Genomic DNA, 56,319 nt, shown 5'->3' on the forward strand with positions numbered 1-56,319 from the left:
ACGACAGCAGCGACACGCCACCGACCGTGACCACCACTGCGCCGCCGACGGGTGTGCCGGCGGGGCCTGCGCCGACACCATCACCTGCCCCGGCTGCCAAGCCGACTCCGGCGCCTACGCAGGTGGCTACCGCCAAGCCTGCCCCGGCTCCAGCGCCAGCGCCAGCGCCGGCGACAAAACCTGCGCCAGCACCAGCGGCCAAGGCTGCGGGTGGTAGCTGGTATGCCGGTCAGGCGCCGGGTAACTACGTGGTGCAGATCCTCGGCACCAGCTCCGAAACCGCTGCGCAGAGCTTCGTCAAGGAGCAGGGCGGCGAGTACCGTTATTTCAAGAAAGTGCTCAACGGCAAGCCGCTGTATGTCATCACCTACGGCAGCTTTGCCAATCGTGATGCAGCCGTTTCCGCCATCAAGGCCTTGCCAGCGAAGGTTCAGGCTGGTAAACCTTGGCCTCGCACTGTCGCCAGCGTCCAACAGGAACTGGCAGCAACTCGCTGAAGATTCGGCGGCCTTACCCAGGCCGCCTCTCCCGGCAACCTCAAAATTTCCGCAAGGGCGAGCGACCTTTCAGGCCGCGCGCCTTGTGGTGTCTGCGTCACGGTAGCGTTTGAGTCGTAGCGGTCGAACCCAAAAAAGTTTTGACTAGCACAGCATATAGCTTTAAACCTTTCACAAATGCGACATGGATTTGCGACAGTTCGTCGTCAAATTTGTGAGCCCCTGTGTCGGTGTGTACAATGACCTCCCTTTTGCCCCCGCAAAGCTGGCGTACGTTCGGCGCGGCACGCAACTGGTTGAATTGAAAAGAAATTTGCCTCGTTTAGAGGCAGCCTGGTGAGAAAGTGTCTATGAAAGCAGGTCTGTACCAACCAGATGAATTCAAGGATAACTGCGGTTTCGGCCTGATAGCCCATATGCAGGGCGAGCCCAGTCATACCCTTTTGCAAACGGCCATCGAGGCCCTGACCTGCATGACCCACCGTGGTGGGATCAACGCCGACGGCAAGACCGGTGACGGTTGTGGCTTGCTGATTCAAAAGCCCGACGAGTTCCTGCGTGCCGTTGCCCAGGAAACGTTTGGCGTGACCCTGCCCAAGCAGTACGCCGTGGGCATGGTGTTCTTCAACCAGGACCCGGTGAAGGCGCAAGCGGCTCGCGAGAACATGAACCGCGAGATCCTGGCCGCCGGCCTGCAGCTGGTCGGCTGGCGTAAAGTGCCGATCGACACCAGCGTCCTCGGCCGCCTGGCGCTCGAGCGCCTGCCGCAGATCGAACAGGTGTTCATTGCCGGCGATGGCCTGAGCGACCAGGACATGTCGATCAAGCTGTTCAGCTCCCGTCGTCGTTCGTCCGTGGCCAATGCCGCCGACACTGATCACTACATCTGCAGCTTTTCCCACAAGACCATCATTTACAAAGGCCTGATGATGCCGGCGGACCTCACCGCCTTTTATCCGGACTTGAGCGACGAGCGCCTGAAAACCGCGATCTGCGTGTTCCACCAGCGTTTCTCCACCAACACCCTGCCGAAATGGCCGCTGGCCCAGCCGTTCCGCTTCCTCGCCCACAACGGCGAGATCAACACCATCACCGGCAACCGCAACTGGGCCGTGGCCCGTCGCACCAAGTTCGCCAACGACCTGATGCCCGACCTCGAAGAGCTCGGTCCGCTGGTCAACCGCGTGGGTTCGGACTCATCGAGCATGGACAACATGCTGGAGCTGATGGTGACCGGTGGCATCGACCTGTTCCGTGGCGTGCGCATGCTGGTGCCGCCGGCGTGGCAGAACGTCGAGACCATGGACCCGGACCTGCGGGCCTTCTACGAATACAACTCCATGCACATGGAGCCGTGGGACGGTCCGGCCGGTATCGTCATGACCGACGGTCGCTACGCCGTGTGCCTGCTGGACCGTAACGGTCTGCGTCCAGCGCGCTGGGTCACCACCACCAACGGGTTCATCACCCTGGCGTCGGAAATCGGCGTCTGGAACTACCAGCCCGAAGACGTCATCGCCAAGGGCCGCGTAGGCCCGGGCCAGATCTTTGCCGTGGACACCGAAACCGGCCAGATCCTCGACACCGACGCCATCGACAACCGTCTCAAGTCCCGTCATCCGTACAAGCAATGGCTGCGCAAGAATGCCCTGCGCATCCAGGCGACCATGGAAGACAACGACCACGGTTCGGCTTTCTACGACGTCGATCAGCTCAAGCAGTACATGAAGATGTACCAGGTGACGTTCGAGGAACGTGACCAGATCCTGCGGCCGCTGGGTGAGCAGGGCTACGAAGCGGTCGGCTCCATGGGCGACGACACGCCGATGGCCGTGCTGTCGCAGCGCGTGCGCACGCCGTACGACTACTTCCGCCAGCAATTCGCCCAGGTGACCAACCCGCCGATCGACCCGCTGCGTGAAGCGATCGTGATGTCCCTGGAAATCTGCCTGGGCGCCGAGCGCAACATTTTCCAAGAGTCGCCGGAGCACGCCTCGCGCGTGATCCTCAGCTCGCCGGTCATTTCCCCGGCCAAATGGCGCTCGCTGACCAACCTCGACCGTCCTGGCTTCGCGCGCCAGGTCATCGACCTGAACTACGACGAAAGCGTCGGCCTGGAAGCGGCGATCCGCAACGTCGCCGATCAGGCTGAAGAAGCCGCGCGCGCCGGGCGCACCCAGATCGTGCTGACCGACCGCCACATCGCGCCGGGCAAGCTGCCGATCCACGCCTCGCTGGCCACCGGTGCGGTGCACCATCGCCTGACCGAAAAAGGCCTGCGCTGCGACTCCAACATCCTGGTGGAAACCGCCACTGCCCGCGATCCGCATCACTTTGCGGTGTTGATCGGTTTCGGTGCTTCGGCGGTGTATCCGTTCCTGGCCTACGAAGTACTGGGCGACCTGATCCGTACCGGTGAAGTGCTGGGCGACCTCTATGAGGTGTTCAAGAACTACCGCAAGGGCATCACCAAGGGCTTGCTCAAGATCCTGTCGAAGATGGGCATCTCGACCATCGCGTCATACCGTGGCGCGCAACTGTTCGAGGCCATTGGCCTGTCCGAAGAAGTCTGCGAGCTGAGCTTCCGTGGCGTGCCGAGCCGCATCAAGGGTGCGCGTTTCGTCGACATCGAAGCAGAACAGAAAGCCCTGGCAGCTGAAGCCTGGAGCCCGCGCAAGCCGATCCAGCAGGGCGGCCTGCTGAAGTTCGTCCATGGTGGTGAATACCACGCCTACAACCCGGATGTGGTCAACACGTTGCAGGCTGCCGTGCAACAGGGCGACTACAGCAAGTTCAAGGAATACACTTCGCTGGTAGACAACCGTCCGGTGTCGATGATCCGCGACCTGCTCAAGGTCAAGACCTTGGACACGCCGCTGGACATCAACGAAGTGGAGCCGCTGGAGTCGGTGCTCAAGCGCTTCGATTCCGCCGGGATCTCCCTGGGCGCCTTGTCCCCGGAAGCCCACGAAGCCCTGGCTGAAGCCATGAACCGCCTCGGCGCGCGTTCCAACTCAGGCGAAGGCGGCGAAGATCCGGCGCGCTACGGCACGATCAAGAGCTCGAAAATCAAGCAGGTGGCGACCGGCCGCTTCGGTGTGACGCCGGAATACCTGGTCAACGCTGAAGTGCTGCAGATCAAGGTCGCCCAAGGCGCCAAGCCCGGCGAAGGCGGCCAGTTGCCCGGCGGCAAGGTCAACGGCCTGATCGCCAAACTGCGTTACGCGGTGCCCGGCGTGACCCTGATCTCGCCACCACCACACCACGACATCTACTCGATCGAAGACTTGTCGCAACTGATCTTCGACCTCAAGCAGGTGAATCCGAAGGCGCTGGTCTCGGTGAAACTGGTCGCAGAAGCCGGCGTCGGCACCATCGCCGCCGGCGTGGCCAAGGCCTATGCCGACCTGATCACCATCTCCGGCTACGACGGCGGCACTGGTGCCTCGCCGCTGACGTCGATCAAGTACGCTGGCGCGCCGTGGGAACTGGGCCTGGCCGAAACCCACCAGACCCTGCGCGGCAACGACCTGCGCGGCAAGGTCCGAGTGCAGACCGATGGCGGCCTGAAAACCGGCCTGGACGTGATCAAGGCGGCCATCCTTGGCGCCGAAAGCTTCGGCTTCGGCACCGCGCCGATGATCGCCCTGGGCTGCAAATACCTGCGCATCTGCCACCTGAACAACTGCGCCACCGGCGTGGCGACCCAGAACGACAAACTGCGCAAGGATCACTACATCGGTACCGTCGACATGGTGGTGAACTTCTTCACCTACGTGGCCGAGGAGACCCGTGAGTGGCTGGCGAAGCTGGGCGTGCGTTCGCTCGAAGAGCTGATCGGCCGTACTGACCTGCTGGAAGTGCTCGAAGGCCAGACCGCCAAGCAGCAGCATCTGGACCTGACCCCGTTGCTGGGCAGCGATCACATTCCGGCCGACAAGCCACAGTTCTGCCAGGTCGAACGCAACCCGCCGTTCGACAAGGGGGAGCTGGCCGAGAAAATGGTCGACATGGCCGCTTCGGCGATCAACGACCTGAGCGGTGCCGAATTCGACCTGGATATCTGCAACTGCGACCGTTCCATCGGCGCACGCATCTCCGGCGAAATCGCGCGCAAGCACGGCAACCAGGGCATGGCCAAGGCGCCGGTCACCTTCCGTTTCAAGGGCACTGCAGGTCAAAGCTTCGGCGTCTGGAACGCCGGCGGCCTGAACATGTACCTGGAAGGTGATGCCAACGATTACGTGGGCAAGGGCATGACCGGCGGCAAACTGGTCATCGTTCCACCCAAGGGCAGCGTCTACAAGACTCAGGACAGTGCCATCATCGGCAACACCTGCCTCTACGGCGCCACGGGCGGCAAGCTGTTCGCCGCCGGCACCGCGGGTGAGCGTTTTGCCGTGCGTAACTCCGGGGCCCACACGGTGGTGGAAGGCACCGGCGATCACTGCTGCGAGTACATGACCGGTGGTTTCGTCTGTGTCTTGGGCAAGACCGGTTACAACTTCGGCTCTGGCATGACCGGCGGTTTCGCCTACGTGCTCGACCAGGACAACACCTTCGTTGACCGGGTCAACCACGAACTGGTGGAAATCCAACGGATCAGCGGCGAGGCGATGGAAGCCTACCGCAGCCACCTGCAACGCGTGCTGGACGAATACGTCGAGGAAACCAACAGTGAGTGGGGTCGTAACCTCGCCGAAAACCTCGATGACTATCTGCGTCGTTTCTGGCTGGTCAAGCCCAAGGCTGCCAACCTGAAGTCGTTGCTTTCCAGCACTCGTGCCAACCCGCAGTGATATGCGCCTGAAGAGTTTGATGAGGTTTTAACAATGGCTGAACGTCTGAATAACGACTTCCAGTTCATCGATGTCGGGCGCAAGGATCCGAAGAAGAAACTGTTGCGTCAACGCAAGAAAGAGTTCGTGGAAATCTACGAGCCGTTCAAACCCCAGCAGTCGGCCGACCAGGCCCACCGCTGCCTGGGTTGCGGTAACCCGTATTGCGAATGGAAGTGCCCAGTGCACAACTTCATTCCCAACTGGCTGAAGCTGGTGGCCGAGGGCAACATCCTCCAGGCCGCCGAGTTGTCTCACCAGACCAACACCCTGCCGGAAGTCTGCGGCCGGGTGTGCCCGCAGGATCGCCTCTGCGAAGGTGCGTGCACCCTCAATGACGGTTTTGGCGCGGTGACCATCGGTTCGGTGGAGAAGTACATCACCGACACCGCGTTCGCCATGGGCTGGCGCCCGGACATGTCCAAGGTCAAGCCGACCGGCAAGCGCGTGGCAATCATCGGTGCCGGCCCGGCGGGCCTGGGCTGCGCCGACGTGCTGGTGCGCGGCGGTGTGAGCCCGGTGGTGTTCGACAAGAACCCGGAAATCGGCGGCCTGCTGACCTTCGGCATCCCCGAGTTCAAGCTGGAAAAGACCGTACTGAGCAATCGTCGCGAAGTCTTCACTGGCATGGGCATCGAGTTCCGCCTGAACACCGAAGTGGGCAAGGACGTGACCATGGAGCAACTGCTCGAAGAATACGATGCGGTATTCATGGGCATGGGCACCTACACCTACATGAAGGGCGGCTTTGCCGGTGAAGACCTGCCGGGCGTCTACGACGCGCTGGACTTCCTGATCGCCAACGTCAACCGCAACCTGGGCTTTGAAAAGTCGCCGGAAGACTTCGTCGACATGAAAGGCAAGAAGGTCGTGGTACTTGGCGGCGGCGACACGGCGATGGACTGCAACCGCACCTCGATCCGCCAGGGCGCCAAGTCGGTGACCTGCGCCTATCGTCGTGACGAAGCCAACATGCCCGGCTCGCGCAAAGAGGTGAAGAACGCCAAGGAAGAAGGCGTGAAATTCCTCTACAACCGTCAGCCGATCGCGATTGTCGGTGAAGACAAGGTCGAAGGTGTGAAGGTGGTCGAGACCCGTCTCGGCGAGCCGGACGCCCGTGGCCGCCGCAGCCCCGAGCCGATTCCCGGTTCCGAAGAGATCATCCCGGCCGATGCCGTGGTCATCGCCTTCGGCTTCCGCCCAAGTCCGGCGCCGTGGTTCGAGCAGTTCAGTATCCAGACCGACAGCCAGGGCCGCGTGGTGGCTCCGGAACAGGGCCAATACAAGCACCAGACCAGCAACCCGAAGATCTTCGCCGGTGGCGACATGGTCCGTGGTTCCGACCTGGTGGTGACGGCGATCTTCGAAGGCCGCAATGCGGCGGAAGGGATCTTGGATTACCTGGGGGTCTGAACACTTCCTAACGCTGGAATGCGATCAAATGTGGGAGCGAGCTTGCTCGCGATAGCGGTGGATCAGTCGACGAACATGTTGAATGTGACGCCCTCATCGCGAGCAAGCTCGCTCCCACAATTGTTTTGTGGTGTTGCTGAACATTGCATGGCACCGCGACAAATTGCCCCGATAGATAAAAGGCACGGCTCTTGCCGTGCCTTTTGCGTCGCGCTCTGAGAAAATGCCCGCACTTTTTTTCCGGATGCCGACATGACTGCCCTGAAGAACGACCGTTTCCTTCGCGCCCTGCTCAAGCAACCCGTAGACGTCACCCCTGTGTGGATGATGCGTCAGGCCGGTCGCTATCTGCCGGAGTACCGCGCCAGTCGCGCCAAGGCCGGCGATTTCATGAGCCTGTGCATGAACCCCCAGTTCGCCTGCGAAGTCACCATGCAGCCGCTGGATCGCTATCCGCAGTTGGACGCGGCGATCCTGTTCTCCGACATCCTCACCATTCCCGATGCCATGGGCCAGGGCCTGTACTTCGAGACCGGCGAAGGTCCGCGCTTCAAGAAAGTCATCAGCACCCTGGCCGACATCGAGGCCCTGCCGATTCCCGATCCGCAGAAGGACCTGGGCTACGTCATGGACGCGGTCAGCACCATCCGCCGTGAACTCAATGGTCGCGTGCCACTGATCGGTTTCTCCGGCAGTCCCTGGACCCTGGCCACCTACATGGTCGAAGGCGGATCGTCGAAAGACTTCCGCAAGACCAAGGCGATGCTCTACGACAACCCGCAAGCCATGCACCTGTTGCTGGACAAGCTGGCGCAGTCGGTCACCTCCTACCTCAACGGCCAGATCCTTGCCGGCGCCCAAGCGGTGCAGATCTTCGATACCTGGGGTGGCAACCTGTCGGCGGCGGCCTACCAGGAGTTCTCCCTGGCCTACATGCGCAAGATCGTCAGCGGCCTGATCCGCGAGCACGAAGGTCGTAAAGTACCGGTGATCCTGTTCACCAAGAACGGCGGGCTGTGGCTGGAAAGCATCGCCGATGTCGGCGCCGACGCCTTGGGCCTGGACTGGACTTGCGACATCGGCAACGCCCGTGAGCGCGTCGGTCATAAAGTCGCCTTGCAAGGCAACATGGACCCGACCGTACTTTACGCCAAGCCTGAAGCCATCCGTGCTGAAGTCGGGCGCATCCTCGCCAGCTACGGCAGCGGCAGTGGCCATGTGTTCAACCTCGGCCATGGCATCACCCCGGAAGTCGACCCGGAACACGCCGGGGCTTTCCTGCGGGCAGTGCACGAGTTGTCAGCGCAATATCACCTCTGATCGCCGCCGGTTGTACCCAGCCTGTCCCGCCCCGTGCCGGACAGGCTTTTTAATGCCTGTTGTAATACTTGGTTGACATAAGTTAGTTACTCGGACCGGGTGTTGCTGTTTGTTAGCGTTTAATAGTTATTGCCATTTATAAGAAGTTTCTCTTTTTATGTAAGATAAATGGAATCAGAGATCATTCCTTCTGTTTTGAGAGATTTTTCCTACATAGGGAATATTCAAGTTTCTATAAGGTTTCGGCGCTTGCGGGCCATGCGCTGGAAAATTTGGCGCGTCTTGCAAGATGGACGGTAAAACGTCTTTCAATCTCGATGAATAGTCTGGAACTTATATGAAAAACAACTTCAACAAGAGCGGCGTATTAACGGGGGGCGCATCTTCATTGGTTTTGTTGTCGGCCCTGCTGACATCACAAGGTGTATTCGCCCACGGGTACCTCGAAGTACCGCCTTCGCGGGCATTTTTGTGCCAGAAAGGTGAAAACAAGAACTGCGGTGGTGCGCAATACGAGCCTCATAGCACCGGGGAAACGTTCAAGGGCTTCCCGAATGGAGCCGGTGGCGCCCCGCTGCAAGGCCCAATCGACGGCAAGATCGCCAGCGGCGGTAACTCGCTGTTTTCCGCCCTGGATGCGCAGTCGGCAACGCGCTGGCAACTGACTGAAATCCGGGATCGCAACATCGCCTTCCAATGGCAATACATCGCCCCGCATCCGGCGACCAAACACGAATACTTCATCACCCGCGACGGTTGGAATCCGAACGTGTCGCTCAAGCGTGCATCGTTCGAGAGCGCACCGTTCTGTACGATCGATGGCGGTCATCAAAATCCAGTAGGGGGTGCCAAGCACGATTGTGTGATTCCCGACGGCAAGACGGGCCATCACGTCATCCTGGCGGTCTGGACGGTGGGTGACACTGACAACGCGTTCTATAACCCAGCGGATGTGAACATCCTCGCCGAAGCCGCATTGCCGGGCGGCTGGTCGCCGGTGGGCAGCATCGCGCCATCGGCCCAGTTGCTGGTGGGCGACAAGGTCAAGGCACGGGCGTTCTCTGCCTCCGGCGAGAATGCCGAGTACAGCGTGCAAATCAGCATCGACAACGCTGAAGAAGGCAAGCCTGAAAACTGGTCGTTCAAACTGGCCGAGGCCATCAACCAAGCCCATCCGCTGATCCGTGCCGGTATCCGTGATGACGAGGGCAATATCACGCCGATCAAGGGCACCAACAAGCTGTACGCCCAGAAAGAAAGCGCCGTGACCCGCTACGAAGTGCAGTTGGACATGCAGGAAGACGCCGCCGCCAGCATGAAGATCTCTTCCCTGCAGCCTGAGTACGTCCTCGACAAAGGTCGGGTCGCCCTGACGTTCACTGCGCAGACCAACCGCAAGATGAACCTCGAAGCGACGCTGTTCGATGAGAAGAACAAGCCGGTCGGCTTCGTGACCCAATCCATGGCTGAAAACAGCGCCGGTCTGACCCTGGACGTGCGCAGTGCTCCGGGCGTCCATACCCTGACGCTGGTGGGCACCACTGAAGACGGGCGCACCACTCGTCAGGATACCCAGGAAGTCACCCTGACCGGTGAAGGCGCGGGTATCGAATACGACTTCGTGTTCCCTGAAGGCATCAGCGAATACACCGTCGGTACGAAAGTGCTGCAGCCCAAGACTGACGAAGTCTTCGAGTGCAAGCCGTTCCCAGCGTCCGGCTACTGCAAGCAGTACAGCCCGACCGCGAACGCTTTTGAGCCGGGTGTCGGTGCCTCCTGGCAGAGCGCCTGGGACAAGCTGTAAGTCCTGACAGGCACGGCTTCAGGCGGCCCGCAGGGGTTGCCTGAAGCCTCAAACGAGAACGCGCTGATGCATTCCAATTATTCCCGGCAGCGGGTGCTGCTGCACTGGCTGTCGGCCGTCATTATTTTATGGACGTTGGTGTCCGGTTTTTATGTGGCTTACACCCCGGTGTCAGCTTCGACCGAACACTGGGTCGGGTCATTCAATGTGTCGCTGACGACGCTGTTCATTCCGCTGTTTGTCTGGCGGACGTGTCTGTTTGTCTGTGCGCCGCATCCCCCTGGGCCAACACGTTCCTTGACCAAAAGGCTGGCCTTGGCGGTACACGCGATGATCTACCTGATCGTCGGTGTCGTGCTGGCGACGGGCGTGCTGATGATGAAAAGCGCCATCAGTGTCTTCGGACTCGTTCGTATCCCCCAGCCGCTGGGTGACCCGGTGCTGATCGAACAGGCCAACACCCTCCATACCCTGTCTTGCGTGGTGCTTTCGATACTTGTCGCACTGCATCTCTGCGCAGTGGTCTGGCATGAGGTTTCCGGACGCAGGGTTGTGCGGCGCATGTCATTCGCAAAGCCCCCCGGCGCGATTATTCAGCGAGGGCAAAAGTGAGTGTTTCCTTTTGGAGCGGGGGCAACCTGCCGAAGGCCTTGCTGGTGCTCCTGCCGCTGCTGTACGGGGTATTCCTGGCCGGGCAAGAGTGGCGTTTTCGCCAGGCATTGGAACTGGGTATGCCAATGGCGGCTGACTCACCGGTCGTTCCGGCTCGCAACCCGCCCAATGTGCAGGCCGTGGCGACGGTACTCGGCCTGGTGCCTGAAGGTGCCCACGCGCCGAGCGCCGAACCGATGACGTTGCAAGCCAGTTTTGTCGCAGGCCAAGGCTTGTCGCGGGCATTGCTGGCTGACGCCGCCGGTTCGCGCATCTACCAGGTGGGTGAGCGTTTGCCCGGTGGCAGCGTGCTGCGGCGGGTCGAGGCCAGCCATGTGATGTTGTGGCGCAACGGCCGTGAAGAACGCCTGGCGCTGCAACCAGAGGCCAAGCCCTTGCTGCGTCGGCTGGGCCGCGCAGACGGGCGCGATGCGCCGTTCCATTCCTCGCAATACATACGCCCGGTGGCCGGGCAATCAGAGTGATCGAATTCATGAACAGCTTTATCCGGGGCCGTGTATTGCGCGTCCTGTTCGGCCTTGTCGTGGTTGGCCCACTGGCGCTTCACGGTTCGCTGCGGGCCGAGCAAGCCCAATGGCAACTGGCGATGAATAATGCGGAACTGCGCGACGTGGTCGAGGAGTTCTCGGCGATTCTGGGCAAGACCGTGGTGCTTGATCCCCGCGTGTCGGGGCGTATTACCGTCATGTCCCGCGAGGCACTGGACCGTGAAGGCGTGCGTCGATTGTTCTATTCGGTGCTCGATGCACACAATTTCACGGTGATCGACGAAGGCGAGCGGATCCTGATCACCCCGGTCAGCGATGCCAAGACGCGCGCCGGTAATGATGCCAAAAGCGCCACGCCGTCGCAGTTCGTCACCCGGGTCCTCGATCTGCAATCGAGCATTGCCGCCGACGTCGCCGGACTGGTTCGGCCCTTGGTGTCGGCCAATGGTTATGTCGGCCCCTCGGTATCGTCCAACGCTGTGGTGGTCACCGACACGGCCGCCAATGTGCAGCGCATTGCCGGGGTGGTGCAGCAACTGGATTCGGGGCGCAACCGCAATCATGTGGTGGTGCGATTGCGCCATGCCCAGGCCGGCGATATCGCGCCGCTCGTGGAAGCCTCCGCTGGCAAGCGCGAGGGTGATACGGCAGGCCTGGTGATCGCCGACGTCCGCAGCAATCGCCTGGTGATCATCGGCGCACCGGCAGTGCGTCAACGCCTGGTGGACCTGGCCCGGACCCTCGACGTTCCGGCAGTCGCCTCCCAGGACAACGCGCGGGTCATCCGCCTGCGCTACAGCGATGCCAAGCAACTGGCCGAGGTGTTGGAAGCTGTCGGGCAGGATAAAAAAACCACACCGGCCCTCACCGGGCTGCGGGACAGTGCCCCCGCCAGCGCGTTCATGATCAAGGCCGATGAAAGCCAGAATGCCTTGGTGCTGATCGCCGAACCGGCCCAGGTGCGCACCATCGAAAACATCGTGCGCGAATTGGACCAACCCCGGGCCCAAGTGCTTATTCACGCGGCCATCGTCGAGATATCCGGCGACATCGCCGAAGCGCTGGGGGTGCAGTGGGGCCTCAACCGCGGCAGCGCCACGGGCTTCATCAATTTCCCGGGAACCGACGTCCCGATCATCGGCGCAATGGACCTCAATAAGCTGGATAAAGCCACGGAAGGAACGATCCTGCGGCTGGGTGGCGATCGCTTCAGCGCCCTGGTATCGGCGCTGGCGAGCAATACCCGCAGCAACCTGCTGTCCACCCCCAGCCTGCTGACCCTGGACAACCAGGAAGCGGAAATCATCGTTGGCCAGAACGTCCCGTTCAAGACCGGCTCCTACGCCACCAACAGCAACGGCGCGGACAATCCGTTCACCACCGTGGAGCGCAAGGACGTCGGCATCAGCCTCAAGGTCAAGCCTTACATCAACGAAGGCTCCACCTTGCGCCTTGAGGTCCAGCAGGAAGTCTCGGACATCGCGCCGTCTGTCCCTGGCGTGGATTCTTCGGACCTGATCACCAACAAGCGTGCCTTGAAGAGCACGATCCTGGCGGACGACGGCGAGATCATCGTGATCGGCGGGCTGATCCGCGACAGTGTCCGGACCCAGGAAAGTGGGGTGCCGCTGTTGCGCAGTATTCCGTACCTCGGTGCACTGTTTCGCTGGACCCGCGACACCCAGACCAAAAGCAACCTGATGGTGTTCCTGCGGCCGACCATCGTGCGCAGCAACGAAGACCTGGCCGATGTGAGCCGTCAGCGCTACGACGCGCTTCGTGAGCTGAGCAAACCGGGCTCGCGGAAAAACAATTCGCTGTTGTTGCCCCGGGACGCCCGCCAGTTGTTCGAGTCGTCCACGCAGGCGCCGCCGACCGACCCGCTTGAACCGCATCCGGGTGACTTGTGAGCGACTCGCAAACCCTGCCCTTTGGTTTCGCCAGGCGTTTCGGTGTGCTGCTGGACGGCGAGGAGCCGACCTTGAGCCTGGTGATGCGCCGCGATACGCCGCTGACCGTGGTCGCGGAAGTCCGGCGTTTGTGTGGCCGGGAATGGCCGATCCAGGTCTTGGAAGCGGCGCCGTTCGCCGCGCGCCTGGCCAGCGTCTATCGCCAGGGCCAGCGCGCCGCCGAGCAGGTTGCCCAAGGCCTGGACGAGGAACTGGATCTGCTCAGCCTGGCCGACCAGGTGCCGCAGACCACCGACCTGCTGGAGCAACAGGGCGATGCGCCGATCATCCGGCTGATCAATGCCCTGCTCAGCGAAGCGGTTCGCGAGCACGCTTCGGACGTGCACTTGGAAACCTTCGAGCAGTATTTATCGGTACGCATGCGCATCGACGGACAGTTGCAGGAAATGCTGCGTCCGCGCCGGGAGCTGGCGAATCTTTTGGTGTCGCGCATCAAGGTCATGGCCCGCCTGGATATCGCCGAGAAGCGCGTGCCCCAGGACGGGCGAATGGCGTTGCGCCTGGCCGGGCACGAAGTCGATGTGCGGGTCTCGACCCTGCCTTCGGCCCATGGCGAGCGTGTGGTGTTGCGCCTGCTCGACAAGCAGGCCGGGCGCCTGGATCTGCAACGCCTGGGCCTGCCCGACGACACCCTGGCCAGCTTGCGCCACTTGCTCGGCAAACCCCACGGCATCGTGTTGGTAACCGGACCCACGGGATCGGGCAAAACCACCAGCCTGTACGCGGCGCTGAGCAGCATCAACGACCAGAGTCGCAACATCCTCACCGTCGAAGACCCCATCGAATATCACCTGCCGGGCATCGGCCAGATGCCGGTCAATCCAAAAGTCGACATGACCTTTGCCCGTGGCTTGCGGGCGATTTTGCGCCAGGATCCGGATGTGGTGATGGTCGGTGAAATACGCGATCGCGAAACCGCCGAAATCGCCGTCCAGGCCTCCCTGACCGGGCATCTGGTGCTCTCGACCTTACACACCAACAGTGCCGTCGGCGCCGTCACGCGGCTGGTGGACATGGGCGTGGATGCCTACCTGCTGGCGTCGTCCCTGGCAGGCATCGTGGCGCAGCGGTTGCTGCGGACCTTGTGCTCGTCTTGCAAGACACCTTACGTGGCCGATGCCGTCACCTGTCGGCGCCTGGGGCTCGAAGCCGACGCCGCGCCACGGCTGTTCAAGGCCCGGGGTTGCGATCAGTGCCAGAAAGGTTATCGCGGGCGCTTCGGCATCTATGAGCTGGTGAGTATCAACGCTGCGTTGTCGCAGCTGATTCATCAAGGCGCCACCGAGCAGGCGTTGGCCGTTGAGGCGCGCAAGACGTCTCGCAGCCTGTTTCAGGACGGGCGCCAGCGGGTTCTGGAAGGCCTGACCAGTGTCGATGAACTGCTGCGCGTCGCTCAGGAGGATTAGCGTCATGCCGACCTTCGACTATCGGGCCGAAGATGCCCAAGGCCGGCGCTGTAAGGGCCGAGTGGAAGCCGACAGCCCCCGCCATGGGCGGCAGTTGTTGCGCGAGCGTGGCTTGTTGCCCAGCGAGCTGCGCGAAGTCGGGGAGCCGCGCGCCCTGGGGCCTCGGCGTGCTGGAGGGCGTTTGAGCCCGGCGGATCTGGCGTTGTTGACCTTGCAGCTTTCTACCTTGATCCAGGCCGGTCTGCCCCTCGAGGAAGCGCTGGGTGCCGTGGCGCAACAGAGCCAGAAGCGGCGTGTCGCCCACCTGCTCTCGGCGGTACGAAGTCGGGTGATGGAAGGGCACGCCTTGGCGACAGCTCTGCGGACCTTTCCCCAGGCGTTTCCCGATCTGTTCTGCGCCACGGTCGCGGCCGGCGAACAATCCGGGCACTTGGGCCAGGTGTTGGAGCAACTGGCGAGCTACACCCAGGCGCGCCAGGCGTCGCGCCAGCGCATTCAACTGGCGTTGGTGTATCCGCTGATCCTGATGCTGGCCTGCGTCGCGATCGTCGCTTTCCTGTTGGGCTACGTGGTGCCGGATGTGGTGAGGATTTTCGTCGACAGCGGCCAACCGTTGCCGTGGCTGACCCAGGCGCTGATCGCGGTGAGCGATGGGTTGCGCCGCTATGGTCTGCTGCTGTTCGGTGCGCTGGCCGGGTTGCTCGGGCTGTGGCGCTGGAGCCTGCACCAACCGATGTGGCGCCTGCGCTGGCATCGTCTGTTGCTCAGGTTGCCGCTGGTGGGCGAGGTGTTGCGGGCGATGGAAGCGGCCCGGTTCGCCAGCACCCTGGCGATCCTGAGCAAAAGCGCCGTGCCGCTGGTGGAGGCCTTGCACATCGCCGCGCAGGTGATCGGCAACCTGACCATCCGCGCGCGCATGGCCGACGTCGCCCGTTCGGTCCGCGAGGGCGGGACCCTGACCCGTGGCCTGGAGCAGGGCGGTGACATCCCGCCCTTGATGCTGCACATGATCGCCAGCGGCGAGCGGGCCGGCGAACTCGACAGCATGCTGGCCCGCGCCGCCGAACAACAGGAGGCCAGCCTCGCTGCGCGCATCGCCCTGGTGGTGAGCCTTTTCGAACCGGCCATGTTGGTGTTGATGGGCGGCATCGTGCTGCTGATCGTCATGGCCATCCTGCTTCCTATCCTGAGCCTCAACCAATTGGTGAATTGATCCATGACATTTCAAAGCAACCGACCTCAACGCGGCTTTACCCTGATCGAAATCATGGTAGTGGTGGTCATCATCGGTGTCCTCGGCGCCATCGTGGTGCCGCAGTTCATGAGCCGGCCCGACCAGGCCAAGGTCACGGCCGCCCGCACCGATATCCAGGCGATTGCCACGGCCCTGGAAATGTACCGTCTCGATAACGCTCATTACCCTTCGACCCAGCAAGGCCTGGAAGCGCTGAGCAAGCGTCCGTCCGGTACGCCCGCGGCAAGAAACTGGAACCCCCAGGGTTATTTGAAAGCCCTGCCGATCGACCCCTGGGGCACGCCTTATCAGTTCCTCAACCCTGGCCTCAAATCAATCGATGGCGGTTATGACCTGTACTCGCTGGGCGCCGATGGCGTGCCGGGCGGTGACGGGTTCGCTGCCGATATCGGCAATTGGGCTGAGTGAACATGGGCCGTCATTATCGGGGATTCACCTTGCTGGAACTGATGGTCGTCATCGTGTTGATCGGGGTACTGCTGGGCATGGTCAGCCTCGCCATCGGCCCGAGTCCGGCGCGCGAAGCCCGACAGCAAGCCCAGGACTTCATCCGGGTGGTGCAGCAATTGCGCGAGCGGGCGGTGTTGGATGGGCAGGAATACGGTGTGCGTATACAGCCTCGGGGCTATCAGGCGGTGCGACTGGAAACTCGAGGCTGGACCGCGGTATCGGCGTTGCACCGGCTACCTGAAAAGCTGACGCTTGGACTGGAGCAAGACGGCCACCTCCTGGTCCTCGATGAGCTTCAAGGGGCACCGCAATTGCTGATGCTCAGCAGTGATGAGATCAGTCCGTTCCGGTTGTTCATCAAGGTCGCTGGGCAAACGGTCTCTCAGGTGCTGAGTGATGGTATCGCCCAGCCGCTGATCGATGGCTGACGCGCGCAGGCTGTCCGCCGATTGCCAGGGGTTCACGCTGTTGGAGGTCATGATCGCGCTGGCGATTTTCGCGACGTTGGCGGCCGCGGTGCTGTCGGCCAGCCAGTTCGTGCTCAAGCAAAGCGTCGGGCTTGAGGGCCGTCTGTTCGGCGCCTGGCTGGCCGACAACCAACTCAGTGAGCTGCGTTTGCAGGCCGTTACGGGGCCCGGCCAACTGCGAATGTCCCGGCGCATGGATCAGCGTGACTGGGTTCTGCAACAACGAATCGCCCCGGCCCGTGACTCGCGTCTGCTCCAGGTCGAGATCCAGGTCAGTCGTGCCGATGGTTCGTCTGTCGTGCACCGCACCACCGGGTGGGTCCGCCAGCGTCATGAATAAGCACTCGGGCTTCACCTTGCTGGAGTTGGTTATCGCCATCGCCATTTTCGCCTTGCTCGGCCTGGCCGGTTGGCGTCTGTTCGACGGCGTCGTGCGTACCCAGCAGGGCGCGGGCCAGCATGAGCTTGAAATCAGGGCCTTGCAGCGCGCCGTGGGAATCATTGAGCGGGATGTATGGCAGGCTGTTGCCGGCAGTGTCGTGCTCGAGCCGGGCCGCCTGCGATTGCAGCGTAGCCATTGGCGCAACCCATTGGATCAGCCGCGCAGCGAACGGCAAACCGTGAACTATCGACTCGAGGGGGGCGTGTTGTGGCGAGACAGTCACGGTGAAGGGACGGTCATCGTGCAACGGCAGAAACTGCTCGAGGATGTACGCAGCCTGAGTTGGCGAGCATTCGACCCGAAACACGGCTGGCACATCGAAACAGCGGGCGTCCACGCGCCGCTGGCATTGGAGTGGGTCGTTTCTGTGGGGCGCTTCGAGCAGATCCGTCGCGTGCTGCTGTTGCCTGGGGCGCTGCCATGAAACGACAACGCGGCGTGGCGCTGATCAGCGTGTTGTTAGTCCTGAGCCTGGCGCTGTTGCTCACTGGCGGGATGCTGCGCAGTCATCGGCTGCTGTTGCAGAGCAGCGCGCAGCAGCTGCAGCAAGTCCAGTTGCGCCAGTTAGGGCTGGCCGGTGAAGCGTGGGCGCTGGAGGTATTGGAAGGCAGCGCAATCACACCGTCCGGACCAGTTGACCTGAGCCAGGACTGGGCCCGGCTCGAGCCTGCATTCGCCGTGGAAGAGGCCGAGCTTCACATCGATATCGAGGACCTCTCCGGGCGTCTCAACCTCAATGCGTTGCTGGCTCAGGGTCAAATCGATCAGGTCACCCTCGGCCGTTGGGCGCGATTGCTGGCGTTGCTGGAGTTACCGGCGCTGTCGTTGCCCCAGGTCGGGCCGGTCCAGGAGCTGAGTCAACTGCGCCTGTTGTCGGGCATGGACAGGCCGACACTGCGGCGCCTGGAGCCCTGGGTGGTAGTGCTGCCCAAAGAGGCTCGGCTGAACATCAATACCGCACCGCCGCTCTTGCTGATGACCTTGGACGGCATGGAGGACGGGCCGACCAAGGCGCTGGTCAACCAGCGGCCCAACAAACCATACGCCAGTGTGCAGGCATTCACCGGCGACCCCTTGTTGTCCGGATTGGGCCTCAGCAGTCATGGCCTAGGCGTGAGCAGCCGCTGGTTCCGCATCAGTGTGAGGGTGGCTCGCGCGGGCAGTCGTCTGCGCCTGGCCTCGGACATCGAGCTCGACCCCGTTACCGGACGCTGGACTGTTCGCCAGCGTCGTTTTTTACCTATCAGTCCCAGTGAGCGCCTTTGATGAAAACCTGGCTTTACCTGACGGCCGAAGGCTTGGCTGCCCCCGGCGCCAGTTGGCCGTGTTGTGTGTGGTCGCCAACGGGCGAACGACGCGGCCTGCCGCTGCATGAAGCCGCCCATGCGTTGAGCGGAAGAGCCGTCACCGTGCTGTTGCCGATGGAAATGTGCAGCTGGTTTCGCAGCGATCCCTGGCCCTCGCGACGCCAGCCCCGACGCCAGGCCCTCGCGTTCGCCATCGAAGAGCAACTAAGCGAAAACCTGGAGGCATTGCACATCGGTATCGGCGTTCGGGATCGCCAGCATCGCTACCCGATGATGGTCACTGAGCGAGCCAGATTCCAGGCGCTTCTGGCGCTGCTCGCCGAGCACGGCATTGATGCACGAGCGATGCATGTCGATGCCGATCTGGTACCCGAGGACAAGGCGCTTGGCGTGCGCTGGTTCGGTCGCTGGCTGTTGGGCGGCGCGTTGTCGGCGCGGGTGTCGTTGTCGGCCCGGGGCTTGGCAACGCTCAAGCCTGGCTTGCCTGAAGACGTGCACTGGCTGGACGAGGAGCGTGATCGCCAAGGCATCGATGAGTGGCTGTTGAGCGCTGGCGGACATCCCATCGACCTGTTGCAGGGGGAGTTTCGACGACGCCGCCAGCCTTTGCCATGGCGCGGCGCGGCGGCGGCTGCGTTGGGCGTGTTTCTGCTCACCTGGGCTTTCAGTGAAGCCCGTGTGCGCTTTCTTGAAAACGAAACCCGGCGTTTGTACACCCAAAGCGAGCAGCGATTCAGGTCTCTGTATCCCGAGCAAAGCCGGATCGTCGACCTGTCGGCGCAATTCCAGGCATTGCAGAGTCGGCGCGGGCAGGGCCGGGACACCCAGGTCGCTCGTCTGGCGCGCCTGACGGAGCAGGTCATTGGCGCCAGCAACGTCGAGGTGCAGCGCATCGATTTTCGGGAAAACGAAGGCTGGAAGATCCAGCTGACGGCCAACAGTTTTGTCGAGCTTGAACAACTGCGTGAGCGCGGGCAGCAAAACGGATTGCCTGTCACCCTGGGGAGTGCCAACAAACACAATGATCGAGTGCAGGCCACCCTCACGCTGGAGAACAGTTGATGAATATCAGTGGATGGCAGGGGCTGAAACGCGCCTGGGAAAAAAAGTCAGGCCGTGAGCAAGGGCTGTTGCTGGGCTTGGCCGGACTGCTGCTGGTGGTCGTGGGTTACCTCTCGATCTGGCAACCTACCCGGCAACGGCTGGAAATTGCTGAGCGACAGTATCGCCAACAGGCCGAACTGAGCGCGCGGATCCAGCGTGCCGAGCCCGGTCGCGATACGAGTGTTGCTACGCGACCCTTGGCGGTGCGGGTCAACGACAGCGCGGCAGCGGCGGGGTTGGACATCACCGAAATGGAGGTCGACGGCGATTCGTTGCGACTTGCCGTGAGTGGTGATGCCGATCCGCTGCTTCATTGGCTGGATCAACACGAACGGGATGGCGCGACTCTGCAGTCGCTGACGCTGGAAGCGCGGAATGGGGTGTTGGAGGCGCGGATGGTGTTGGGGCAGATCGACTAGGACCCGTGGCGAGGGAGCTTGCTCCCGCTTGGGTGCGCAGCGCCCATAAGCTTTTTGGGGCGGCTGCGCCCGAAACGTCGGACCGACCCAGCGGGAGCAAGCTCCCTCGCCACAGAGATTACTGCGGCCTAAACCTGAACATTCCCCGGTAACAACGGCAACTTCGCCAGTTTCACCGCCACCCACAACGCCACCACCAGCAAGCCACCGATGAACAGGCCGATCCCGTTCCACCCGCCCAAGTGCCAGGCCACGCCGCCCGCCGTACCGGCGACACTCGATCCGGCGTAATAGCTGAACAGATAAAGCGACGATGCCTGGCCCTTGGCTTTGAGGGCGCGGCGGCCAATCCAGCTGCTGGCGACCGAGTGGGCGCCGAAGAAGCCGAAGGTGAAGACCAGCATGCCCAGCACGACCAGCCACAGCGGCGTGGCCATGGTCAGCATGAGGCCGGCCAGCATCAGGGCGATGGTCGCCCAGAGCATTTTGCGGCGGCCGAGTTTGTCCGCCAGTGCGCCGACTTTCGCCGAGCTGTAGATGCCCGCCAGGTACACCACCGACAGCAGTCCGACAAAAGCCTGATCCAAGTGATAAGGCTCGGCCAGCAGGCGGTAGCCGATGTAGTTGAACAGCGTCACGAACGCGCCCATCAAGACGAAGGCTTCGAGAAACAGCAGTGGCAAGCCGGCGTCGCGAAAGTGCATGGTGAAACCGTCCAGCAGGCTGCGCGGGTGCAGCGAGCGAGGGTGGAAGTTGCGTGACTCGGGGAGAATCCTCCAGAACACCGCCGCCGCGATCAAGGCCAGGCCACCGATCACCAGCATCGCGGTGTGCCAGCTGACAAAGTCGATCAAGACCCCGGTGATCAGGCGCCCACACATCCCGCCAATGGCGTTGCCGGCTATGTACAGCCCCATCGCCAGGCCGATGTGCTTGGGGTGGATCTCTTCGCTCAAATAGGTCATTGCGACCGCTGCCAACCCGCTCAACGACAGGCCCACCAAGGCGCGCAGCACCAATACGCCTTGCCAGGTCGGCATCATGGCACTGGCAATCGTACACGCCGAGGCCGCGAACAGCGCCGCGACCATGACTGACTTGCGACCGATACGGTCGGAAATCGGGCCGGTGATCAACAGACCGATGGCGAGCATGCCGGTCGCCACCGACAGGATCAGGCTGCTCTGGGCCGCGTTGATGGAAAACTCCCTGGACAACAACGGCATCATCGGTTGCACGCAATACAGCAGGGCGAAGGTCGCAAAGCCCGCGCTGAACAGCGCCAGCACCGTACGCATGAACATCGGCGTGCCTTTCTCGATGTAAATGTCTTTGGGTTCGGCGACGGCGTCATCCTGCACGCGAGGCGGGATTTCATGGGCCATTGGAGCGAGAGCAGTTTTCACGGTGGACCTCAGCGGAGCACGGCCAGGCAGGCAATGGAAAAAGCATATAGCCGGGTAATGTTTCTATCCAATATATTGTTCGACCTGTTTAAGACGTTTTACGACCTATTGGATCGTCCCATGGAATTGCGTCACCTGCGTTACTTCATTGCTGTGGCCGAAGAACTGCATTTTGGCCGCGCCGCGCTGGCCTTGGGCATCTCCCAGCCGCCGCTGAGCCAACAGATCCAGGCGCTGGAGCAGGAGATCGGTGCGCGGCTGTTCGAGCGCACCAATCGTCGGGTCGAATTGAGCGAGGCCGGGCGGCTGTTTCTTGAAGAGGCGCGGCAGGTGCTGGTTCAGGTCGACAAGGCTGCCGATGTGGCCCGCCGTGCCCAGTTGGGCGAGTTGGGCGAGCTGAAAATCGGCTTCACCTCTTCGGCACCGTTCAACTCCACCATTCCCCAGGCGATCTTCTCGTTCCGGCAACGCTTTCCCGCCGTGCACCTGAACCTGCGGGAAATGAGCAGTACCCAAGTGGCCGATGCGCTGGTGGATGAGGTGATCGAGGTGGGCATCATGCGGCCGTTGCCACTGCCCGACTCCTTGAGGGAAATCGAACTCAGCCGTGAACCGCTGGTGGCTGTGCTCAGTGCCAAACATCCATTGGCCCAGGGCAACGAAGAAGGCCTGTTTCTCTCGGCGTTGGCCCAGGAACCGTTCGTGTTCTTCCCTCGTAGCTACGGCAGCGGCCTCTACGCCCAGCTCCTGAGCCTGGCCCGCGACGCCGGCTTCAGTCCGCACTTCGCCCAGGAAGCCGGCGAAGCGATGACCATCATCGGCCTGGTGGCAGCAGGCTTGGGCGTCTCGGTACTGCCGGCGTCCTATCAGCGGATGCGTATCGACGGCGTGGTCTATCGGCCGCTGCTCGATCCGGCAGCGGTTTCGGCGGTGTGGTTGGTGCAGCGCAAGGATCAGCGGTCGCCGATGGCGAAGGCGTTTGTGGGTTTGTTGACTGAAGGGGGGGGGTTATCTATCTCTTAGTGGGCGTGCTGACAGGCCATAAAGTTGGAGCTGATAATAAATATAAAAAAAGAGCGTTATAAGGATTATCCCAAAAATCGGGAAGTGGTTTGGAGATAGCCAGTAGGTCCCTTGATAGATAAGTATTATGATGGTCAGCAAGGTGGATATAAAACTTGCAAGTATTGTAGGGTAAGTGATGGGGGTGTTGTTTGATTTTCTCAAGCGGTAAGGACGCTGAATCAGCAAGAGAACCCATGAAAGGAGGAGAGTGCCAATCATTGCTGTAAATGGGATGATGATGATGTCATGATCGGTCGCATAGAGAGAGTTATTTAAATTTGAATATAAATTATAACCGCCTATGATCGGAATGGTCGAAAGGCTGATCACATACAGTGATAAAGAATGGTTGGTTTTCATGAATTTATCTCCTTGCGCCATGGCAAAATTGTAGTCAATTGCCATGGCGTATGCGTTAGAAATTTGGGGTCTGAAAGCCTTTACCAATCAAGTGGATTTTGTGTTCGCCTGATATGTTTATTTGAAAGCTCTTCCCTGGTAGCATTCTGCCGGCTGTAGTTATTTGCTCAAGTGCGAGCGGCCGATTGCTTTTATTGAAATCATAAAAATCATGGTATGCCTTGACTGTACCTAGGAACTGCCAGGAGGTATCTTGGTTGCGGGTAAAGTCACCTTCGACGCGGAGTGTGATCCGGCCCAAGTAAGCTCCGCTGATCAAGCTGTCTTTGCCGGTATCGTAAGCTACTTTTGGATCCACTAGATGATATGTTCCGGGTGACTTGGTGTTCTCAATGGTTTGCTTCAATAGAGAGAGTTTGTGTTCTTTTATTTGTAACCCAATAGTGTTTATATCGACTTCCAATTTCTCACCCTTACCCCACAGGTAATGCCCCAGTGCTTTAACTGGGCTGAATGTGCCACCGGATAGTTTTGGAGTTTCCAATTTGTACGTTGTGCTTCTGGCGTATTTGGAGTTGGCTATTGCGATAATGGCCTCTCTAGATGTAAAGCCGCTTTTCTCAAGCGCATCAGCCAAGCTAAAGCAAATAATTTTGTTTTTAAAAAATACGTCATTTATACGCCAGTGAGGAGCTACCCAGCCGCGCTCCTTTTCGACAATATGCCATATGTCTTTTATTGCGCCATAAGCGTTTTTATGATTTATAGCCTTGTCTAGGATTTTAAGGTTGAAGGTGAAGTCATCCAGCCCGGTTTGAGTTTTTATAAGGTCAGTTATGTAAAAGTCATCGTCTTCAGTCAATACATCCGGCTGGGGAGGTGGGAATATGTAGGTGCCGTCAATGATTATTCCATCCGTGGACCAGTATCCTCCCGCGGAGCCTCTCCATGTGCCGGTAATTTCAGTAGGGGGCAAGTTAATCGTGTTTTGCTTCATGGTTCAAATCCTTTTGAGCGTAAGGCTTAATGGTGTCCTGACATCAATTGTCTGGAGTTTCTAAATTAAGCACGGAGAAGAACAAGGCGCAATAACCCAGCGGCAGCTTAGGAACTGGACTACAGAATTTACGGAAATTACCCGTTATTGGATTGATGTCTTGGCTTTAGCAAGTTTAATGTGGGCGCAGCAGCATGCATCATGTGGGAGAACAAGCAGCGCTCATCCCATGAGTCCTGGCAGGAGCAAAACCCATGACCGAACAATTCACTCGTTGGGACTCTGCCGAGTACCTCAAGACCGAAGAGGACATGGCCAATTGTCTGGATGCATGTATGGAGGAGGCCGGGGACGATCCCGCATTCATCGCAAAAGCCCTGGCGGCCATTGCACGAGCTCGCGGAATGACCCAAGTGGCCCGTGATGCTGGGCTATCACGGGAAAATCTTTACCGTGCTTTGTCGGGGGAAGGGAATCCTGAATTCGGCATTATTTTGAAAGTTGTAAAAGCGTTGGGGTTGAAGCTGCATGCCAGCACCTGAGCAGGCCAGCACGAAGGATGACGATCCTTACTGTATGAGACGGGCGCCGTAAGGCGCCCTTTTCTTTGACGCATTAGCCTCAGCGCCAATTAGCATTGGTTTTGTAACCCGATCGCGGGCAACGCGGCGGGCGGATCCAGGTTTTCCAGCGCTCTATTGACTAACAACTCCCCCAGTTCCGTGAGTTGCTGAAGAGCTAGCGCGACGCTGCGGTGTGGGCCTTGCAGGTTGCCGGCCAAGTCAGCGGTCATGACGTTCAGGGACGCGAGTGTTTCGCTGGCGTGACAAAGTAGGGATTCGGTGTCGACATCAGGAATGATCGTGAAGACATGACTGAAGCGAGCAGGATGGTCCTTATTATCTGGATGGGCGCTGTCGAGACGCTCAGTGATGGTTTCCATGGGGGGAGAAACCTCTCGGGTGACCTTTTTCATGCCGGAGCTCCTTGCTGGTGTAAAGGTGCCAGTTTCATGTAGTCAACCATGCTTGGCTAACAGCCATGTGTGAATTGGCAGACAGGCAGATTTATTACCAGAATATTCCAATAAATTAATCAAATTATTGAACATCTGTGTAAATAAATGATTCGTCTGCTGGTATGTATAAGTTTGCGAGATAAGTCTGTAGGAAAACTTACTGAGGCAAGTGGGAAGGGTCTATATTCTGAGGTTGTAATTGTGTTGGCGAGCTGGCATATCATGATTGTCAGATGCCGCTACAATATTGTTTTTTCTCCGGGCCAGTGTGTGTAGGATGCAGGCCTTGTAGAAACACCTCCTCGGTCAATCGCTAAAACATATGAACGGCTGTGGATATAAAGAAACGGAAAGGCGTGTATGTACAAAAAAGACAGAGCGGAAAAGCTTAAGAATAATATTCGGTATTTAATAAAAAGCTGCGGCGAGACAAGGCTTTCTTTATGTAATGCCAGCGGCTTGACCAGGACAACAATCTACAACATCTTGGAAGGGCGGGTGGTAAACGTACAGGAATCCACCGTTCGAAAAATATCTGACTTTTTTGGAGTGTCTTACAAAGAAATAGAGTCCATTGATTTTGAAGAGAAGGAGGTCGTAGAGAGTAGCGTATCATTATATGGAAATATGAATCCTGCGGCGGTACCGGTCATTAAAGAAAGTCAGTTGATCAAGAATCTGGATAAGCGAATTGGTGAGTTGGTTGTAAGCCATCCATTGACCTACTATTTTGGCACGGCTTGTAATTTGATTGGTGTGTTGCTGGAAAATAAAGTGGGTGGCATGAATGACGTAGGGGATTTGTTAATCGTTAAAAAGGGTGGTTGGAGCAGGGAGGGAGAGAAGTTAGTGTACGATAAAATAATAAATAGGTTTTTCGTGGTTGGAGAGCCTTGCTTCGATTCGGATGTGGTTGTAGTGATTGGGGAAGTGGTAGAGGAACGGTTCAATGGCTGAAAATCTGGGGGCAGAAAATAGCAGGTACAAATTGTTAGGTTTTGAAAATAATAAAAATCTTGCAGTTGTAATGGTGATTGCCACAGGTAAGGTGATCAAGATTAAACTTGATAATTTGCTGAAAAGCGAAATCGTAGATGATTTGAGTAAGGCAGAGGTCAAGACTGTATACAAGAAGTACTATTCGGGTGGGGGCGCGTTGACGGCCTATGAAATAAATGATCGTCATGAGCGGTCGTGGTTGATTTATGTTGTTTTAAACTTGATGTTGTTCGCGATTTATATATTGACTAACGTCTCTGCCGCAAAACTTGTTTATATAGAATATTTCGATATTGTTGTCACGCCTGGCGTCTTTCTGTATCCATTGACGTTTCTTGTGGTGGATATGTTGAACGAATTTTATGGGTTCAGGCTTGCCAGAAAAGCTATATTGTTTGCCTTCGCCAGTAACGCCTTCATTTTGGTGTTGTTAAGTGTCAGCAGTTGGCTTCCAGGGTTACCGGGTTGGAAACTGGATGCTTCTTATGATGACGTGATTTTGCATGTGGCAGCTGTGTTGGTGGCATCCTCCGTGTCGTTTGTTTTTTCTGAGTATGCAAATTCGTATTTGTTGTGCAAGGTAAAGGAGCTTACGAGTTCCAGATACCTGTTTTTACGAGTTTTCTTAAGCACTTTTTTTGCGGTGATCATGGATAGCTTTATTTTTTGCTTTATTGCATTTTATGGGAAGATGCAGGTGTCGGAAATTTTGAGTATCGTTTATATTCAGATAATCATAAAAATTTGTTTTGCGTTTTTTAATGTCTTGCCCGCGTATGGTGCCAGGGCATTGCTCGGAAAGTATATATCCGGTGTTCGATCGTCCTGAGAGTAGGAAAGATGGGCTATTTCTGAATAGTCCATCTTCCCCCGGTACGCGGTAATGCCTCTTTATAATCCTAGCTTTGTCTTCAGGCCACTCATGATTTTCGTTTGGTTCTCGATATAGTGCTTCAGGCCTTTAGCCCGCAGGTCACAGGCGTCGCAGTCGCCGCAGCCGCTGCCTGTTATGCCGTTGTAACACGTCAACGTGTGTTGCTTGATAAGTTCCAATTTTTGGTGGTAGTCGGCCAGTGCCCAGCTTTCAGCTTTATTGAGCCACATCAACGGTGTTTCGATCTGTAATGGATAGTCCATGCCGAGGTTAATGGCTTTGTTTATCGCCTTGACAAATTCATCGCGGCAGTCCGGATAGCCGGAAAAATCTGTTTCACAAACACCCGTCACAATCGTTTGCGCGCCCACTTGATACGCGTAAATAGACGCCAAGGTCAAAAACAAAATGTTACGGCCTGGTACAAAGGTATTTGGCAACCCACTTGCTGTACCGTCAATCGATGGAACAGGAATATTGTCACGGGTCAAGCTGCTGACGGCCAATTCATTAAGCAGCGACGCGTCTAATATCTTATGAGCCGCCACCCCCAGTTTTTTACAAAGCTGTTTCGCCACCTCAATCTCTCCACGATGGCGCTGCCCATAATCAAATGTAATGCAGTGGATTTCATCGTACAGCGGCAGTGCATGAATCAGGCAGGTGGTTGAATCCTGGCCGCCGCTGAAAACGATGACAGCTTTTTTTGTCATTTCATTCATTTGAACCTGTCCTAATAGGTGCTGAAGGAATGACCCTAGCCCGAAGCTAAATATCTTGTTGTGGGAAGTTTCCGAATTTGTGTGCTCCGCTTTCTCTATTTGCATTTCGATAGCCGGTGAAGACGTTTGAAGATCGCTGCCACGGCGGGTGCCGCAGACCCTGAGAATCCATCGTCAATTGGAACTGTTCGTGCAGGGCGGCGGTTGCCGTGGCAGGCGAGTACTCAGCTCGATCCGTTGTTTTTTTTCACTTAGCCTTCCCAGACCGTCGCAGGTTTGTTGGCGTGGTAATCATAAAAACCCTGGAGTACCCAGGTATCGCCCTTGCGTTCAAACGCCGCGCGCCATGCACCTCTGCCGCTGCCAGGGGATAGCTGGGCCATGTCGTACCAGTAATATTTGTTGATTCGTTTTGTCGTGGCCCTGCCGGCGCGAATGTCATCCATGATTTCGCTGATCTTGGCCCTGGCCGCTTCGGGGAAGTTGTCATAGGACATCTGTGTTTCAGCCAGCGTACTGAGACTCACCGTAAACCTGTCTATTGCGGTTGATGCTTCTGCCAGCACTGGCGCGGTGCTGGTGGTAGGTGACTTGCCGGGGACCTTCTTCGTTGGGACCTGGGTCACGACTTCGATATCAAACGTGTCGTAGTTCGGGAGATTTTTTGTGAAGTTGGTAATGTCCTCTCCGGTAACCAGAAACGTCTTGCGCTGCGACTTGCCCTTGTTGGCGATGACATAAGGAATCTTGTTGTTGCGGATTTCCGTCAGGAGCCCGGGTTTGTGTCTTTTTTTCATCTCGTCCCGGAACGCGCCGAGTTTTTTCTTTTTGTACTCCACGAAGTTGTCAGGATTTTTTTTGTATTTTTCCTTGGCTGCTTCCACCCCGGGACCTTCCCCTGAATACAGGTCGCCGAGGTCGGCCCAGACGCGCTTTTCCGCTGCTTCGACCACTTCGTGAATGTCATTCTGGATTTTAGTCATGGCGGCTTTCTTTCTTCCCTGTTCAGGGATGATGGTGATGAATAACGCACCGGTGAGGTTGTCTGGCAAGGAAGACATCATCATCTTGAAGTTGCCTTCGCTGTCGAAAAGCTCCTTCTTGAGCGGCAAGGTCATGTCGAATATTTTTATTTTTTGAGCGGACGTCAGCTGGATCCCTCTTACCTGCTGTGAGTCGATGTCTCGGGTGCAGTAGTCGACGGCCTGCCATACGTTGAATTTGTACAGCAGGCTTTCATGGGGCTTTTTATGTTGCGCGAGGCCGTGGAGTCCCTTGTTTATCTGATTTATTCGTGAGCGATAAGTGTCTATATCGCGTACGTCGATGTCATTCATGCTCTCGTGCAAGATGCGCTCGGCCAGCTCCTCGGGCATTGAGTGGATGACCTTCTTGGCCGTATTTACCACTTCCCGGGAAGGCCAGTGGTGGTCGACGAGAACACCCTCTACCAATGCGCTATAGATTTTCTGTTGCGGGGTTTCCGGGGTCCGACTGAATAGACTCTGTATGTTTCCGCCACCGCGCAGCCGTTGGGGTTCTTCGATCTGCCACCGGCCATTTTTCCACGTCACCGTCAGTTGATGAGTACGGTTGTTCGGCGCATAGATAATCCGCTCGCCGGCTTGTATCGCGGTTTTGCAGTAGTCACTGCCCTGCTTTAAATAGCCTTGTCCGCCCGCGTCCCTGTACAGGTCACGCCCCTCGGGTATCAGCCCTTTGCCGTCAAAGCCTTTCAGAAGGAACGGTCCCAGTTCCGGGTCAGGCACGCGGGGCAGGGAAGACAGTTCCGGGCGGGTCTTGTCCCGGCGTCGTGTGGCGCGGGCCATGATCAAGTCCTGCCCGGCCTCTGCCATGACCTCACCCAGCCCGCTGATGAAATCACTCGTCCACTGGCTGAAGCTGCCGCCCTCGTCTTTTATGGCCGACACCGCGGCGCCCCCGGCCATCACTGGCAGGACCGCACGTCCGAGCACCCCACCGAGGCGGCCCGCGTAGAACATGGCCATCGCGCCCGCCAGCAACGTGACACCATTCCTGCGCCCCTCCTGGGCGGCTGCGCTGTCGCGCTCGGCGTTCGTCACCGTCAGCGTGTCAGCCGTCTTGAGCGCGTGGGTGACCTGCGTCTCATGTAGCGCTTTGAGTAGGTCGCCCTTGACCACGGGGGAGGCGACCTTCAACGCGAAATCATCCTGAACCCGATGCCTTATCCACGAGAAGGTGGGTTGCGTGACTTTCTTGATCTTCTCGTCGAGCGTCAGGTTTTCCGCCGCCGGCACCAGGCTGGCAAGTTGATCGGCCTGCTCCATCAGTGGCAATTGTGAAATCAGCCAGCGGGTCATTTCCAGTGTGCCGGTGAGCGTCTGCACCAAGGCTGATTCCAGCGCCCGATCACTTCCGGCGTCTACGTCCCTGAAGACTTTGCCGTCCGGCGCCCCCGGCGTGTACAGCGTCAGTGAAGGCCGGCTGGCGACTGTCCTGACCCCAAATACCAGGATGTCCTTCAACACGCTGTCGCCCCACTGAATCTGTCGGACCACCACCTCGTGCCCGTTGACCTTGCTGCGCCCCTCGGGTGCTGGACTGCCCAGCGCTGCCAGCACCAGATTCAGTCCGGTGTTGTCCTTGTCGTGGGTAAAGTCGCCGGAGATATGGGCAGCCCACGCCTGCGCCCGCATGTGTTTCCCTTTCAGGGACATCCATTCGGCCTGGTGCTCCCGGGCGGTGAGCTGCAACGCGGCCGGGAGCCGGGAGCCCACGTTAGCCCGCTCGATGACTTCTACTATCTGCGCGAAGCTCAACGGCCCCTCGACGGTCGTGTGAGCCGCCTTGCGTTCGTCCGGCGTGAGGTTGGACATCGCCCACTCCGTCAGGGAGCGGCGGTCTTCAAATATCGCTTTCACTTGGCCCAGCGCGACCCCGGAGCCAAACGGTGATTCGCCCGTCGGGGCGTGCGGGTCGATGATCTGCTTGCGAATACTCAGGGACACCTGGTCCGGGTCGACCGGGGTGTATCTGTCCTTGATGAACCCAGCCAGCAATGTGCGCGTGCGGTCCTGGAGCGCTTCAGGGGTGGCCAGCGTCACCGGGTCCAGCGGTGGAGGCGTATCCACCATGGTGATCTGCAGGTCTTGCACCGCCCTCCACCAGGCCACACGATCATTGCCGGTGACGTTCGGGTTGCTGCGCAGCCAGTCGTCGAGTTTTTTCTGATGCAGCCGTAACGCGCGCTCGTCCATCGCACCTGCCAGGTCCAGCCTGTCCCTGACGTTCGTCGCGGCATCCACCCTGGCCATCCAGGCGCTGATCTCTTCACCTTCTCCCGGACCGTTCAGCAACGCCTCGCTCACGGCTGTTTTCTGCGCCGTTCGCAGGTCCGTGACCAGGCGGGCGAGGAAGTCCTCGGCCATTGGGGCGGTATTCACCTCATCCTGAGCGGTATCCTCATCCTCCATCAGGCGGGTCTTGAGTGCGTCCAGGCTTGCGTACACTTGCAGCGGATTACCCGGGCTGTAGAGGATCGCGCTTCCCGGGTTGTCGGCATTGTCATGTTGTGTCAGCACAACCGCGCCCGGCATCGGCACACTGGACCACCACCCTTCTGGGGTGACACTCAGGCTATAAACCCCAGGCCGGACACTTTCCGCCATCTTGGCCCGAGACGCTGCATCCAGCGCCGACAGAGCATGTTCCGTCACCGTCTTATGCATAGGCAGACTCAGAGTTCCGTCCAGTCGCAGGAGGTCTGCTTGTGCCTTGAGTTGCATACCAAACTCATCAGCCAGCCAGTCGTTAATGTTGCGGTCGGGGCTGAAAGCAGGCGGCTTGTCCCAGAACTCATCCAGAGCCCCTGTCAGCAGTTGTTCATACGACGCCGGTGTGAGGCTGATCAGTCGTTTGATTTCTTCCTTTGCGTCACGGCTATTCAAGGCTGCCGGCATATCCGTGACGTTTTCCTGATCGGTGACGATGTTGATGTGGGCCAGATCGATGAAGAATTCGCGCGCATTTACCTTGCCGGCTACGGCGCGCCAGAAAAGTGTATCGAGGGGGACTGAATCGACCACTGTCTGTTTAAAGACTGGCCCATCGGCTGTTCGCCCCGAAGGGGGGGTAACCTCTTCCTGCCGCCGGCACACGAGTATTTCTTTGACGGCCACCCTGTTCGACATAGCGGGAAAGGCTTTTCTGAACCAATAATCCAGGTGTTGCGCAGCCACCTTCGAAGGGCGCGGTACAGCATCGTTCAGGCGGATCATCCGCTGCTGCGAGGCATTTAATTGGTTTATCAGCAGGACGCTAGCGGTGGGTAAGGCGTTGTTTTCCAACATGTTCTCTTCCTGAGAAATTTTCGGAAGAAACAACCTATCGAAGCGGAACAAAGAAGGGGTGGTATATAGATACCGCCTGTAGCGGTACCAGACGGTGTACATAAGTTGTGAAGACATCATCCCTGTGGGAGTAGCGCTAGCTCAATGCTCCACCGCATCGGTCAGCGGTCATTTTTACTACGCAAAAAAGCCAGGATCGCCTGGCAGGTAGCTTGTGGTTTTTCTTCCAGGACCCAATGTCCGGTCCTGTGTAATATAAAAGAGTACGGTTGTGTAGTGATGTATTTGACTTGCTCGGCTAAAGTCTTTCCTCTCGAGTGGTCTCCACCGATAGTGAGCACAGGAACAGCCAACTTGTTGCTGGCGAACGTCTGATTGTCGTTTACATCATTCTCTATCCAGGCTGAATAAAGTTTGAAGGCCGCCTCCATGCGTCCAGTTCGGGAATAGTCTTTAATCAAATCCCCGCGCACATCGTCCGGCACTGTATCGTTGCCAGGGAATACAAAGTCGTCAAAAAACATGTTCAGGTAAGTTTTTTCCTGACCTTGGATCATGGTGATAGCCGTTTTGCCAAAGAAGCGAAAATGCCATTTGCTGGTGGTCCGGGTCTCCGGGGTTCCGTTATAAGCCGCTTCCCATCCAGGGATGCCAGGAATGAATCCGTCCATCAAGATGATATGTTTGGTTTCATCCGGATAAAGGGCCCCATAGGCGTAAGCGATAATTAACCCCATGTCATGTCCGACAATGTCGACCTGCTTGATTTTCAGGCTGGTGACCAGCGCGTGCAAATCATGCGCCATGCTTTTTTTGTCGTAGCCACTTTCTGAGATGTCAGTTTCTCCAGCGCCGCGATATTCAGGGACGATGGGTGTAAAACCAGCACGCACCAATAGCCCCATCAATGCCTCCCAATTGCGCCAGCTTCCAGGAAAACCATGCACCAGCAACACTGGATTTTCGCCATTTCCGCCTATGAGATAGTGCATACGAATGCCGTTCACATACGCGTAGGCGTGTGTGAAGGACACGCCGTCAATGACAATGCTGTTTTGTTCCACAGAAGGCGATGGGGTCTGGTGCCGAGACGGCGAGGTGGTAAGGCCCGACCACGCTATTGTATCCATCAATTTTTTATCCATTTTGGGAACCAGATATAAGTTGCAAGGATACGAGTCACGGTCATACCGCAAACAGGACTATTGAGTGTTGACCTGCAGGGTATTTGAGAAAGAAGAAGTCTTTTTCAATGGTTTAAAGCCTGAGGGAATCCCGAATCGCACCGATACTGTCGAAGATGACAGTTCCGACAAACGGAGAGCTTGTTTCGGTTGGGATTTGATCATTCCCGCGCTCTGCGTGGGAATGATCAAAAGGCTGCGCAGCCCTGCGGGAGCAAGCGCCCTCGCCACAGGGCATCTTTAGCGCGTTATTGCACCTTCGCCAAATCCCCTTTCAACGCAACGCCCGCCATGATCGCGCCGGCGTGGCATTCATAGGTAGTCGGGTCCTTGCGTTCGTTGCTCTTGTAGAAGCTGACGATGTTGGTGACGGCATTGGCGCCGGCGTTCTTGGCGGCCTGGTGCAAGCTGATCAGTGCCGATTGCAGCACCCATTCGCAGGCGACTTCATCGGACTTGTTGAAGGCGTTGGTTTTCTTGTTGGTCACGGCACCTGGGCTGACTACGGTGACGTTGCCAGCCGGTTTGTTGCCTGCCAGGTAGAACTTCACGCTGCCGTCGATTTTGCCGGTGCGGATGGCTTCGGCGACGACTTTGTCAAACGGCAGGAACAGCGCGGTATCGCGAGCCTGGCTGATGGCTGGCAGGGTGCTGAGCAAGAGAGCGGCGGTTACGGCGATTTTCTTCAACGACATCATGGTCTCCTTGACGAGGGGTAACGGGAATTTGAACCGGTTCAGTGCCAGCGGCGGAAGATCAGCGAGGTGTTGACCCCACCAAAGGCGAAATTGTTGTTCATCACGTATTCATTGCTCATCGGCCTGAACTCGTTGCGCAGGTAATCGAGCTTGCCGCACTGGGGATCGATTTCGTCGAGGTTGAACGTGTGCACGTAGAGGTCGCGGTTCAGCATTTCGATGCTGAACCAGGATTCCAAAGCTCCACAGGCGCCCAAAGTATGGCCGAGAAAACTCTTTTGCGAGCTGATGGGCATGTGCTCGCCGAACAGGCTGCTGGTGGCCAGGGTTTCGGCGATGTCGCCTTGTTCGGTGGCGGTGCCGTGGCCGTTGACGTAGCCGATGGCGGCAGGCTCGAGGCCGGCGTCTTCCAAAGCCAGTTCCATGGCCCGGCGCATGGTGCTCAGTTCGGGACGGGTGGCGTGCTGGCCGTCGGCGTTGCTGCCAAAGCCGACGATTTCGGCATGAATATGCGCGCCGCGGGCCAAGGCATGCTCCAGTTCTTCGAGTACCAGCATGCCGGCGCCTTCACCGATCACCAGGCCATCGCGGTCCTTGTCATAGGGGCGTGGGCTGGTTTGCGGGGCGTCGTTTTTCAGGCTGGTGGCGTAGAGCGCGTCGAAGACCATCGCTTCGGTCGGGCACAGCTCTTCGGCGCCACCGGCAAGCATCAGGGGCAGGCGCCCGAACTTGATTGCCTCGTAGGCATAGCCGATGCCATGGCTGCCGCTGGTGCAGGCGCTGGAGGTGGGAATCAGGCGCCCGGTCAGTCCGAAGAAGATGCTGATGTTGGCCGCCGTGGTGTGGGGCATCATCCGCACATAGGAGTTGGCGTTCAGCCCTTCGGCCACGCTGTTGAGCAGCATGTTGCCAAAGGCCTTGATCTCGTCGGTGCTGCCGGTGGATGAACCGCAGGACACGCCCATGCGTCCGTCCTTGATCGACTCGTCGCCCAGCAGGCCGGCGTCGGCCAGAGCCTGTTCCGCCGCGCCCACCGCCAGACGAGAGACCCGGCCCATGCTGCGCAGTTGCTTGCGCGTCCAGTGAGTCGGGACCTGGAAATCGTCGATGGGCCCTGCCAGGCGCGTGTTCAATTCGGTGAAGCGATCCCACTCATCCATGCGCCGGATGCCGCTGCGGTTGGCAGCGAAGTTGGCGGCGATGGTGTCCCAGTCGCTGCCGATGGAGGTGATGCCGGCCATGCCGGTGACGACGACGCGCTTCATCAGCACAGGCCTCCGTTGACGGCCAGCACTTGCCGGGTGATGTAGCCGGCTTCGGCGGACATCAGGAAGTTCACCGCGCCAGCCACCTCTTCTGGAGTGCCCATGCGCTGGGCCGGGATCATTTTCATCAGTTCTTCCACGGGCACGTTTTCATCGAGCATGGCGGTGTCGATCAGGCCAGGCGCGACGCAATTGACGGTGATCTTGCGCTTGCCCAACTCGATTGCCAACGCCTTGGCCGCGCCGATCAAGCCAGCCTTCGACGCGCTATAGTTGACCTGGCCGCGGTTGCCGATCAGCCCCGAGACCGAGGTGATGCAGACAATCCGCCCGGCGGCGCGACGACGGATCATCGGCATCATGACCGGGTGCAGCACGTTGTAGAAACCGTCGAGGTTAGTGCGCATCACCGTGTCCCAGTCGTCCTCGCTCAGGGCCGGGAAGGCGCCATCGCGGGTCAGGCCGGCATTGAGCACCACGCCGTAATAGGCACCGTGGGTTTCGACATCGGCTTCGAGGATGGCTTTGCAGGCGGCGCGGTCGGACACGTCGAATTGCAACACCCGGGCGTTGCGGCCCAGGGCCTGGATTTGAGCCTGGACCGCTTCGGCCTCGGCGCGGCCGCTGCGGCAATGCAGCACGATGTCGTGTCCGGCCTGGGCCAGGCGCAGGGCGATGGCGCGGCCGATGCCACGGCTGGAGCCGGTGACCAGTACGGATTCAGTCATGGCGGGGTTCCTGTTGCGGACGGTTCATGAAGATAATGGGCGCCATTGGGCGGACGGAACACGTTCAGTCGGGCGGTGGCGTGAATGCCAGGGGCGTGGATGTGGCATTCGAACACACCCATGCCGTTGTCGTCTTCCAGGGAGCGCAGACCGTGGATGGTCAACTCGGCGCCGACGGGGAAAAATTCGACGTTGCATTCGAACTTGCGGGTGCCGAGTAAAAAACCCAGCTCGACGGCGTCGCCGCGTCGGCGGGCATGGCAACCGGCAAACGCTGCAACGCTCTGGGCCATCAGCTCGATGCCCACCCAGGCGGGCAACCCGCCGTCCTCGCGGTTGAACAAGCCGCCAGGCTTGACCGTGGCGTGGGTATGGATCTGCTCGTCATCGAAGTCCAGGATCCGGTCGATCAGAATCATGTCGCCGGCATGGGGCAGCAGTTCGGCGAGTGGCCAGTCAATCATGGGGCGTCTCCGATAATCAGGCTGACGTTGTTGCCGCCGAAGGCGAACGAGTTGCTCATCAGGCGGCGCGGCGATGTCGGGTTCAGGCGGGTTCCGGCGTTTACCCAGTCCAGCGGCGGCAGTGCCGGGTCGGCCTGGCCATCCCAGACATGCGGTGGCAGGGCCTGGGCGGGATTTTCCGCGCTTAAGGCCAGCCAGCAAAACGCTGCTTCCAGTGCCCCGGCTGCCCCGAGTGTATGGCCGGTCATGGGCTTGGTGGACGAACAGCGCACTCCCGCCGGAAACAGCCCGGCCACGGCCTGGCTTTCCATGGCGTCGTTGTGTTGCGTCGCGGTGCCGTGCAGGTTCAGGTAGTCGATCTGGCGGGCCTCGAGGCCTGCGCAGTGCAAGGCTTTTTCCATCGCTTGGCGAGCGCCACGACCACTGGGCTCTGGCGCGGAAATATGGTGGGCATCGGAACTGGCGCCGTCGCCCAGCAAGGCAATCCGAGCCCCGTCACCTGGCGTCTTGCTCATGAGAAACAGCACAGCCGCTTCGCCGATATTGATGCCGCTGCGGTTCACTGAAAACGGATTGCAGCGCTCGTCCGATACCGCTTCCAGGGCCGAAAAGCCATTGAGGGTCAGCTTGCACAGACTGTCTACCCCACCACAGAGCACGGCATCGCACAGGCCCAGGTCCAGCAGGCGTCGGGCGCTCATCAAGGCGCGGGCGCTGGAGGTGCAGGCGGTGGAAATCACATAGGACGGGCCGCTCAGGTCGAGCCAGTCGGACAGAAAGTTGGCCGGTGCGCTGAGTTCCTGTTGCTGGTAGTCGTAGCCGTCGGGGAAACGTTGCTCGCGCAGGTAATGGGCAATGCCACTGCTGGCTTCATCGATGCCCGAGGTGCTGGTGCCCAGCACGATGCCGATCCGGGCGCGGCCGTAGGCCAGGATGGCACGGTCGATCTCGGGGCGGATCTGCAAGCCGGCTTCCAGCAACAGCTGATTATTGCGGCTGCGTTGCGTCGCCAGGGCATCGGGGATGGGGGCGAGGTCACCCGCCACCGAGGCCACCGGCAAGGCACGCTCGGCCACCCAACCCGCTTCGACCCGCACGCCCGAGCAGTCGCCGGCAAACAGGTTGCGCGCCACGTCATGTTTGTTGCGACCGAGGGCGCAGATCACGCCGAGGGCATTCAAATAGGCGGTCATGGCGCGTTCTCGGTCAACGGTGTGATGCGGTATTGCGGGCCTTGGGGCAGGCTCAGTTGAAAAGCCTGCGGCCGCTCGTAACGCACCTGCCAACGGGCATCGAGGCTTCGCTGCTCATCCTGTTGCCGGGCGGCCGGGTAGTTGCCGGACAGTTCGGTTTCGGGTGTCAGTGCGAACAGTAACGCGGCGAACAACTCCCGGGCCTCGGCATTGGGCGGCAGCAGTCCATCGGCCTGCCACTGGCCGTCGACCAGGCGTTGGCGGGCCACGGGAATGCCCAGCGGGTCCATCATCGACCAGCGGATACCGGCGTCTTCGCGCTGGATTACCAACAGCCAATCCTGACGTTGACCGGCCAGTTGCCGCTCGATGTGCAACTGCAATGGCAGCTCCAGGGTTGGCGTGCGCTCGGGCAACGGCGCGTGGCTGGCGCAGGCACTGAGCAGCAACAGGCAGCCCAAAAGCACCGCGCGCATCATTCGGCGCCTCCTTCGACGGGCTTGCGGGCCACCACATTGACCAAGGTTTCCTCCCGCTCGCCGAACGGTTTGGCGCGACGCAGGCCAAAGCGTTCCAGCAAGCCGAAATCCTTGGAACGGCTCCACCACAGATACGGATAGGACACGTTGCAGTCCTCGAACTGGAACCCCTGGTTGTGGATCATTGCCAGGTACTGGGCGGCGCTTTTCTGCACGTGCATGGGATGACGGAACAGCCAGCGGATCACCCAGGTATCGATGTAGGCCTCGGTGGATTCGGCGAACATCAGGTATCCACCGGGCTTGAGCACGCGATAGAACTCGGCGAGGGCTTGCTCCTGCTCGACCAAGTGGTGGAAGGTCTGGTGGCAGAACAACAGGTCGACACTGGCATCCGGCACCGCCAACGTCGCGCAGTCGCTGCCGATCAATTCCACGGTCATGCCTTGACGCACGGCTTCATCCCGGCTCAGGTCCAGGCTATGGGGATCGGCGTCCACTCCGATCAGGCGCTGCGGCGCGAACACCTGGCGCAGGTACTGGAACGACTTGCCCTGGCCGCAACCGGCGTCCAGCAGCACCGGGTTGGCTGGCAGCGGGGCGCTGAACAGGCTGCGCAGGTCATTGATTGCCACCCGCAGCACATGGTGCTGCCAGGTGTGGCTGCGCAGGAACCAGAAGCCGAAGCGTGTCTCTTCGACGTAGTTGTCGCTCAGGTAGCTCATTGCTCGTTACTCATGGCGCGGGGCTCGCACAGATTTCCGAGAGCATGCGCAGGCGCCGCTTGGGTTCGCTGACGAACGGGTTGCGCTGATCCCAGGCGTAGCCGGCCAGGATCGAACTGATCATGCGACGGATGTCGTCCGAGCCTTCGGTGTAGAAGATTACGTCCTGGAAGGTCCCGGCGTACCAGCCCTCGACGTAGCAGCGGAAGGTATCGACGCCGCGCTTGAGTGGCTCGGCGAATTCGCTTTGCCAATCCACGCTTTCACCTTGCAACTGACGATGCAGCACGCCAGCGGCCATGCTCGCCGAGCGCATGGCAATGGTCACGCCCGAAGAGAACACCGGGTCGAGGAATTCCGCGGCGTTGCCCAGCAGGGCGAAGCCCGGGCCGTGCAGGGTTTTGACATTGGCCGAGTAGCCGCCGATGGTCCGCGCCGGGGTGTCCCACACGGCATTCTTCAACACGCCGGCCAGGCTTGGGGTTTCGTCGATGAAACCGCGCAGGCAAGCGTCGAGGTCGTCGGTACGGCCTGTGAAATGTTCCGCTGCCGCGACCACGCCCACCGAACAGCGCCCGCCGCTGAACGGAATGGTCCAGAACCACACATCGCGTTTGCTCGGATGCGTGGTGATCAGGATTTTTTCCCGATCGAATGTCGGCATGTCGATGCGATCTTCGATGTGGGTGAATACCGCTTGGCGCACCGGGAAATTCGACGGTGCCTCAAGGTCCAGCAAACGCGGCAAGACCCGCCCGTAACCGCTGGCATCGAGGACGAAATCGGCCTCGACCCGGTACTCGCTGCCGTCTTCGCGCTGCACGCCCAGTTGTGGTTTGGCGAGGGTGAAATCGGCGCTGGCGATGGCTTGGCCATACCGGATCTCCACCCCTTGCAACGCGGCCTGGTCGGCCAGCAATTTATCGAAGTCGGCGCGTTGCACCTGGAACGTCGTGGGCTTGCCGTCGCTGAAGGTATCGCCGAAATCGAAGGCACTGTAGCGCTCGCCCCAGGCGAACGCGGCACCATTCTTGCGTTGGAAACCGGCGGCATTCACCGCGTCGAGCATGCCGGCTTCTTCGACGAAATCCAGGCAATGGGACAACAGGCTCTCGCCGATGGAGAACCGTGGGAAATGCTGGCGTTCGATGACCAGCACATCGTGGCCCTTGCGTTTGAGCAGCGCGGCCGCGATGGCGCCGGAAGGGCCTGCGCCGATGATGACGACCTGGCGATATTCCGTTTCAGTGACAGGCATTGGGATTCCTTGAATATCCGTAATCATCGTTGGTTTTCTTGAGCGGGTGTGGGGTGTTCGTGGCGCCCGGCCCATGGCGCCAACATGAAGCTGAACGCCAGGCCCAGGCTCACCGCCAGGCCGAAATTACTCACCGCTGGTGTGCTGGACAGCGCCAGCAGGCCGAACGACAGCCAGGTGGTGACCGCCGCCAGCAAAGTGCCGAGCAGGCTCACCGCCGCGCCACCGATCTGTTCGCGCATCAGGATCGCGTAATCGACGCCGATGGCCGTCACCAACAACAGGCCGAACAGGCTGAACAGCGTCAACGGCTGTCCCAGCCAGCCGAGGCTTGCCAGGCTGCACAGCGCGGCCAGCAACGGCAGGGCAACGATACGCAAGGCGCCGCCGACGCCGAACGGCCAGATCAACAACAGCACGATCAGCACGCAGGAGGCCAATTTCAACTCGGCAGCGCTGACCTGCGTGGCGGCAAATACTCGGTTCAAGTCCCCCAGGCGATCCACCAGTTGTACACCGGGTAAATCCACGGCTTGCACCCGCAGCAGCGCCGCGTCGTTCAAGCCCTGCAAGCTGACCACCGCCGCCACGCCTTGCGCCGTTGGCCCGAGCCAGAGTGTGCGATACGGTTCGGCCAACGGACCGGTCAGCGCGGCGTCAATGTCGGTCAACGGCAGGGCCTGTAATTGCGCCAACTCCCCTTGCAGCGCAGCGATCGGGACGCCCAGGTCCAGCAGCGGCTGCCAGAACGCTGGCAACCGGGCCAGGGCCTCACGCACTTTCTGCTGTTCGGCTGGAGGGCTGACCAGCTGGTTCAGCGACAGGTAGCCCTGGAGTTTTTCCAGGCCGATCAACTGCTCCAGCCGCTCATTGAGGGCTGTCTGGCGCTCAAGCAATTGTGGCTGATCGTCGGCGCGAATCAGGAAGAACTGGCTGGTGGGCTGGAAACCGGTGATACGGGCGACATCGCGGGCTTCGTCGGTCAGGTGCTGGGGCGTGCCGATCCATTGGCGGATGTCGTTTTTCGTGGTCAGGTGCCAGAGCCCCCCCGCGCAGAACGTCAGTAGCAACGCCAGCAGGATCGGCGTGCCTATCCTGTTCAGCAGGGCTTGGCGGGCCTTGAGCAGGGCTTGGCAAAGCGACAGAGGCCATTGGGCCGGACGCAACTCTGCACCCTTGAGCAGCGCCGGCAGGAGGCAGACCGCGCTCAGGTAGGCGCCGACCAGACCGGCGGCGGAAAATATCGCGATCTGGGTCAGGGCCGGGAACGGCGTCCAGGCCAGGGCCAGGTAACCGATGCAGGTGGTCGCCAGGCTCAGGCTCAATCCCGGCAGGGTCAGGCGCAAGGCCGGCCAGCTGCGCCATGGCTTGAGGCTCCAGCTTTTGGACAGATAGTGCAGCGGGTAATCCACGGCCACGCCGATCAGGCTGGAACCCAAAACCAGGGTCATGACATGCATGTGGCCAAACAGGGCCACGCAGGCCACCGCGCCGAACAGCATGCCCACCAGCACTGGCACGAATGCCAGCCACACCCGGAAACGGCGGAAAGCCAGCAACAGCAGCAACAGAATGCCGACCGTCGCACCACCACCGACCCAAGTGATTTCCCGCGATGCCTGTTGCTGGCCGCTGGCGGCGTACAGCAGGCCGCTGGCCGCCAGCAGTTGACCCTGGGCCTGGCCCGCCTGATCACGGCTGTGTTGCAGCAACTCGGCCACTTGCAGCGGCAAGTTCATGTCGAACGCATTGCCGTGGGTGCGGGCCCGCAGCATCACCCAATGTTTGCCGTCGGCTTCGGCGATCAACGCACCGCTGCCCACGTCCAGTTGTATCGCACCGTGTTGGGGCTGGCTGTTCTGAATGCGCCCGGTCAGGCCCAACCAGTCGTCCTGGCTCGGCACCAGGCTGAAGCCGTTGAAGGGGTCGAACAGGGCCTGCACCCGTTGTTGGATGAACGCCTGGGGCTGGTCGATCAATTGCTGCCGGTCTGCTGCCGAGAGCATTGCTAGCCGTCCGTTCAGCAACTGTGAGCGCAACGCCGGCAGGTCGGCCTGCAACGTCCACTGGACCTTGTCGAACAGACCGCTGGCCTGCCATTGCTCGCCCAGGTTCTGCGCCAGGGCGATGGCCTGCTGGCGATCAGTGTGACCGACCAGCACCAGCACCTCGCGATTGAGCGGCTCCTGCATCCGTTGTTCGGCGATGAGTTCCAAGGCATCGGGAGAGGTGCCCGGCACCAGTTCCATGAGATTGACCGACAGAGGCGCGCCGTTGCGCCATTGCCAACCGGCGAGGGCCAGCACCGCCAGCAGCAGGATCAGGAACAGCCGTGGCAGTATCCGTTCACTCGGCAAAATCATGTTGCTCCGCTTCGCTCAAGGGTTGCGCGCCGGTAGCGTCCTGCATGCGCAGCACGGTGCTGTCGCCCTGGGTTTCCAGCAGTTCGATGCGTTGCACCAGTTCGCCGCCGTCGATGTTGATCTGGTTGAAGATCTGTTTGAGCAGCACCGAGCGCGGAGTCAGGGTGAGCTTCCATTGTTGCGGTTCGCCCGACAGGCTCAGCTCGAAATCCCGTTGCAGGCCACTGCTGTCGCCCTGCAGAACCGCCAGGAACAGGCGGTTCTGCTCGGCACCGGCGCTCTTGTTCGGCAGCATTTGCCAGGTGTTGCCATCCCGCCGGGCGATGCCTTGAGGGGTGATGCGGTAGTCCTGTTGCAGTGGGGTTTGCAGCAGCCACAGCAGACCGTGGTTTTTCGCCAGGACAAAGCGGCCCTTGCTGGTGAGGGGCTGGGGCAGGGCGCGCAGGTGTTTTTCCTGGATGAACTGCCCATGGATCACGTCTGGGCGGGCCAGTTGCGCACTCAACTGTTGCAAATCGAACGCCTGGGCCAGGGGCGACAGGCAGCACAGCAGCAACCAGGCAGACAGGCGCTTCATGGCAGCATCCTTTCGACGGCGTCGACAAACACCCGGGGCGAGGCCAGGAGCATTTCACGGCTGGCCATGTCCACGGCCACTTGCACGGAGCTGGCGCGGGTCAGGCGTTCGCCGGTTGCTGCGTCGCTGATCAGGTAGTTGATCTTCAGTCGGTTTTCCCATTCCACCAGGCTGGCGCGCACGGTCAGGTTCTGGCCGAACACGGCGCTGCGCACGTAGCGCAGTTGCAGGTCGATGACCGGCCACGCATGGCCGGATTCGAGCATGTCGTTGTAGTTGTGGCCGATCAGGTCGAGCAGGGCGCAGCGGGCCACTTCCAGGTATTTGACGTAGTGGCCGTGCCAGACCACGTTCATCGAATCGACGTCGAAAAACGGCACCACGATCTGTGCGTCGGCGTGCAGGATTCCCTTACTGCGCATGCAGCCTCCAGTGTTGTTCGGCGATGCGTTGCAGGCACAGACGCAGTTCGCCTTCCAGGGCGCGGTCTTCGATCACAGGGGGGAAATCCTCGGCCAGTTGTGCGTGCATGGCGGCCAGGGCCGGCGGCAGTGGTCGCGCGTCTTCGGCCCGGCTGCGCAGCCACACGCCCTGGTTGGCGGCCAGCAGCGTCGCGGCGGCGACTTGCTCGGTCAGCTCCAGCACGCGGATGGCATCCCGGGCGGCGATGGTGCCCATGCTCACCTTGTCCTGGTTGTGGCATTCGGTGGAGCGCGAGAACACGCTGGCCGGCATGGTGTTTTTCAGGGCTTCGGCGGTCCAGGCGCTGGTGCCGATCTGCACGGCCTTGAAGCCATGGTTGAGCATCGCTCGCTCGGCACTGGCGCCGGACAGGTTGCTCGGCAGGCCATGGTTGTAACGCTCGTCCACCAGCAGCGCGAGTTGCCGATCCAGCAGGTCGGCGACGTTGGCTACCAGATTCTTCAGGCTGTCCATGGCGAAGGCGATATGTCCACCGTAGAAATGCCCGCCGTGCAGCACGCGTTCGGCTTCGGCATCGATGATCGGGTTGTCGTTGGCGCTATTGAGTTCGATTTCGATGAACGAGCGCAGCCAGTTCAAGCTGTCCGCCAATACGCCGAGCACGTGGGGCGCGCAGCGCAGTGAGTAGCGATCCTGCAGGCGATGCAACGGCGCGGTCGGCGCGTCGATGGCCAGGTCCTTGCGCAGCCACGCGGCGACCTGCATCTGGCCAGGATGTGGCTTGGCGGCAAACAGGCGCTCGTCGAAGTGTTCCGGATTGCCTTGCAGCGCGACGACGTTCAGCGCGGTGATGCGGGTCGCCAGTTGCAGCAGGTAGTCGGCGCGAGCGAAGGCCAGGCAGGCCAGGCCGGTCATCACGGCGGTGCCGTTCATCAGGGCCAGGGCTTCCTTGGGCCGCAGCACCAGCGGCGTCCAGCCCAGCTCGCGGTGCACATCGGCGGCCAGGCGGCGCTCGCCTCGGAACATCACTTCCCGTTCGCCGGACAGTGTGGCCGCCACGTAGGACAGCGGCGTCAGGTCACCGCTGGCGCCCACCGAGCCTTCTTCCGGGATCAGCGGCAGGATGTCGTGTTCAAGAAAGGCCTGCAGGCGTTCCAGCAGTTCCACCCGCACCCCGGATACGCCGTGGCACAGCGACTGCAAACGCGCCGCCAGCACTGCACGGGTAGCCTGGGCGTCCAACAGTTTGCCCAGGCCGCAGCCGTGGAACGTATACAAATGACGCGGCAGGGCCTCGACGTGGTGCAACGGCACGGCCACCACGCAGGAGTCGCCATAGCCGGTGGTCACACCGTAGATCACGCCTTCCTTGTCCAGCAAAGAATCGAGGAATTGCGCACCCTTGGCGATGCGCTGGCGGAACGCCGGGTCATCCTGCAACTGCGTCGGCGCCTGACGGTTGGCCAGGGCCAACACATCTTCGATGCGCAAGGGGCGTTCGCCGAAGGTTACCGGCTCAAGAGTGGGCATCGTCATCGGTCTTCCAGAAAGGGTAAAAGTTGAACCATTGTTGTGGGCCCTGGAGGCAGTAATGCGCCAGGCGCTCGGCGTAGCGACCGGTCCAGAGGGCAATCGCTTGCTCGCGGTCGTTGCGCTTCCACACCACGGCATCGGCGAAGGGTTCGAGGGTGACTCGATAGCGTCCCTCGTGCTTGAGGCACATCAGCAGGTTGACCGGGCATTTCAACAGGCCGGCCAGCAGCCAGGGTCCTTGGGGGAATGTGGCCGGGTGGCCCATGAAGTCCACGGTCACGCTACGTCCGCCGTGCAGCGGCACGCGGTCGCCGGCGATCGCCAGCCACTCGCCGCGTTCCAGGCGCTCGCTCAGTTGCAGCATGATCACCGGGTCCAGCTCGCTGACCTGGATCAGCCGCAGATGCGTGGCGCCGGCTTCGCCCAGCAAGCGATTGAACTGCTCGGCGTGCTTGGTGTGCACCAGCACGTTCATGGTCACTTTCTCGCCCAGCTCGGCCAGTGCCCGGCACATTTCCAGGTTGCCCAGGTGCGCGCCCACCAGCATCTGCCCACGGGTATCACGCAAATGATTACGCAGCAGCGCCGGGTCGACGATTTCGATCTGCTCGATGCTCAGCTTGCCGTTCCAGACGTCGAGCTTGTCCAGCAGGGAGTCGGCAAAGGCCATGAACTGCCCAAACACCCGCCGGTGGGTCGGACGCAGCTCGGGGCGGTTGCTCCAGTCGGCCAGGCGCTGCTGGTACTGCCAGGCTGCGTGTCGGGCGCTGCGACCGAAAACGAAGAAATACAGGACGATGCCGTACAGCAGCGGGCTCAGTAAACGTCGGCCCAGCACCTTGGCGGCGAGCGCCGTGAACTTCATCAGCCAGAAACTGCCACGCTCCTGACGGTCGGCCCAGTGTTGTTTATCTGTCTGAAGGCTCATGCCCGCCACCGTCGCCAGAGTATCAAGGGAGAGCGCACCAGCATGCCGAAGAACAGCCGGGTGTGCATGCTGGAGATCAGCACGTTGTCGTGGAACAGGCGAAAGTGTGAGACCCCGTCCTGGGGGTAATGAACCCGGGTGTGCAGCCAGCGCATCGGCTGATTACGCCAGGCCAGGCGCACGAGGATGTCTGAGTCGAAATCCATGCGCTTGCCGATGTTGGCCGAATCGATCAGCGCCAGGGTCGGTGGCAAGGGGTAGACCCGAAAGCCGCACATGGAATCGCGGATCTGCAGGGACAGGCTGTTGATCCAGACCATGACGTGCGTCAGGTAGCGCGCGTAGAGGCGGCCTTTCGGCACGCTGGCGTCGTAGTGCGGATAGCCACAGATCACCGAGTCCGGGTGGGCACGGGATTGTTCGATGAAGGTTTGCACGTCGCCAAGGTCGTGCTGGCCGTCGGCATCCACTTGCAAGGCGTGGCTGAAGCCCAGGCGCGCGGCTTCCCGCAAGCCGGTCATCACCGCGCCGCCCTTGCCCTGGTTGACCGCCAGCCTGACCAGATGAACTCCCTCGCCCTCGGCCAGCCGCTCCAGCACGGCCGCGCAGGCGGGGCTGCTGGCGTCATCCACTAGAACACAGGGCAGGCCGTTGGCGAGCAGCACCTGGACCACGGCCGAAATGGCAGTTTCGTGGTTGTAGACCGGGATGACGGCGCAGGGGTTATGCATGCGGCATGTCTCGGTGGCTAAGGTGCATTTTGTGGCGAGGGAGCTTGCTCCCGCTCGAGTGCGAAGCACTCGCTCTTGAAAAACCAAGGGCTGCTTCGCAGCCCAGCGGGAGCAAGCTCCCTCGCCACAGGAGGACGGTGTGAGCATTAATCATTAGCCATCCCCAACACAATCCGCCCACTGGAACAGGCAGCCGTATCATTGCGGTAGGCAAAATACAGCTTGCCGCGCTCGCGGTCGAAGCGCAGGTGCAGCTGGATCTGATCGCCGGGGCGGACCAACTGCTGGAATTTCAGCACTTCCATGCCGACGAACCGGGGCGGCAAGTCCAGCAGTTGTCGGCCCAGGCTCATGGCCCAGTCGACCTGTACCACGCCGGGCAGTACCGGAGCGGTGGGGAAGTGGCCGCTGAAGTACGCCAGGTCTGGCGGCACAATCAGCTGCAGGTTCCATTCACCGTCGCTTTCGACTTGTTCCAGGACTTCGGGCGCCTTGGGGCGCGGGGCCGTCAGCAGGGCTTCGACTTCGGCCTGGGGCAACTTGCCCTGGGCGTTGAGCGGCAATTGTCGCAGCCAGCGCCAGCGCCGTGGCAGGGCCAGGGTTTCGCAGTGTTCGCTCAGGTGCCGGCGCAGGCCCTCGGTCACGGCGCGCCGGCCCAGGTTACGCAGGGCGCTCAGGCCGGTTTCGCTCAGCACCAACAGCGCGCCGAGGGAGGCGCGATTCTCCTGCACCACCCCCAGCCGCGCTTCGCTGACCCAGTCGTGGGTCATCAGCGCCTGTTCCAGCATCGGCAGGGAGATGCGTTTTTCTTCGAGCTTGACGATACGGTCCAGCCGCCCGAGCAGCTCAAAGCGCCCGTCTTCGGCGATCCGCGCCGCGTCGGCGGTGTGTTCCACGTGGCCGGTCGGCAAATAGGGTGAAGCGATCAGCAGGGCGCCGTCGCTGTCCTGGCTCAGCTCGACGCCGACAAAGGGCTGCCATAGCCCACCGCCCTGGCGCCAGGCGATGCCGCCGGTTTCCGAACTGCCGAAGATCTCCGTCGGCCATTGCCCCAGGCGTTGCTGCAGGCTTTGGCCGGCCTCGGCCGGCAAGGCGCCACCGGAGGAAAACACCCGGCGCACGCTGCTCAACGCCGGCCAGTCGAGGTTGTCGCCCATGCGCTTGAGCAGTGCCGGGCTGGCGACCCAGGCGAAGGCCGAGTACTCGCGACTGGCGCGTTGCAGGTCCTCCGGGAACGCCAGCTGTCGGCGCACGAACGGACGCCCGGCGCACAGCGGCCACAGCACCCGGAACAGCAGGCCGTAGATGTGCTGGGTGGCGACGCTGCCGATCATGCAGGCCGGGCCAAGGTCCGCGCCCCACAATTGCTCCAGGGCGTGGACTTCGTTACTCAACTGTCGCAGGGTTTTCTCGATACGCTTGGGTTCGCCGCTGGAGCCGGAGGTGCACAGGCTCAGCCGGCACTGGTCAAGGTCTAGTTCGGCAGGACTCAGTGGCGCCTGCCGCAAGTCGTCGAGGCGAGCGTCGCCAGGTTGGTCGGTCAGCCACAGGTCGACGTCCGCCGACCAGCGCTGACGGGTCTGCGCTTGCAAATCCGCGGGCAGCAACACGCTGGCCCCGGCGCGCCAGGCACCCAGCAGCGCCACGGCCAATTCGGCAGCGTCTTCCAGGTGCACGGCCACGCGCCGCACGCCCCGGTCTTGCAGACCAGCAGCCAGGCGCAACGCCTCGTCCCGCAACTGCGAGTGATCCAGCACCGGATCGACGGTAACCGCACGCTCCGGTTGTGCCCCGAGCAACATCTGCTCAAGTGTTATCCAATTCATGGGCGGCCTCTTACCCGTTGTCGTATGAGCCATTCAATGGCAAACAGCAGCCCCATCAATCCGTAGGAAATCAGGCCGGTGTACAACATCCACCAACTCAGTGGCGCCCAGAGAGTCAGGGCGGCAGCGAGCAAACCGTTACACAGGAAAAACACACTCCAGGCCACCGTGACCTGACGGGTATACCTCACTGCTTTGGCCGGCAGCTGCGGTTCGCGCAGGCGGGCCAGGCGTTCGACCATCGGCGGGCCGTATTTCAGACTCAGGGCGAACAGCCCGAGCATGAAGGCGCTGATCAGCACCGGATACCAACGCAGCAGCAGCGGGCTGTCGAACAGCGCGAGCAATACACAAAACACAATCGCCGTGGCCGCCATCCAGCGGCTGCCGGCCCCACCCTTGCCGAGCAATGCCCGGGCCAGCCACAGGCTACCCAGCAGCAGCCCGAACTGCCACGGAGCGAAGTGCTCCATGCCGAAATACACTGCAAAGGGGTACAGCAGGCCTGCCAGTAGCAGGCCGAGGCCAATCAGCCGGCTCATGCGGCCGGTTGGACCAGTCGATAGACCGCCTCTACCACGTCATTGACGGTGCGCACCGACTTGAACTCTTCGGCGGCGATTTTCTTGCCGGTCTGGCGCTTGATGTGGTCGATCAGGTCGACCGCGTCGATGCTGTCGATTTCCAGATCCTGGTACAGGTTCGATTCCAGCGTTACGCGCTCAGGGTCCAGTTCGAAGAGTTCGACCAGAGCATCACGCAGGGTGTTGAAAATGTCGTCACGAGTTTGCATGGTCTGGTCTCAGGCTACGCTTTTTGCAGTGACGAAGGCCGCAAGGCTTGCCACATTGCTGAAATGGTTACGGGTGTCCTTGGCGTCGGCGTCTATCTTGATACCGTACTTTTTCTGGATCGCCAGGCCAAGCTCCAGGGCATCCACCGAGTCGAGGCCCAGGCCTTCGCCGAACAGGGTTTGGTCGTCGCCGATGTCGCCGACGCCGATGTCCTCAAGGCCCAGGGCGTCGATGATCAGAAGTTTGATGTCACGGTGCAGATCGCTCATCTTCGGCGAGCTCCTTGATGAAATAGTGATGCAAAAAATCGTTGAGCCTGCGCGAGGCCTGGGGCGGTGGGCCGAGCGCGGCGAAGGCCTGTGGATCTATATCGGCCCCCACGCGAAAACTGAAGTGCACGCGGCGTTGGGGAATGCGATACCAGGGTTCGGCCTTGGTCAGGGTGGTGGGACAAACCTTGATGGTGACGGGGGTGAGGATTTTCGCACCGCGAAGAGCGATGGCCGCTGCGCCCCGATGAAAGGCCGGCGCATGGCCTGGTTGGGTACGTGTCCCTTCAGGGAACACGATCAGGCTCTGGCCGTCTTGCAGGGCATCACTGGCGGCATCGAGCATGTCCATGCTGCCGTCATTGCTGATGTATTGGGTCGAGCGCAGCGGTCCCCGGGTAAAGGGGTTATCCCACAGGCTTTGCTTGACCACGCAGTTGGCGTCACGCACCAGCCCGATCAGGAACACCACGTCAATTAGCGACGGGTGGTTGGCGATGATCATCTGCCCGGGCCGCCCGAGTTTTTCGGCGCCATCGATCTGATAGGTGAGCACGCCAGTGCGGGCCATGAACCGGATAAAGAACCAGAACAGCCGTCCGACCGTGCGACGGGCCCGTTGCCGGTGGGTCTGGGCGTCGCCGGGCAGCCAGGCCAGCAACGGAAACACCAGCACGCGCAGGCACAGCCCGCCCAGCCCGAACAGGGCGAAGCTTGCGGCGGTCGCGAGCAGGCGCCAGTAATAGGCGTCGCGATGTTTACCGGTCACCGGCTGCGTTGCCAGGTCCATACACGATTCTTCCAGGCATGTTGGCAGGTGGTTTTGTTGTCCAGCAGCGTACGTAATAGATCCAGGGCATGGGGCCAGTTGCTGCCCGGTATTTGCCCGGCCTCGGGGGTCAGGTCCAGTTGCCAGTCGTCACCTGGGGTCAGCAGCAGGCCAACCGCGTAGGGAAACGGTACGTCGTTGACCCAAGGGGCATACACCTGGGGTGGCTGTTCTTCGGTGATCACCAGCAGCACAGCCGGCGCGCCTTCGTTCAATAGCGCGGCGGCTTCCAGCACGCCATGCTCCAGCCCGTCGCCCGTGGCGGCCAGGGCGGTCATCTCGCTGGTTTCGCCGCGCATGATCGACCACAGGCCAATAACCGCGTTATGCACCGACAAGCTGAACTGGGTAGGCGACAAGGGCTGGTCGGCCGCCAGGTCCTTGAGAATCTCAAAAGTGCGTGGGGTTTCGCCATGGCGGGAAATAAAGACCAACGGTAGGTTGGGCCGCCCCTCGGCCAGCGGCCAGCCGACACTGAAGGCCATTCGCGCCAGGCGGCTGAGGCGTCGGCGCTGCATGGCCGGCAAAAACGATACATCAGGGGCGGCATCGCTGGCGGGCAGCACGGCCGGTTGTCGGCCCCACGCCTGCCAATCGTCCACGCTTTCGAGCCCGGGGGCCCACGCGCGCCATTGGGCGATATTGAAGTTGATCACAAATTCATCCCACCCCTGCGGGCTTTTATTGTCACGGTTCAGTGGTTTGACCCGCGTCCATCCCTGCATGGCCTTGAGACCCAAGTGGCGCGCATTATCCCGGTGCGACTGGCTTGTAGCAAATACTGGTTACATTTTGCTCAAGCGAAATATGCCCGCTGGTCTGCTCGACATCAGCCCAGGATCATTGTCGCGATCACGACGGGCATGTCTGTCGGTTGTTTCTGTCATTTACCAGGCGAATTGACGCCTCATTGCACGAAAAAGCCACAGGTGCTGTGGTCCATCTGCACGGAAGGTAGCGAAGCAGTGTCGTGGCCTACTACACTCGGGAATCTTTGATACACGGAGGTTTTGACATGCGGCGTGTGGTGTTCAATCAGAAGGGTGGCGTGGGCAAATCCAGCATCGCCTGCAATCTGGCAGCGGTCAGCGCCAGCGAGGGGTATCGCACGCTGTTGGTGGACCTGGATGCCCAAGCCAACTCCACTCAATACCTGACGGGCCTGACCGGCGATGACATTCCCATGGGCATTGCCGACTTCTTCAAGCAAACCCTGTCGTCCGGGCCGTTCTCGAAAAAGAACAAGGTGGATATCTACGAAACGCCGTTCGACAACCTCCATGTCATCACCGCCACCGCAGAGCTGACGGATTTGCAGCCCAAGCTTGAGGCAAAACACAAAATCAATAAGCTGCGCAAACTGCTCGAAGAGTTGGACGAGGATTACGATCGGATTTATCTGGATACCCCGCCGTCCTTGAACTTCTATGCGGTTTCAGCGTTGATCGCCGCCGATCGAGTGCTGATCCCCTTCGACTGCGACAGCTTCTCCCGTCAGGCGCTGTATGGTTTGCTGGCGGAAATCGAAGAACTCAAGGAGGACCATAACGAGGGCCTGGAAGTCGAAGGTATCGTGGTCAACCAGTTCCAGGCCCGCGCCAGCCTGCCACAGCAGATTCTTGATGAGCTGATTGCCGAAGGCCTGCCGGTATTGCCGGTGTACCTGAGCAGTTCGGTGCGGATGCGCGAATCTCACCAGGCAAGCCTGCCGCTGATCCACCTGGACCCACGGCACAAGCTGACCCAGCAGTTCGTGGAGTTGCATGGGTTGCTGGAAAGCGCCTGACTGGCAGGCCTGTACAAATCCAATGTGGGAGCGAGTTTGCTCGCGATAGCGGTCTGCCAGTCGATGCAATATTGACTGATACACCGCCATCGCGAGCAAGCTCGCTCCCACATGAGTGTTTTGTTCAGATCCCCTGGCTGCGCAACCAGCTCATCAACTGCGGCAACGGCAGTGCCCCGCTCTGGCGCGCGACTTCCCGGCCGTCCTTGAACAGGATCAGGCTGGGAATCGAGCGAATCCCCAACTGCGCCGATAATTGCTGATTGGCCTCGCTGTCGAGCTTGGCCAACCGGCATTTGCCCGCCAATTGCACGGCGGCCTGTTCGAACACCGGCGCGAAGGATTTGCACGGGCCGCACCAATCCGCCCAGACGTCCACCAATAACGGCAGGTCGCCCTTGATCTGGCTGGCATAGTCGCCTTGCTTGAGTTCGAACGGTTTGCTCAATAACACCTGGGCCTTGCAGCGCCCGCACTTGGGCTGATCGCCCAGGCGTTCGGCGGGGATACGGTTGAGCCCGTTGCAGTGGGGGCAGGGGATCAGCATGGGTTCAGTCTCAAGGAATGATCATTGGTGAAGATTTGAACACTGTGCAGAGCACACCGCAAACCCTTGTGGGAGCGAGCCTGCTCGCGATTGCGGTCTGACAGTCAATACATCATTGACTGTCCTACCGTCATCGCGAGCAGGCTCGCTCCCACAGGGGTTACGCGTTGCTGATTATTTCCCGTTGGTCAGCGTGTTGTAGCTGGTCATCAGGTTGCGGTAGTCCGGGATGTGGTTGGAGAACAAAGTCGCCAGCCCTTCCACATCGTTGCGCCAGTCGCGGTGCAGCTCACAAGCCAGGCCGAACCAGGTCATCAATTGCGCGCCCGAAGAGGACATGCGATCCCAGGCCGATTGGCGAGTCAGTTCGTTGAATGTGCCAGAGGCATCGGTAACCACGAACACTTCGAAGCCTTCGGCCAGGGCCGACAGGGCAGGGAAGGCCACGCAGACTTCAGTCACCACGCCGGCGATGATCAATTGCTTCTTGCCGGTGGCCTTGATCGCCTTGACGAAATCTTCGTTGTCCCAGGCGTTGATCTGGCCAGGACGAGCGATGTACGGCGCATCCGGGAACAGGGTCTTGAGCTCCGGCATCAGCGGGCCGTTAGGGCCGGTTTCGAAGCTGGTGGTGAGGATGGTCGGCAGCTGGAAGTACTTCGCCAGGTCGGCCAGGGCCAGCACGTTGTTCTTGAAGCGGTCCGGGTCGATGTCACGTACCAGGGACAGCAGGCCAGCCTGGTGGTCCACCAGCAGAACGGCGGCGTTATCTTTGTCGAGACGTTTGTAGGAAGTAGTCATGGCGTAGCCCTCATTAAGTTTTGGTTGCCGAAGGTTTCGGCGTGATTAAGGTTTTCAATGTCGGTGTAGCGATTGATCGGTGATTCATCCGGTCGAAGCGCTCCGGCGTCAGTCCGTGTTGCGTTTCGATGGGTGTAGATTAAAACTGGCACCTTTGATGCGCTAGACTGCAAAAATCCGCCTTAGCGTTCTATTTGGAGAACGATCATCGAAGACCTCAACACGCTTTACTACTTCACCCAGGTGGTCGAGCACGGTGGTTTCGCCGCTGCCGGCCGGGCGCTGGACATGCCCAAATCGAAGCTCAGCCGGCGGATTGCCCAACTGGAAGAGCGCCTTGGGGTTCGGTTGATCCATCGCACCAGTCGCCACTGCACGCTGACGGAGATCGGTCAGGCCTACTACCAGCGCTGCCTGGCGATGCGGGTCGAGGCCGAGAGCGCGGCCGAAGTGATCGAACGCAACCGCTCCGAACCCCAGGGGCTGGTGCGCATCAGTTGCCCGACAGCGTTGCTCAACAGCTGGGTCGGGCCGATGCTGACCCGCTACATGCTCAAGTACCCGCGGGTGGAGTTGTTCATCGAGAGCACCAACCGCCGGGTCGATCTGATCCATGAAGGTTTCGATATCGCCTTGCGGGTGCGTTTTCCGCCGCTGGAAAACACCGACATGGTCATGAAGGTGCTGAGCAACAGTACCCAGTGCCTAGTGGGCAGCCCGGATTACCTTGAGCGCTTGTCTTCACCGGCTTCTCCGGGGGACCTCAACGGCTTGCCGAGCGTGCACTGGGGAGCGGCGCAGCGCGAATACCAGTGGGAACTGTTCGGCCCGGACGGCTCCCGCGCACTGATCCGCCATGAACCGCGCATGGTCACCGACGACCTGCTGGCCCTGCGTCATGCGGTGCTGGCCGGCATCGGCGTCGCCCACTTGCCCACCGTGGTGGTGCGTGAAGACATAGCGGCTGGCCGGCTGGTGGAACTGGTGCCGGGCTGGACGCCCAAGTGCGGCATCGTTCATGCGATCTTCGCCTCACGTCGCGGGTTACTGCCGTCGGTGCGTTCGCTGATTGATTTTCTGGCTGAGGAATTCAGCCAGAGTGATATGGCGTAGCGTGGAGGCAGCCATGCCAGCGGATTCTCCTTGTGGGAGCGGGGTTGCTCGCGAAGACGGTGTGCCAGTCAACATCTATGTGTCTGATACGCCGCATTCGCGAGCAAGCCCGCTCCCACAGGGACTCACACTCCAGGCTTTTCCAAGGACGTTTATCAAGGCTGCCATTCATCAGGTGCGCCGCACTGAAAAGCTGTCAGGGCCTCAAAAAGACACCACGTATCTGTTTGCAGACTCAGGAGGTCCCATGAGCCATCCTCAAGACCCAGCCACTCCCCAAGCAGTGGACAACCCCAACGACGACGGCTTCGTACTCGGCACCGCCGGCCGCGACGAAGACCCCAACGCCGCCCCATCCTACGCCACCGACCGTCGCCACGACCGGGACGAACTGACTCCCGAAGACGCCCGCGGCATGCCCGGCTATCCCGAGGAAAAACCAGCGGCCAAACCCAAGGAGAAGGGGGTTGAAGAGGCGGAGCCGGGGATCGAGACGCCTGAGCAGGGGAACGATAAGGTTGGGTGAGCAGGACTCATATCTGCTCACATTTCTTACCGAGACCTAAATCTTTTGGCGACTAGGCTGGAAACCAGCAAGAGCTAACCATTTGTCTAACTGGCGCTATCGCAATTTGCGATGCGCCAGATTTGTGTTTAACTTCCCCATAGCAAAATGCGATAAGGACGTTGCATGCATGTGATCACTGAGAAACGCATTTGGGAGGCCAAGGAGAAATGGCCACATTCAGCGAATGCGTTGGATCAATGGTATCGGCTGATCAAGCGCAATAGCCCGGCTGATTTCGCGGCGATGAAATCCATATTTCCAGCAACCGATAAGGTCGGTCCGCTGCATGTGTTTGACATCGGTGGAAACAAGTTGCGGCTGATTGCGGTGATTCGATACCGAGCACAGCGTCTGTATATCAAATGCGTGCTTGACCCTCGGGAATACGACAGAGGCAAGTGGAAGGAGGAAAAGGGATGAGTGCACTGATCGAACAAGTCGCCGCCCACTGGGAGTTTGTGTCGCCCCTGCTGCGTAAGCCCAGGAGCGAAGAGGATTACGACCGGTTGGTCGCAGCACTCGATGAATTGTTGGAGTTGGTTGGCGAAGAAGAAGCCCATCCGCTGATGAGTCTGGTGGATATCATCGGTGAATGGATCGAGGCCTGGGATCATCAGCACCGACCGATGCCCAAGGCAAGTGGCGTTGAGGCGCTTCGTTATCTGATGCGCGAACACGGTTTGAGCCAGAGCGATCTGCCGGGTATAGGTGCCCAGTCGGTGGTATCGGAGATATTGAGCGGCAAGCGCCAGCTCAATTTAAGGCAGATCCGCTGGTTGGCGGAGCGCTTCGGTGTATCGGTTGAGACATTTGTTTGATGGCTTGGCGCGGCGCACTAACTGCGGCGAGGGAGCTTGCTCCCGCGCCACAGGGGGGGGCGCTATGTCGACTGTCGGGGCTCGACGTTGTCCAGTACCCGGTTCGCCAACAAGCTGCTCAGTTCGTGGATTGGCTTCATGTGCAAGTGCCGGACTGAGAGGTCTGTGGTGAGTTGAAGATCGCCATCGCGAGCAAGCTCGCTCCCACAGGGGGTGGGTGTTGTCGCAAATATCGCGATAACACAGTTCCCAATGTGGGAGCGAGCTTGCTCGCGATGACTGTCGTTCAGACAACCCTGAACCTTTGGCGAGGGAGGGTTATGACGAACAACTGATCTCCAGGTGCTTGCCCCATTCCGGTGGACGTTGCGCGTAGCTGTCCATGCCCGGTTGTTCTTCGAATGGGTTGCTCAGCACGGTGTGCAGGCGGCGCACTTCGTCGTAGTCGCCTGACTCGGCGGCGTCGATGGCTTTCTGTGCCAGGTAGTTGCGCAGCACATACAGCGGGTTGACGGCGTGCATGCGGGCGCGACGCTGGTCTTGATCGACAGCGCCTTCACGACTGACCCGAGCCACGTAAAGCTCGCCCCACGCATCGAAGCCCTGGAGATCGACAAAGTCATCGCGCAGGGTCGCGACGGCTTGCTCGGGGGATTGATCCCCCAGCCGGCGGAAAAACAGGCTGTAGTCGACGCCGCTGTTTTGCATCAATTGCAGCAAGCGCTCCACGAGCTTCTGATCGTCTTCTTCGGCGCGGGTCAGGCCGAGGCGGCGGCGCATCAGGTCCAGGTAGTG

56 protein-coding genes (2 of these 56 cut by a window edge) are annotated in these 56,319 nt (G+C 60.2%); 26 read left to right on the top strand and 30 right to left on the bottom strand.

Annotated elements, in window-relative coordinates; all coding sequences use genetic code 11:
• The 17 genes from QNH97_RS01800 to QNH97_RS01880 all read left to right on the top strand — a co-directional run.
• Window positions 1-497 carry the 3' portion of an AAA family ATPase gene (locus tag QNH97_RS01800; RefSeq protein WP_283555326.1) on the top strand. Its footprint begins 1,078 nt before the window's first position, so only the last 497 of its 1,575 coding nucleotides appear in the window; its start codon lies beyond the left edge, outside the window; the stop codon is at window positions 495-497.
• Between the two features lie 350 nt (window positions 498-847).
• Entirely contained in the window at window positions 848-5,296 is a 4,449-nt protein-coding gene (gltB, locus tag QNH97_RS01805) for a glutamate synthase large subunit (protein ID WP_283555327.1), read from the top strand.
• Between the two features lie 33 nt (window positions 5,297-5,329).
• Complete coding sequence (locus QNH97_RS01810) at window positions 5,330-6,748, top strand: glutamate synthase small subunit GltD family protein (RefSeq protein ID WP_283555328.1); 1,419 nt, start codon at window positions 5,330-5,332, stop codon at window positions 6,746-6,748.
• A gap of 252 nt (window positions 6,749-7,000) precedes the next feature.
• Window positions 7,001-8,068 (top strand): uroporphyrinogen decarboxylase, encoded by a 1,068-nt coding sequence (gene hemE, locus QNH97_RS01815; RefSeq protein ID WP_283555329.1) that lies wholly within the window; start codon window positions 7,001-7,003, stop codon window positions 8,066-8,068.
• A 337-nt stretch (window positions 8,069-8,405) separates the two neighbouring features.
• Window positions 8,406-9,872, top strand: coding sequence for an N-acetylglucosamine-binding protein GbpA (gene gbpA / locus QNH97_RS01820; protein ID WP_283555330.1), 1,467 nt, complete (start codon window positions 8,406-8,408; stop codon window positions 9,870-9,872).
• A 66-nt stretch (window positions 9,873-9,938) separates the two neighbouring features.
• Entirely contained in the window at window positions 9,939-10,484 is a 546-nt protein-coding gene (locus QNH97_RS01825) for a cytochrome b (RefSeq protein ID WP_283555331.1), read from the top strand.
• Window positions 10,481-11,008: a type II secretion system protein N gene (locus QNH97_RS01830; RefSeq protein ID WP_283555332.1), complete on the top strand. Its 528-nt coding sequence runs from the start codon at window positions 10,481-10,483 to the stop codon at window positions 11,006-11,008. Before QNH97_RS01825 ends, QNH97_RS01830 begins: the two co-directional genes overlap by 4 nt.
• 8 nt (window positions 11,009-11,016) lie before the next feature.
• Complete coding sequence (gspD, locus tag QNH97_RS01835) at window positions 11,017-12,942, top strand: type II secretion system secretin GspD (protein WP_283555333.1); 1,926 nt, start codon at window positions 11,017-11,019, stop codon at window positions 12,940-12,942.
• The gene (gene gspE / locus QNH97_RS01840) at window positions 12,939-14,408 is read left to right on the top strand and encodes a type II secretion system ATPase GspE (protein WP_283555334.1); all 1,470 of its coding nucleotides are present in this window, start codon (window positions 12,939-12,941) and stop codon (window positions 14,406-14,408) included. Before gspD ends, gspE begins: the two co-directional genes overlap by 4 nt.
• Window positions 14,409-14,412: 4 nt before the next feature.
• A complete protein-coding gene (gspF, locus tag QNH97_RS01845) occupies window positions 14,413-15,621 on the top strand; it encodes a type II secretion system inner membrane protein GspF (protein ID WP_283555335.1) in 1,209 nt (402 codons plus the stop codon).
• A 3-nt stretch (window positions 15,622-15,624) separates the two neighbouring features.
• Window positions 15,625-16,071 carry a type II secretion system major pseudopilin GspG gene (gene gspG, locus QNH97_RS01850; protein WP_283555336.1) on the top strand — a complete coding sequence of 149 codons (447 nt, stop codon included), beginning with the start codon at window positions 15,625-15,627 and terminating at the stop codon, window positions 16,069-16,071.
• A 2-nt stretch (window positions 16,072-16,073) separates the two neighbouring features.
• Window positions 16,074-16,541: a type II secretion system minor pseudopilin GspH gene (gene gspH, locus QNH97_RS01855; protein WP_283555337.1), complete on the top strand. Its 468-nt coding sequence runs from the start codon at window positions 16,074-16,076 to the stop codon at window positions 16,539-16,541.
• Entirely contained in the window at window positions 16,534-16,920 is a 387-nt protein-coding gene (gspI, locus tag QNH97_RS01860; RefSeq protein WP_283555338.1) for a type II secretion system minor pseudopilin GspI, read from the top strand. Before gspH ends, gspI begins: the two co-directional genes overlap by 8 nt.
• Window positions 16,913-17,446, top strand: coding sequence for a type II secretion system protein GspJ (locus QNH97_RS01865; protein WP_283555339.1), 534 nt, complete (start codon window positions 16,913-16,915; stop codon window positions 17,444-17,446). The genes gspI and QNH97_RS01865 overlap by 8 nt, the downstream gene beginning before the upstream one ends.
• Window positions 17,443-18,288: a type II secretion system protein GspK gene (locus tag QNH97_RS01870; RefSeq protein ID WP_283555340.1), complete on the top strand. Its 846-nt coding sequence runs from the start codon at window positions 17,443-17,445 to the stop codon at window positions 18,286-18,288. The genes QNH97_RS01865 and QNH97_RS01870 overlap by 4 nt, the downstream gene beginning before the upstream one ends.
• The gene (gene gspL / locus QNH97_RS01875; RefSeq protein WP_283555341.1) at window positions 18,288-19,391 is read left to right on the top strand and encodes a type II secretion system protein GspL; all 1,104 of its coding nucleotides are present in this window, start codon (window positions 18,288-18,290) and stop codon (window positions 19,389-19,391) included. Before QNH97_RS01870 ends, gspL begins: the two co-directional genes overlap by 1 nt.
• Window positions 19,391-19,852: a type II secretion system protein M gene (locus tag QNH97_RS01880; protein WP_283555342.1), complete on the top strand. Its 462-nt coding sequence runs from the start codon at window positions 19,391-19,393 to the stop codon at window positions 19,850-19,852. The genes gspL and QNH97_RS01880 overlap by 1 nt, the downstream gene beginning before the upstream one ends.
• Before the next feature lie 128 nt (window positions 19,853-19,980).
• Here QNH97_RS01880 and QNH97_RS01885 read toward each other — a convergent pair whose 3' ends face one another.
• Window positions 19,981-21,237 (bottom strand): MFS transporter, encoded by a 1,257-nt coding sequence (locus QNH97_RS01885; protein ID WP_502944556.1) that lies wholly within the window; start codon window positions 21,235-21,237, stop codon window positions 19,981-19,983.
• 141 nt (window positions 21,238-21,378) lie between these two features.
• Between QNH97_RS01885 and QNH97_RS01890 the strand changes: the two genes are divergently transcribed.
• On the top strand, window positions 21,379-22,281 hold the full coding sequence (locus QNH97_RS01890) for a LysR family transcriptional regulator (protein WP_283555344.1): 903 nt from the start codon (window positions 21,379-21,381) through the stop codon (window positions 22,279-22,281).
• Here the strand turns inward: QNH97_RS01890 and QNH97_RS01895 are convergent.
• Entirely contained in the window at window positions 22,267-22,728 is a 462-nt protein-coding gene (locus tag QNH97_RS01895) for a hypothetical protein (RefSeq protein WP_283555345.1), read from the bottom strand. The genes QNH97_RS01890 and QNH97_RS01895 overlap by 15 nt on opposite strands.
• A gap of 10 nt (window positions 22,729-22,738) precedes the next feature.
• Window positions 22,739-23,680 carry a lipid II-degrading bacteriocin gene (locus tag QNH97_RS01900; RefSeq protein ID WP_283555346.1) on the bottom strand — a complete coding sequence of 314 codons (942 nt, stop codon included), beginning with the start codon at window positions 23,678-23,680 and terminating at the stop codon, window positions 22,739-22,741.
• A 254-nt stretch (window positions 23,681-23,934) separates the two neighbouring features.
• Between QNH97_RS01900 and QNH97_RS01905 the strand changes: the two genes are divergently transcribed.
• On the top strand, window positions 23,935-24,222 hold the full coding sequence (locus tag QNH97_RS01905; protein ID WP_283555347.1) for an addiction module antidote protein: 288 nt from the start codon (window positions 23,935-23,937) through the stop codon (window positions 24,220-24,222).
• Window positions 24,223-24,311: 89 nt separating this feature from the next.
• Here QNH97_RS01905 and QNH97_RS01910 read toward each other — a convergent pair whose 3' ends face one another.
• The gene (locus QNH97_RS01910) at window positions 24,312-24,656 is read right to left on the bottom strand and encodes a DUF6124 family protein (protein ID WP_283555348.1); all 345 of its coding nucleotides are present in this window, start codon (window positions 24,654-24,656) and stop codon (window positions 24,312-24,314) included.
• Window positions 24,657-25,058: 402 nt separating this feature from the next.
• Between QNH97_RS01910 and QNH97_RS01915 the strand changes: the two genes are divergently transcribed.
• Both QNH97_RS01915 and QNH97_RS01920 read left to right on the top strand, forming a co-directional pair.
• Window positions 25,059-25,655, top strand: a complete 597-nt coding sequence (locus tag QNH97_RS01915; RefSeq protein WP_283555349.1) for a helix-turn-helix transcriptional regulator — start codon at window positions 25,059-25,061, stop codon at window positions 25,653-25,655.
• The gene (locus QNH97_RS01920; RefSeq protein ID WP_283555350.1) at window positions 25,648-26,526 is read left to right on the top strand and encodes a queuosine precursor transporter; all 879 of its coding nucleotides are present in this window, start codon (window positions 25,648-25,650) and stop codon (window positions 26,524-26,526) included. The genes QNH97_RS01915 and QNH97_RS01920 overlap by 8 nt, the downstream gene beginning before the upstream one ends.
• A 62-nt stretch (window positions 26,527-26,588) precedes the next feature.
• Here QNH97_RS01920 and queC read toward each other — a convergent pair whose 3' ends face one another.
• From queC to QNH97_RS02035, 23 genes are all read right to left on the bottom strand, one after another.
• Window positions 26,589-27,284 (bottom strand): 7-cyano-7-deazaguanine synthase QueC, encoded by a 696-nt coding sequence (gene queC, locus QNH97_RS01925; RefSeq protein WP_283557588.1) that lies wholly within the window; start codon window positions 27,282-27,284, stop codon window positions 26,589-26,591.
• 260 nt (window positions 27,285-27,544) lie between these two features.
• A complete protein-coding gene (locus QNH97_RS01930; RefSeq protein ID WP_283555351.1) occupies window positions 27,545-31,624 on the bottom strand; it encodes a dermonecrotic toxin domain-containing protein in 4,080 nt (1,359 codons plus the stop codon).
• A gap of 161 nt (window positions 31,625-31,785) precedes the next feature.
• Window positions 31,786-32,769, bottom strand: coding sequence for an alpha/beta fold hydrolase (locus QNH97_RS01935; RefSeq protein ID WP_283555352.1), 984 nt, complete (start codon window positions 32,767-32,769; stop codon window positions 31,786-31,788).
• A 287-nt stretch (window positions 32,770-33,056) separates the two neighbouring features.
• Entirely contained in the window at window positions 33,057-33,503 is a 447-nt protein-coding gene (locus QNH97_RS01940) for an excinuclease (protein ID WP_025211438.1), read from the bottom strand.
• A 41-nt stretch (window positions 33,504-33,544) separates the two neighbouring features.
• Window positions 33,545-34,771, bottom strand: a complete 1,227-nt coding sequence (locus QNH97_RS01945; protein WP_283555353.1) for a beta-ketoacyl-ACP synthase — start codon at window positions 34,769-34,771, stop codon at window positions 33,545-33,547.
• Window positions 34,771-35,499, bottom strand: a complete 729-nt coding sequence (fabG, locus tag QNH97_RS01950) for a 3-oxoacyl-ACP reductase FabG (protein WP_283555354.1) — start codon at window positions 35,497-35,499, stop codon at window positions 34,771-34,773. Before fabG ends, QNH97_RS01945 begins: the two co-directional genes overlap by 1 nt.
• Complete coding sequence (locus QNH97_RS01955) at window positions 35,496-35,963, bottom strand: hotdog family protein (protein WP_283555355.1); 468 nt, start codon at window positions 35,961-35,963, stop codon at window positions 35,496-35,498. The genes fabG and QNH97_RS01955 overlap by 4 nt, the downstream gene beginning before the upstream one ends.
• Entirely contained in the window at window positions 35,960-37,156 is a 1,197-nt protein-coding gene (locus tag QNH97_RS01960) for a beta-ketoacyl-[acyl-carrier-protein] synthase family protein (protein ID WP_283555356.1), read from the bottom strand. Before QNH97_RS01960 ends, QNH97_RS01955 begins: the two co-directional genes overlap by 4 nt.
• Window positions 37,153-37,635 carry a DUF3261 domain-containing protein gene (locus tag QNH97_RS01965; protein ID WP_283555357.1) on the bottom strand — a complete coding sequence of 161 codons (483 nt, stop codon included), beginning with the start codon at window positions 37,633-37,635 and terminating at the stop codon, window positions 37,153-37,155. The genes QNH97_RS01960 and QNH97_RS01965 overlap by 4 nt, the downstream gene beginning before the upstream one ends.
• Window positions 37,632-38,360 carry a class I SAM-dependent methyltransferase gene (locus tag QNH97_RS01970; RefSeq protein WP_283555358.1) on the bottom strand — a complete coding sequence of 243 codons (729 nt, stop codon included), beginning with the start codon at window positions 38,358-38,360 and terminating at the stop codon, window positions 37,632-37,634. The genes QNH97_RS01965 and QNH97_RS01970 overlap by 4 nt, the downstream gene beginning before the upstream one ends.
• Window positions 38,361-38,370: 10 nt before the next feature.
• Window positions 38,371-39,618 carry an NAD(P)/FAD-dependent oxidoreductase gene (locus QNH97_RS01975; RefSeq protein WP_283555359.1) on the bottom strand — a complete coding sequence of 416 codons (1,248 nt, stop codon included), beginning with the start codon at window positions 39,616-39,618 and terminating at the stop codon, window positions 38,371-38,373.
• A gap of 23 nt (window positions 39,619-39,641) precedes the next feature.
• Window positions 39,642-41,981 carry an MMPL family transporter gene (locus QNH97_RS01980; protein WP_283555360.1) on the bottom strand — a complete coding sequence of 780 codons (2,340 nt, stop codon included), beginning with the start codon at window positions 41,979-41,981 and terminating at the stop codon, window positions 39,642-39,644.
• Entirely contained in the window at window positions 41,965-42,558 is a 594-nt protein-coding gene (locus tag QNH97_RS01985) for an outer membrane lipoprotein carrier protein LolA (protein ID WP_283555361.1), read from the bottom strand. Before QNH97_RS01985 ends, QNH97_RS01980 begins: the two co-directional genes overlap by 17 nt.
• Entirely contained in the window at window positions 42,555-42,980 is a 426-nt protein-coding gene (locus tag QNH97_RS01990) for an acyl-CoA thioesterase (protein ID WP_283555362.1), read from the bottom strand. The genes QNH97_RS01985 and QNH97_RS01990 overlap by 4 nt, the downstream gene beginning before the upstream one ends.
• Entirely contained in the window at window positions 42,970-44,517 is a 1,548-nt protein-coding gene (locus QNH97_RS01995) for an HAL/PAL/TAL family ammonia-lyase (RefSeq protein WP_283555363.1), read from the bottom strand. The genes QNH97_RS01990 and QNH97_RS01995 overlap by 11 nt, the downstream gene beginning before the upstream one ends.
• Complete coding sequence (locus tag QNH97_RS02000) at window positions 44,498-45,442, bottom strand: lysophospholipid acyltransferase family protein (RefSeq protein ID WP_283555364.1); 945 nt, start codon at window positions 45,440-45,442, stop codon at window positions 44,498-44,500. Before QNH97_RS02000 ends, QNH97_RS01995 begins: the two co-directional genes overlap by 20 nt.
• On the bottom strand, window positions 45,439-46,173 hold the full coding sequence (locus QNH97_RS02005) for a glycosyltransferase family 2 protein (RefSeq protein ID WP_283555365.1): 735 nt from the start codon (window positions 46,171-46,173) through the stop codon (window positions 45,439-45,441). Before QNH97_RS02005 ends, QNH97_RS02000 begins: the two co-directional genes overlap by 4 nt.
• Before the next feature lie 146 nt (window positions 46,174-46,319).
• Window positions 46,320-47,999: an ApeI family dehydratase gene (locus tag QNH97_RS02010; RefSeq protein ID WP_283555366.1), complete on the bottom strand. Its 1,680-nt coding sequence runs from the start codon at window positions 47,997-47,999 to the stop codon at window positions 46,320-46,322.
• Window positions 47,996-48,541, bottom strand: a complete 546-nt coding sequence (locus tag QNH97_RS02015; RefSeq protein ID WP_283555367.1) for a COG4648 family protein — start codon at window positions 48,539-48,541, stop codon at window positions 47,996-47,998. The genes QNH97_RS02010 and QNH97_RS02015 overlap by 4 nt, the downstream gene beginning before the upstream one ends.
• Window positions 48,538-48,792, bottom strand: coding sequence for an acyl carrier protein (locus tag QNH97_RS02020; RefSeq protein WP_030140951.1), 255 nt, complete (start codon window positions 48,790-48,792; stop codon window positions 48,538-48,540). Before QNH97_RS02020 ends, QNH97_RS02015 begins: the two co-directional genes overlap by 4 nt.
• 9 nt (window positions 48,793-48,801) lie before the next feature.
• Window positions 48,802-49,062, bottom strand: a complete 261-nt coding sequence (locus QNH97_RS02025; protein ID WP_283555368.1) for a phosphopantetheine-binding protein — start codon at window positions 49,060-49,062, stop codon at window positions 48,802-48,804.
• On the bottom strand, window positions 49,043-49,852 hold the full coding sequence (locus QNH97_RS02030) for a lysophospholipid acyltransferase family protein (protein ID WP_283555369.1): 810 nt from the start codon (window positions 49,850-49,852) through the stop codon (window positions 49,043-49,045). The genes QNH97_RS02025 and QNH97_RS02030 overlap by 20 nt, the downstream gene beginning before the upstream one ends.
• Window positions 49,828-50,547: a beta-ketoacyl synthase chain length factor gene (locus QNH97_RS02035; protein ID WP_283555370.1), complete on the bottom strand. Its 720-nt coding sequence runs from the start codon at window positions 50,545-50,547 to the stop codon at window positions 49,828-49,830. The genes QNH97_RS02030 and QNH97_RS02035 overlap by 25 nt, the downstream gene beginning before the upstream one ends.
• Window positions 50,548-50,906: 359 nt before the next feature.
• On the opposite strand from QNH97_RS02035, the gene QNH97_RS02040 reads away from it, so the two are divergent.
• Window positions 50,907-51,677 (top strand): ParA family protein, encoded by a 771-nt coding sequence (locus QNH97_RS02040; RefSeq protein ID WP_283555371.1) that lies wholly within the window; start codon window positions 50,907-50,909, stop codon window positions 51,675-51,677.
• A 124-nt stretch (window positions 51,678-51,801) separates the two neighbouring features.
• On the opposite strand, the gene trxC is transcribed toward QNH97_RS02040, so the two are convergent.
• Together trxC and ycaC are read right to left on the bottom strand one after the other, a co-directional pair.
• Window positions 51,802-52,224, bottom strand: coding sequence for a thioredoxin TrxC (gene trxC / locus QNH97_RS02045; RefSeq protein ID WP_283555372.1), 423 nt, complete (start codon window positions 52,222-52,224; stop codon window positions 51,802-51,804).
• A 174-nt stretch (window positions 52,225-52,398) separates the two neighbouring features.
• Complete coding sequence (gene ycaC / locus QNH97_RS02050; protein ID WP_283555373.1) at window positions 52,399-53,025, bottom strand: isochorismate family cysteine hydrolase YcaC; 627 nt, start codon at window positions 53,023-53,025, stop codon at window positions 52,399-52,401.
• Between the two features lie 207 nt (window positions 53,026-53,232).
• Between ycaC and QNH97_RS02055 the strand changes: the two genes are divergently transcribed.
• The 4 genes from QNH97_RS02055 (at window position 53,233) to QNH97_RS02070 (ending at window position 55,524) form a co-directional block, all read left to right on the top strand.
• Window positions 53,233-54,138 (top strand): LysR family transcriptional regulator, encoded by a 906-nt coding sequence (locus QNH97_RS02055; RefSeq protein ID WP_283557589.1) that lies wholly within the window; start codon window positions 53,233-53,235, stop codon window positions 54,136-54,138.
• Between the two features lie 247 nt (window positions 54,139-54,385).
• Complete coding sequence (locus tag QNH97_RS02060) at window positions 54,386-54,664, top strand: hypothetical protein (protein ID WP_134922565.1); 279 nt, start codon at window positions 54,386-54,388, stop codon at window positions 54,662-54,664.
• Between the two features lie 165 nt (window positions 54,665-54,829).
• Complete coding sequence (locus QNH97_RS02065) at window positions 54,830-55,126, top strand: type II toxin-antitoxin system HigB family toxin (protein ID WP_283555374.1); 297 nt, start codon at window positions 54,830-54,832, stop codon at window positions 55,124-55,126.
• On the top strand, window positions 55,123-55,524 hold the full coding sequence (locus QNH97_RS02070) for a helix-turn-helix domain-containing protein (protein ID WP_283555375.1): 402 nt from the start codon (window positions 55,123-55,125) through the stop codon (window positions 55,522-55,524). Before QNH97_RS02065 ends, QNH97_RS02070 begins: the two co-directional genes overlap by 4 nt.
• 318 nt (window positions 55,525-55,842) lie before the next feature.
• Here the strand turns inward: QNH97_RS02070 and selO are convergent, their stop codons facing one another.
• A protein-coding gene (selO, locus tag QNH97_RS02075; protein ID WP_283555376.1) for a protein adenylyltransferase SelO crosses the window boundary here: on the bottom strand, window positions 55,843-56,319 show its 3' portion. Its footprint extends 987 nt past the window's final position; only the last 477 of its 1,464 coding nucleotides appear in the window; its start codon lies off the right edge, out of view; its stop codon occupies window positions 55,843-55,845.

Source organism: Pseudomonas sp. G2-4, assembly GCF_030064125.1.
In the GTDB taxonomy this organism is placed as follows: Bacteria; Pseudomonadota; Gammaproteobacteria; order Pseudomonadales; family Pseudomonadaceae; genus Aquipseudomonas.

Bases quoted from the DNA above. Each gene is read 5' to 3' on its own strand.
- gltB (WP_283555327.1), top strand. From the start codon at position 848: ATGAAAGCAGGTCTGTACCAACCAGATGAATTCAAGGATAACTGCGGT.
- QNH97_RS01810 (WP_283555328.1), top strand. From the start codon at position 5,330: ATGGCTGAACGTCTGAATAACGACTTCCAGTTCATCGATGTCGGGCGC.
- hemE (WP_283555329.1), top strand. From the start codon at position 7,001: ATGACTGCCCTGAAGAACGACCGTTTCCTTCGCGCCCTGCTCAAGCAA.
- gbpA (WP_283555330.1), top strand. From the start codon at position 8,406: ATGAAAAACAACTTCAACAAGAGCGGCGTATTAACGGGGGGCGCATCT.
- QNH97_RS01825 (WP_283555331.1), top strand. From the start codon at position 9,939: ATGCATTCCAATTATTCCCGGCAGCGGGTGCTGCTGCACTGGCTGTCG.
- gspD (WP_283555333.1), top strand. From the start codon at position 11,017: ATGAACAGCTTTATCCGGGGCCGTGTATTGCGCGTCCTGTTCGGCCTT.
- gspF (WP_283555335.1), top strand. From the start codon at position 14,413: ATGCCGACCTTCGACTATCGGGCCGAAGATGCCCAAGGCCGGCGCTGT.
- gspG (WP_283555336.1), top strand. From the start codon at position 15,625: ATGACATTTCAAAGCAACCGACCTCAACGCGGCTTTACCCTGATCGAA.
- gspH (WP_283555337.1), top strand. From the start codon at position 16,074: ATGGGCCGTCATTATCGGGGATTCACCTTGCTGGAACTGATGGTCGTC.
- gspI (WP_283555338.1), top strand. From the start codon at position 16,534: ATGGCTGACGCGCGCAGGCTGTCCGCCGATTGCCAGGGGTTCACGCTG.
- QNH97_RS01865 (WP_283555339.1), top strand. From the start codon at position 16,913: ATGAATAAGCACTCGGGCTTCACCTTGCTGGAGTTGGTTATCGCCATC.
- QNH97_RS01870 (WP_283555340.1), top strand. From the start codon at position 17,443: ATGAAACGACAACGCGGCGTGGCGCTGATCAGCGTGTTGTTAGTCCTG.
- gspL (WP_283555341.1), top strand. From the start codon at position 18,288: ATGAAAACCTGGCTTTACCTGACGGCCGAAGGCTTGGCTGCCCCCGGC.
- QNH97_RS01880 (WP_283555342.1), top strand. From the start codon at position 19,391: ATGAATATCAGTGGATGGCAGGGGCTGAAACGCGCCTGGGAAAAAAAG.
- QNH97_RS01885 (WP_502944556.1), bottom strand. From the start codon at position 21,237: ATGGCCCATGAAATCCCGCCTCGCGTGCAGGATGACGCCGTCGCCGAA.
- QNH97_RS01890 (WP_283555344.1), top strand. From the start codon at position 21,379: ATGGAATTGCGTCACCTGCGTTACTTCATTGCTGTGGCCGAAGAACTG.
- QNH97_RS01895 (WP_283555345.1), bottom strand. From the start codon at position 22,728: ATGGCAATTGACTACAATTTTGCCATGGCGCAAGGAGATAAATTCATG.
- QNH97_RS01900 (WP_283555346.1), bottom strand. From the start codon at position 23,680: ATGAAGCAAAACACGATTAACTTGCCCCCTACTGAAATTACCGGCACA.
- QNH97_RS01905 (WP_283555347.1), top strand. From the start codon at position 23,935: ATGACCGAACAATTCACTCGTTGGGACTCTGCCGAGTACCTCAAGACC.
- QNH97_RS01910 (WP_283555348.1), bottom strand. From the start codon at position 24,656: ATGAAAAAGGTCACCCGAGAGGTTTCTCCCCCCATGGAAACCATCACT.
- QNH97_RS01915 (WP_283555349.1), top strand. From the start codon at position 25,059: ATGTACAAAAAAGACAGAGCGGAAAAGCTTAAGAATAATATTCGGTAT.
- QNH97_RS01920 (WP_283555350.1), top strand. From the start codon at position 25,648: ATGGCTGAAAATCTGGGGGCAGAAAATAGCAGGTACAAATTGTTAGGT.
- queC (WP_283557588.1), bottom strand. From the start codon at position 27,284: ATGACAAAAAAAGCTGTCATCGTTTTCAGCGGCGGCCAGGATTCAACC.
- QNH97_RS01930 (WP_283555351.1), bottom strand. From the start codon at position 31,624: ATGTTGGAAAACAACGCCTTACCCACCGCTAGCGTCCTGCTGATAAAC.
- QNH97_RS01935 (WP_283555352.1), bottom strand. From the start codon at position 32,769: ATGGATAAAAAATTGATGGATACAATAGCGTGGTCGGGCCTTACCACC.
- QNH97_RS01940 (WP_025211438.1), bottom strand. From the start codon at position 33,503: ATGTCGTTGAAGAAAATCGCCGTAACCGCCGCTCTCTTGCTCAGCACC.
- QNH97_RS01945 (WP_283555353.1), bottom strand. From the start codon at position 34,771: ATGAAGCGCGTCGTCGTCACCGGCATGGCCGGCATCACCTCCATCGGC.
- fabG (WP_283555354.1), bottom strand. From the start codon at position 35,499: ATGACTGAATCCGTACTGGTCACCGGCTCCAGCCGTGGCATCGGCCGC.
- QNH97_RS01955 (WP_283555355.1), bottom strand. From the start codon at position 35,963: ATGATTGACTGGCCACTCGCCGAACTGCTGCCCCATGCCGGCGACATG.
- QNH97_RS01960 (WP_283555356.1), bottom strand. From the start codon at position 37,156: ATGACCGCCTATTTGAATGCCCTCGGCGTGATCTGCGCCCTCGGTCGC.
- QNH97_RS01965 (WP_283555357.1), bottom strand. From the start codon at position 37,635: ATGATGCGCGCGGTGCTTTTGGGCTGCCTGTTGCTGCTCAGTGCCTGC.
- QNH97_RS01970 (WP_283555358.1), bottom strand. From the start codon at position 38,360: ATGAGCTACCTGAGCGACAACTACGTCGAAGAGACACGCTTCGGCTTC.
- QNH97_RS01975 (WP_283555359.1), bottom strand. From the start codon at position 39,618: ATGCCTGTCACTGAAACGGAATATCGCCAGGTCGTCATCATCGGCGCA.
- QNH97_RS01980 (WP_283555360.1), bottom strand. From the start codon at position 41,981: ATGATTTTGCCGAGTGAACGGATACTGCCACGGCTGTTCCTGATCCTG.
- QNH97_RS01985 (WP_283555361.1), bottom strand. From the start codon at position 42,558: ATGAAGCGCCTGTCTGCCTGGTTGCTGCTGTGCTGCCTGTCGCCCCTG.
- QNH97_RS01990 (WP_283555362.1), bottom strand. From the start codon at position 42,980: ATGCGCAGTAAGGGAATCCTGCACGCCGACGCACAGATCGTGGTGCCG.
- QNH97_RS01995 (WP_283555363.1), bottom strand. From the start codon at position 44,517: ATGACGATGCCCACTCTTGAGCCGGTAACCTTCGGCGAACGCCCCTTG.
- QNH97_RS02000 (WP_283555364.1), bottom strand. From the start codon at position 45,442: ATGAGCCTTCAGACAGATAAACAACACTGGGCCGACCGTCAGGAGCGT.
- QNH97_RS02005 (WP_283555365.1), bottom strand. From the start codon at position 46,173: ATGCATAACCCCTGCGCCGTCATCCCGGTCTACAACCACGAAACTGCC.
- QNH97_RS02010 (WP_283555366.1), bottom strand. From the start codon at position 47,999: ATGAATTGGATAACACTTGAGCAGATGTTGCTCGGGGCACAACCGGAG.
- QNH97_RS02015 (WP_283555367.1), bottom strand. From the start codon at position 48,541: ATGAGCCGGCTGATTGGCCTCGGCCTGCTACTGGCAGGCCTGCTGTAC.
- QNH97_RS02020 (WP_030140951.1), bottom strand. From the start codon at position 48,792: ATGCAAACTCGTGACGACATTTTCAACACCCTGCGTGATGCTCTGGTC.
- QNH97_RS02025 (WP_283555368.1), bottom strand. From the start codon at position 49,062: ATGAGCGATCTGCACCGTGACATCAAACTTCTGATCATCGACGCCCTG.
- QNH97_RS02030 (WP_283555369.1), bottom strand. From the start codon at position 49,852: ATGGACCTGGCAACGCAGCCGGTGACCGGTAAACATCGCGACGCCTAT.
- QNH97_RS02040 (WP_283555371.1), top strand. From the start codon at position 50,907: ATGCGGCGTGTGGTGTTCAATCAGAAGGGTGGCGTGGGCAAATCCAGC.
- trxC (WP_283555372.1), bottom strand. From the start codon at position 52,224: ATGCTGATCCCCTGCCCCCACTGCAACGGGCTCAACCGTATCCCCGCC.
- ycaC (WP_283555373.1), bottom strand. From the start codon at position 53,025: ATGACTACTTCCTACAAACGTCTCGACAAAGATAACGCCGCCGTTCTG.
- QNH97_RS02060 (WP_134922565.1), top strand. From the start codon at position 54,386: ATGAGCCATCCTCAAGACCCAGCCACTCCCCAAGCAGTGGACAACCCC.
- QNH97_RS02065 (WP_283555374.1), top strand. From the start codon at position 54,830: ATGCATGTGATCACTGAGAAACGCATTTGGGAGGCCAAGGAGAAATGG.
- QNH97_RS02070 (WP_283555375.1), top strand. From the start codon at position 55,123: ATGAGTGCACTGATCGAACAAGTCGCCGCCCACTGGGAGTTTGTGTCG.